The organism is Citrobacter cronae, from assembly GCF_016893685.1.
Taxonomy (GTDB): Bacteria; Pseudomonadota; Gammaproteobacteria; order Enterobacterales; family Enterobacteriaceae; genus Citrobacter; species Citrobacter werkmanii.
In genome coordinates, this window is sequence record NZ_CP069763.1 from 1603115 (window position 1) to 1660785 (window position 57671).

Annotated in this window: 53 protein-coding genes (1 of these 53 cut by a window edge); 34 read left to right on the forward strand and 19 right to left on the reverse strand. The window is 53.3% G+C overall.

Annotated features, from left to right (window positions below; genetic code table 11):
• Positions 1-179 precede the first annotated feature (179 nt).
• The gene (gene rluF / locus JSN25_RS06835) at positions 180-1055 is read left to right on the forward strand and encodes a 23S rRNA pseudouridine(2604) synthase RluF (RefSeq protein WP_085049584.1); all 876 of its coding nucleotides are present in this window, start codon (positions 180-182) and stop codon (positions 1053-1055) included.
• Here the strand turns inward: rluF and JSN25_RS06840 are convergent.
• From JSN25_RS06840 to lysC, 3 genes are all read right to left on the reverse strand, one after another.
• Complete coding sequence (locus tag JSN25_RS06840; protein WP_003826541.1) at positions 1052-1324, reverse strand: YjbD family protein; 273 nt, start codon at positions 1322-1324, stop codon at positions 1052-1054. The genes rluF and JSN25_RS06840 overlap by 4 nt on opposite strands.
• Positions 1325-1467: 143 nt before the next feature.
• A complete protein-coding gene (panS, locus tag JSN25_RS06845; protein ID WP_121529824.1) occupies positions 1468-2394 on the reverse strand; it encodes a ketopantoate/pantoate/pantothenate transporter PanS in 927 nt (308 codons plus the stop codon).
• Positions 2395-2486: 92 nt separating this feature from the next.
• Positions 2487-3836, reverse strand: a complete 1350-nt coding sequence (gene lysC, locus JSN25_RS06850; protein ID WP_038636225.1) for a lysine-sensitive aspartokinase 3 — start codon at positions 3834-3836, stop codon at positions 2487-2489.
• Between the two features lie 314 nt (positions 3837-4150).
• On the opposite strand from lysC, the gene pgi reads away from it, so the two are divergent.
• From pgi to JSN25_RS06875, 5 genes are all read left to right on the forward strand, one after another.
• Positions 4151-5800, forward strand: coding sequence for a glucose-6-phosphate isomerase (pgi, locus tag JSN25_RS06855; RefSeq protein ID WP_085049586.1), 1650 nt, complete (start codon positions 4151-4153; stop codon positions 5798-5800).
• A 421-nt stretch (positions 5801-6221) separates the two neighbouring features.
• The gene (yjbE, locus tag JSN25_RS06860; protein WP_003826562.1) at positions 6222-6464 is read left to right on the forward strand and encodes an exopolysaccharide production protein YjbE; all 243 of its coding nucleotides are present in this window, start codon (positions 6222-6224) and stop codon (positions 6462-6464) included.
• A gap of 117 nt (positions 6465-6581) precedes the next feature.
• Positions 6582-7220 carry a YjbF family lipoprotein gene (locus tag JSN25_RS06865; protein ID WP_204525555.1) on the forward strand — a complete coding sequence of 213 codons (639 nt, stop codon included), beginning with the start codon at positions 6582-6584 and terminating at the stop codon, positions 7218-7220.
• A complete protein-coding gene (locus JSN25_RS06870; RefSeq protein ID WP_204525556.1) occupies positions 7217-7954 on the forward strand; it encodes a capsule biosynthesis GfcC family protein in 738 nt (245 codons plus the stop codon). Before JSN25_RS06865 ends, JSN25_RS06870 begins: the two co-directional genes overlap by 4 nt.
• A complete protein-coding gene (locus JSN25_RS06875) occupies positions 7954-10050 on the forward strand; it encodes a YjbH domain-containing protein (protein ID WP_199980401.1) in 2097 nt (698 codons plus the stop codon). Before JSN25_RS06870 ends, JSN25_RS06875 begins: the two co-directional genes overlap by 1 nt.
• A 74-nt stretch (positions 10051-10124) precedes the next feature.
• Here JSN25_RS06875 and JSN25_RS06880 read toward each other — a convergent pair whose 3' ends face one another.
• On the reverse strand, positions 10125-10577 hold the full coding sequence (locus tag JSN25_RS06880; protein WP_069325179.1) for an acyltransferase: 453 nt from the start codon (positions 10575-10577) through the stop codon (positions 10125-10127).
• A gap of 13 nt (positions 10578-10590) precedes the next feature.
• Positions 10591-11100 (reverse strand): GNAT family N-acetyltransferase, encoded by a 510-nt coding sequence (locus JSN25_RS06885; protein ID WP_038636237.1) that lies wholly within the window; start codon positions 11098-11100, stop codon positions 10591-10593.
• A 139-nt stretch (positions 11101-11239) separates the two neighbouring features.
• Between JSN25_RS06885 and psiE the strand changes: the two genes are divergently transcribed.
• Positions 11240-11650 (forward strand): phosphate-starvation-inducible protein PsiE, encoded by a 411-nt coding sequence (gene psiE / locus JSN25_RS06890; RefSeq protein WP_003031674.1) that lies wholly within the window; start codon positions 11240-11242, stop codon positions 11648-11650.
• A 45-nt stretch (positions 11651-11695) separates the two neighbouring features.
• Here the strand turns inward: psiE and xylE are convergent, their stop codons facing one another.
• The 4 genes from xylE to malE all read right to left on the reverse strand — a co-directional run bounded on the left by xylE (position 11696) and on the right by malE (position 17265).
• On the reverse strand, positions 11696-13171 hold the full coding sequence (gene xylE / locus JSN25_RS06895) for a D-xylose transporter XylE (protein WP_038636240.1): 1476 nt from the start codon (positions 13169-13171) through the stop codon (positions 11696-11698).
• Between the two features lie 323 nt (positions 13172-13494).
• A complete protein-coding gene (gene malG, locus JSN25_RS06900; RefSeq protein WP_038636242.1) occupies positions 13495-14385 on the reverse strand; it encodes a maltose ABC transporter permease MalG in 891 nt (296 codons plus the stop codon).
• Positions 14386-14399: 14 nt separating this feature from the next.
• Positions 14400-15944, reverse strand: a complete 1545-nt coding sequence (malF, locus tag JSN25_RS06905) for a maltose ABC transporter permease MalF (RefSeq protein WP_038636244.1) — start codon at positions 15942-15944, stop codon at positions 14400-14402.
• 130 nt (positions 15945-16074) lie between these two features.
• Positions 16075-17265, reverse strand: a complete 1191-nt coding sequence (gene malE / locus JSN25_RS06910; protein WP_032940895.1) for a maltose/maltodextrin ABC transporter substrate-binding protein MalE — start codon at positions 17263-17265, stop codon at positions 16075-16077.
• 360 nt (positions 17266-17625) lie between these two features.
• Here malE and malK point away from each other — a divergent pair, with 360 nt between their 5' ends.
• The 5 genes from malK (at position 17626) to ubiA (ending at position 22807) form a co-directional block, all read left to right on the forward strand.
• Entirely contained in the window at positions 17626-18735 is a 1110-nt protein-coding gene (malK, locus tag JSN25_RS06915; RefSeq protein ID WP_038636246.1) for a maltose/maltodextrin ABC transporter ATP-binding protein MalK, read from the forward strand.
• A 91-nt stretch (positions 18736-18826) separates the two neighbouring features.
• Positions 18827-20182, forward strand: coding sequence for a maltoporin (locus JSN25_RS06920; protein ID WP_038636248.1), 1356 nt, complete (start codon positions 18827-18829; stop codon positions 20180-20182).
• Between the two features lie 113 nt (positions 20183-20295).
• Positions 20296-21243 carry a maltose operon protein MalM gene (gene malM / locus JSN25_RS06925; protein WP_204525557.1) on the forward strand — a complete coding sequence of 316 codons (948 nt, stop codon included), beginning with the start codon at positions 20296-20298 and terminating at the stop codon, positions 21241-21243.
• 180 nt (positions 21244-21423) lie between these two features.
• Positions 21424-21921: a chorismate lyase gene (ubiC, locus tag JSN25_RS06930; protein WP_038636252.1), complete on the forward strand. Its 498-nt coding sequence runs from the start codon at positions 21424-21426 to the stop codon at positions 21919-21921.
• Positions 21922-21934: 13 nt separating this feature from the next.
• Positions 21935-22807: a 4-hydroxybenzoate octaprenyltransferase gene (gene ubiA / locus JSN25_RS06935; RefSeq protein ID WP_003826589.1), complete on the forward strand. Its 873-nt coding sequence runs from the start codon at positions 21935-21937 to the stop codon at positions 22805-22807.
• A 54-nt stretch (positions 22808-22861) separates the two neighbouring features.
• On the opposite strand, the gene plsB is transcribed toward ubiA, so the two are convergent.
• The gene (gene plsB, locus JSN25_RS06940; protein WP_038636254.1) at positions 22862-25282 is read right to left on the reverse strand and encodes a glycerol-3-phosphate 1-O-acyltransferase PlsB; all 2421 of its coding nucleotides are present in this window, start codon (positions 25280-25282) and stop codon (positions 22862-22864) included.
• A 171-nt stretch (positions 25283-25453) separates the two neighbouring features.
• Between plsB and JSN25_RS06945 the strand changes: the two genes are divergently transcribed.
• The 4 genes from JSN25_RS06945 (at position 25454) to JSN25_RS06960 (ending at position 28338) form a co-directional block, all read left to right on the forward strand.
• Positions 25454-25822, forward strand: a complete 369-nt coding sequence (locus JSN25_RS06945) for a diacylglycerol kinase (RefSeq protein ID WP_003826594.1) — start codon at positions 25454-25456, stop codon at positions 25820-25822.
• Between the two features lie 109 nt (positions 25823-25931).
• Positions 25932-26540 (forward strand): transcriptional repressor LexA, encoded by a 609-nt coding sequence (gene lexA, locus JSN25_RS06950; RefSeq protein ID WP_003826596.1) that lies wholly within the window; start codon positions 25932-25934, stop codon positions 26538-26540.
• 131 nt (positions 26541-26671) lie between these two features.
• Positions 26672-27997, forward strand: a complete 1326-nt coding sequence (gene dinF / locus JSN25_RS06955; RefSeq protein WP_069325186.1) for an MATE family efflux transporter DinF — start codon at positions 26672-26674, stop codon at positions 27995-27997.
• A 131-nt stretch (positions 27998-28128) separates the two neighbouring features.
• The gene (locus JSN25_RS06960) at positions 28129-28338 is read left to right on the forward strand and encodes a CsbD family protein (protein WP_006688302.1); all 210 of its coding nucleotides are present in this window, start codon (positions 28129-28131) and stop codon (positions 28336-28338) included.
• A gap of 41 nt (positions 28339-28379) precedes the next feature.
• Here JSN25_RS06960 and zur read toward each other — a convergent pair whose 3' ends face one another.
• A complete protein-coding gene (gene zur / locus JSN25_RS06965) occupies positions 28380-28898 on the reverse strand; it encodes a zinc uptake transcriptional repressor Zur (protein ID WP_038636258.1) in 519 nt (172 codons plus the stop codon).
• Between the two features lie 114 nt (positions 28899-29012).
• Between zur and JSN25_RS06970 the strand changes: the two genes are divergently transcribed.
• The 3 genes from JSN25_RS06970 (at position 29013) to pspG (ending at position 30983) form a co-directional block, all read left to right on the forward strand.
• Complete coding sequence (locus JSN25_RS06970; RefSeq protein WP_085049595.1) at positions 29013-29501, forward strand: cupin domain-containing protein; 489 nt, start codon at positions 29013-29015, stop codon at positions 29499-29501.
• A 106-nt stretch (positions 29502-29607) separates the two neighbouring features.
• Positions 29608-30606 (forward strand): tRNA dihydrouridine(20/20a) synthase DusA, encoded by a 999-nt coding sequence (dusA, locus tag JSN25_RS06975; protein WP_204525558.1) that lies wholly within the window; start codon positions 29608-29610, stop codon positions 30604-30606.
• Positions 30607-30740: 134 nt separating this feature from the next.
• Complete coding sequence (gene pspG / locus JSN25_RS06980) at positions 30741-30983, forward strand: envelope stress response protein PspG (protein WP_016155352.1); 243 nt, start codon at positions 30741-30743, stop codon at positions 30981-30983.
• Between the two features lie 164 nt (positions 30984-31147).
• Here the strand turns inward: pspG and JSN25_RS06985 are convergent, their stop codons facing one another.
• The gene (locus tag JSN25_RS06985) at positions 31148-32131 is read right to left on the reverse strand and encodes a quinone oxidoreductase (protein ID WP_038642960.1); all 984 of its coding nucleotides are present in this window, start codon (positions 32129-32131) and stop codon (positions 31148-31150) included.
• Between the two features lie 64 nt (positions 32132-32195).
• On the opposite strand from JSN25_RS06985, the gene dnaB reads away from it, so the two are divergent.
• The 5 genes from dnaB (at position 32196) to JSN25_RS07010 (ending at position 37606) form a co-directional block, all read left to right on the forward strand.
• Positions 32196-33611: a replicative DNA helicase gene (gene dnaB, locus JSN25_RS06990; protein WP_003826610.1), complete on the forward strand. Its 1416-nt coding sequence runs from the start codon at positions 32196-32198 to the stop codon at positions 33609-33611.
• Between the two features lie 145 nt (positions 33612-33756).
• The gene (alr, locus tag JSN25_RS06995) at positions 33757-34836 is read left to right on the forward strand and encodes an alanine racemase (protein ID WP_085049635.1); all 1080 of its coding nucleotides are present in this window, start codon (positions 33757-33759) and stop codon (positions 34834-34836) included.
• A 134-nt stretch (positions 34837-34970) separates the two neighbouring features.
• On the forward strand, positions 34971-36164 hold the full coding sequence (gene tyrB / locus JSN25_RS07000) for an aromatic amino acid transaminase (RefSeq protein WP_038636267.1): 1194 nt from the start codon (positions 34971-34973) through the stop codon (positions 36162-36164).
• 245 nt (positions 36165-36409) lie between these two features.
• On the forward strand, positions 36410-37123 hold the full coding sequence (gene aphA / locus JSN25_RS07005; protein ID WP_038636269.1) for an acid phosphatase AphA: 714 nt from the start codon (positions 36410-36412) through the stop codon (positions 37121-37123).
• 126 nt (positions 37124-37249) lie between these two features.
• Positions 37250-37606, forward strand: a complete 357-nt coding sequence (locus JSN25_RS07010) for an MmcQ/YjbR family DNA-binding protein (RefSeq protein WP_038636271.1) — start codon at positions 37250-37252, stop codon at positions 37604-37606.
• Positions 37607-37691: 85 nt separating this feature from the next.
• On the opposite strand, the gene uvrA is transcribed toward JSN25_RS07010, so the two are convergent.
• The gene (gene uvrA, locus JSN25_RS07015; RefSeq protein ID WP_038636273.1) at positions 37692-40514 is read right to left on the reverse strand and encodes an excinuclease ABC subunit UvrA; all 2823 of its coding nucleotides are present in this window, start codon (positions 40512-40514) and stop codon (positions 37692-37694) included.
• A gap of 251 nt (positions 40515-40765) precedes the next feature.
• On the opposite strand from uvrA, the gene ssb1 reads away from it, so the two are divergent.
• On the forward strand, positions 40766-41290 hold the full coding sequence (gene ssb1, locus JSN25_RS07020) for a single-stranded DNA-binding protein SSB1 (RefSeq protein ID WP_003826621.1): 525 nt from the start codon (positions 40766-40768) through the stop codon (positions 41288-41290).
• A gap of 65 nt (positions 41291-41355) precedes the next feature.
• On the opposite strand, the gene JSN25_RS07025 is transcribed toward ssb1, so the two are convergent.
• The gene (locus JSN25_RS07025) at positions 41356-41637 is read right to left on the reverse strand and encodes a YjcB family protein (protein ID WP_038636276.1); all 282 of its coding nucleotides are present in this window, start codon (positions 41635-41637) and stop codon (positions 41356-41358) included.
• A 549-nt stretch (positions 41638-42186) separates the two neighbouring features.
• Between JSN25_RS07025 and JSN25_RS07030 the strand changes: the two genes are divergently transcribed.
• A complete protein-coding gene (locus JSN25_RS07030) occupies positions 42187-43773 on the forward strand; it encodes an EAL domain-containing protein (RefSeq protein WP_204525559.1) in 1587 nt (528 codons plus the stop codon).
• 2 nt (positions 43774-43775) lie between these two features.
• Here JSN25_RS07030 and soxS read toward each other — a convergent pair whose 3' ends face one another.
• A complete protein-coding gene (gene soxS / locus JSN25_RS07035; RefSeq protein ID WP_005132611.1) occupies positions 43776-44099 on the reverse strand; it encodes a superoxide response transcriptional regulator SoxS in 324 nt (107 codons plus the stop codon).
• An 86-nt stretch (positions 44100-44185) separates the two neighbouring features.
• Between soxS and soxR the strand changes: the two genes are divergently transcribed.
• From soxR to JSN25_RS07050, 3 genes are all read left to right on the forward strand, one after another.
• Positions 44186-44644 (forward strand): redox-sensitive transcriptional activator SoxR, encoded by a 459-nt coding sequence (gene soxR / locus JSN25_RS07040; protein ID WP_003826630.1) that lies wholly within the window; start codon positions 44186-44188, stop codon positions 44642-44644.
• A gap of 608 nt (positions 44645-45252) precedes the next feature.
• Positions 45253-46602 (forward strand): guanine/hypoxanthine transporter GhxP, encoded by a 1350-nt coding sequence (ghxP, locus tag JSN25_RS07045; protein WP_038636284.1) that lies wholly within the window; start codon positions 45253-45255, stop codon positions 46600-46602.
• 156 nt (positions 46603-46758) lie between these two features.
• Positions 46759-48405: a Na+/H+ antiporter gene (locus JSN25_RS07050; RefSeq protein WP_038636287.1), complete on the forward strand. Its 1647-nt coding sequence runs from the start codon at positions 46759-46761 to the stop codon at positions 48403-48405.
• Between the two features lie 49 nt (positions 48406-48454).
• On the opposite strand, the gene JSN25_RS07055 is transcribed toward JSN25_RS07050, so the two are convergent.
• Positions 48455-49345 (reverse strand): LysR family transcriptional regulator, encoded by an 891-nt coding sequence (locus JSN25_RS07055; protein ID WP_038636290.1) that lies wholly within the window; start codon positions 49343-49345, stop codon positions 48455-48457.
• Between the two features lie 101 nt (positions 49346-49446).
• Here JSN25_RS07055 and JSN25_RS07060 point away from each other — a divergent pair, with 101 nt between their 5' ends.
• Entirely contained in the window at positions 49447-49857 is a 411-nt protein-coding gene (locus JSN25_RS07060; protein WP_038636293.1) for a CidA/LrgA family protein, read from the forward strand.
• On the forward strand, positions 49850-50539 hold the full coding sequence (locus JSN25_RS07065; protein ID WP_038636296.1) for an LrgB family protein: 690 nt from the start codon (positions 49850-49852) through the stop codon (positions 50537-50539). Before JSN25_RS07060 ends, JSN25_RS07065 begins: the two co-directional genes overlap by 8 nt.
• Positions 50540-50584: 45 nt before the next feature.
• On the opposite strand, the gene actP is transcribed toward JSN25_RS07065, so the two are convergent.
• From actP to acs, 3 genes are all read right to left on the reverse strand, one after another.
• Positions 50585-52234 (reverse strand): cation/acetate symporter ActP, encoded by a 1650-nt coding sequence (gene actP, locus JSN25_RS07070; RefSeq protein ID WP_042312968.1) that lies wholly within the window; start codon positions 52232-52234, stop codon positions 50585-50587.
• Positions 52231-52545, reverse strand: coding sequence for a DUF485 domain-containing protein (locus JSN25_RS07075; protein ID WP_003031750.1), 315 nt, complete (start codon positions 52543-52545; stop codon positions 52231-52233). Before JSN25_RS07075 ends, actP begins: the two co-directional genes overlap by 4 nt.
• A gap of 237 nt (positions 52546-52782) precedes the next feature.
• Entirely contained in the window at positions 52783-54741 is a 1959-nt protein-coding gene (acs, locus tag JSN25_RS07080; protein ID WP_204525560.1) for an acetate--CoA ligase, read from the reverse strand.
• Positions 54742-55174: 433 nt separating this feature from the next.
• On the opposite strand from acs, the gene nrfA reads away from it, so the two are divergent.
• The 3 genes in view from nrfA to nrfC are tightly spaced (at most 44 nt apart) and all read left to right on the forward strand, a layout consistent with a single transcriptional unit that may run on beyond the window.
• The gene (gene nrfA / locus JSN25_RS07085; RefSeq protein WP_150344509.1) at positions 55175-56611 is read left to right on the forward strand and encodes an ammonia-forming nitrite reductase cytochrome c552 subunit; all 1437 of its coding nucleotides are present in this window, start codon (positions 55175-55177) and stop codon (positions 56609-56611) included.
• 44 nt (positions 56612-56655) lie between these two features.
• The gene (gene nrfB, locus JSN25_RS07090; protein WP_038636307.1) at positions 56656-57222 is read left to right on the forward strand and encodes a cytochrome c nitrite reductase pentaheme subunit; all 567 of its coding nucleotides are present in this window, start codon (positions 56656-56658) and stop codon (positions 57220-57222) included.
• Positions 57219-57671, forward strand: the 5' portion of a protein-coding gene (gene nrfC, locus JSN25_RS07095; protein WP_038636309.1) for a cytochrome c nitrite reductase Fe-S protein. 219 nt of this gene lie beyond the right edge of the window; the window shows 453 of its 672 coding nt (coding positions 1-453); its start codon is at positions 57219-57221; its stop codon lies off the right edge, out of view. The genes nrfB and nrfC overlap by 4 nt, the downstream gene beginning before the upstream one ends.

Below are 57671 nucleotides of genomic sequence, written 5' to 3' on the forward strand. Positions count from 1 at the left end.
TTCTTTTTTATCGCCCACAAGGTAGGGTATATTTCGCTTTTAATACACAAAGTCATTCAAGTTGTATCAAGGCGGCAAGGGAGCGAATCCCTGGGAGCATAGATTGCTATGCGACCTGGGTGAGTGAGGGCAGCCAACGCAGAGACAGCTTAAAGGATGAAGTGTATACAGGAGAAACTATGCTGCCCGACTCATCTATCCGATTAAACAAATACATCAGTGAAAGCGGAATCTGCTCGCGTCGCGAGGCGGATCGCTTTATCGAACAAGGGAATGTCTTCCTGAATGGTAAACGCGCCACCATCGGCGATCAGGTGATGCCTGGCGACGTCGTAAAAGTGAATGGTCGGTTGATTGAGCCGCGTGAAGCGGAAGATCTGGTCTTTATCGCGCTGAACAAGCCGGTAGGGATTGTCAGCACCACCGAAGACAGCGAGCGCGACAACATTGTTGATTTCGTGAATCACAGCAAGCGTGTGTTCCCAATCGGTCGTCTGGACAAAGATTCCCAGGGACTTATCTTTCTGACCAACCACGGCGACCTGGTGAATAAAATCCTGCGTGCCGGTAACGATCACGAAAAAGAGTATCTGGTGACGGTCGATAAGCCGGTCACTGATGACTTTATCCGTGGGATGGGGGCCGGTGTGCCTATTCTCGGTACCGTCACCAAAAAATGTAAGGTGAAGAAAGAAGCGCCGTTTGTGTTTCGCATTACGCTGATTCAGGGGCTGAACCGCCAGATCCGCCGCATGTGCGAGCACTTTGGCTATGAAGTTACCAAACTTGAGCGTACGCGTATCATGAACGTTAGTTTATCCGGCCTGCCGCTTGGCGAATGGCGCGACCTGACGGATGACGAACTGATCGAACTCTTTAAGCTGATCGAGAACTCGTCCTCGGAAGCCAAACCGAAGGCGAAAGCGAAGCCAAAAACCGCAGGCATTAAGCGCCCGGTAGTGAAAATCGAAAAATCTGCGGAGAAAGAGAAATCGCGCCCGGCAGCAAACGGCAAACGCTTTACCTCGCCGGGGCGTAAGAAGAAAGGGCGTTAACGTCTGCCGCGCGTTGGCGTATTCGCTGACCAGGAAAACGATGCTTCCGCATCCGGTTTATAAGCCTGCTTTTTCTTTAACTGGCGGGCTTTTTTTGCTTCCGCTTCGCGCAAGGCCATCAGTTTATCAATGTACTCTTTCTTGATGCTGTTGGTCTCTGCGTTGGTCAGCAGCCGACCATGCGCTATGCGCGCGCGGTCGAGCAGCGTTTTCAGTTCACGCTGCTCGCGCTCGGTCATCTCTTTTTGGGTAATGCGGGGGAGTGCCATAGGGGTGCCCTCTGTTAGCCGATATCCTCAGTGTACGGCAAAGTGCAGAGGCTGGGTAGGCCGGATAAGGCGTTAGCCGCCATCCGGCGACGTGTACGCACTATGCTTGATAGCGCTACACTTATCAGGCCTACAGCCGACAATTAGCGGCGTGCTTTCTCTTTAATCGGTTTACCGGACCAGTAGCCTGCCAATAGCGAACCAGAAAGGTTGTGCCAGACGGAGAACAGCGCACCGGGCAGGGCGGCGAGAGGGCCAAAGTAGATTTTGCCCAGCGCAGCGGCCAGCCCTGAATTCTGCATGCCCACTTCGATAGCTAACGTACGACAGGTCGACTCGTCGAAACCAAACAGTTTTCCGCCCCAGTAGCCGCCGAGCAGGCCAATGGTGTTATGCAGGATAACGGCGATAATCACCACAAAGCCGACGGACGCAATGTGCGAAGCGGAGCCTGCCACGACGGCGCTGATGATCGCCAGGATGCACACCATAGAAAACGCGGGCAGATACGGCTCGACGGCTTTTACGACGCGTGGGAACAGATGGTGAATGACCAGTCCCAGGGCAATCGGAATGACCACGATTTGCAGAATACTCAGCAGCATACCCATCACATCCACCTGAATATGCGCATCGACATACAGCCGTGTCAGCAGCGGTGTGGCGACAACGCCGACCAACGTTGAAACGGATGAAATAGTCACGGAGAGCGCCACATCGCCTTTGGCCAGATAGATCATGACGTTAGACGCTGTTCCGCTGGCGACGCTACCGACCAGCACCATGCCTGCGGACAGTTCCGGCGGCATATTAAAAGCCAGCGCCAAAATCCAGGCGGCGAGCGGCATCACCAGATAATGCAGGAAAATACCCGCGGCGACCGGCGCAGGACGTGAGAGTACACGTTTAAAGTCATCCACCTTCAAATGGACGCCCATGCCGAACATAATCAGCATCAGTAACGACGGCACGAATGGCCCGACAGGTGTAAAGGTGGGGGGCGTGTAATACGCAATAACAGAGAGCAGCAGCGCCCATAATGGGAACAGCCGCGTCAGAGTAGCGAGCATGTTATATTCCTTGCGATTGAAATGTGTTGTGTTGTTATAAAAAAGCCGGGTTCGAGCCCGGCTATAGTTATTGTTTATCGCGTGATGAAATATTATTCAAACAAATTATGGTGCAGCTTCTGTACCACCTGTTCGGCTTCGGTACCTGGCACCAGGAAGCACAGGTTATGGCTGGACGCGCCGTAGCAAATCATGCGGATGTTGAATGGCTCCAGTACGCCGAACACCTCTTTACCCACGCCGCAGGCTTTGGACAGGTCGTTACCAATCAGCGCTACCAGCGCCAGGTCTTCTTCCACTTCAACCCGACACAGGGCAGACAGTTCCATCAGCAGAGACTGTGTTAACAGCGTATCGCCGGTAGACGTTGAACCGGTGGTATCCAGCGTCAGCGCCACGCTGACTTCCGATGTGGTAATTAAATCTACCGAGATGTTGTGGCGCGCCAGGATGCCGAACACTTCCGCTAAAAAGCCGCGAGAGTGCAGCATATTCAGGCTATGCAGCGTTAGCAGCGTTTGCTTACGGCGTAGGGCCAGGGCGCGGAACAACGGTGGATTTTGGGTTTTATTGCATACCAGCGTACCGCCTGCTTTTGGATCCTTACTGGAGCCAACAAACACCGGGATATCGCTACGTACGGCAGGTAACAGGGTTGCCGGGTGCAGCACTTTCGCGCCGAAGGTCGCCATTTCCGCGGCTTCTTCGAAGGCGATTTCATCAATACGTTTAGCGGCTGGAACGACGCGCGGATCGGTGGTGTAAATGCCGGGAACATCGGTCCAGATATCGACGCGCGTTGCGTGCAGCGCTTCAGCCAGCAGGGCGGCCGTATAATCACTGCCGCCGCGTCCCAGCGTGGTGGTGCGGCCTTTGCTTTCGCTGCCGATAAAGCCTTGGGTAATCACCAGACCTTCACTCAGACGTGGGGCTAACTGAAGCGTTGCCAGTTCGGCCAGCGCCGCGACGTCGGGTTCTGCACGACCGAAACGATCGTTAGTGCGCATCACTTTACGCACGTCAAACCACTGCGCTTGGACGTTGCGCTCACGCAGGATCTCAACAAACAGGAGGGTAGACATCAGCTCACCGTGGCTGACCAGTTCGTCGGTCAGCGCGGTTGAGGTCGCCAGTGACGCCGCCTCTGCCAGCGTGGTGATGTTTTCCAGCAGGCGTTCGATCTCTTCACGAATCACGTTTGGATAACGCAGCCGTTCCAGAATATTGAACTGAATTTGGCGAATGGCGTCGAGTTTTTCGAAGCGCTCGGTTGGCTCCAGCCCTTCCGCCAGAGCAACCAGCAGGTTGGTAATACCTGCCGATGCGGAGAGCACCACTAACCGGACGTTCGCATCAGAAAGCACCACATCAGCGCTGCGATTCATGGCATCAAAGTCCGCCACGCTGGTACCGCCAAACTTGGAGACAACTACATCAGTCATAACTACCTCGTGTCAGGGAGTGAATAGAGCGACCATGGCACATAAGGCAGAACGGAAACCGGTGCAGGCGCAAATGCAAATACCGTATTTATAAATAAAATGTGTAGCTTGCACTGTCAACGCTGGGATTATGCGGATTTTTCATGCTGCAACTGCGTTGAGTAACGGTACTAATAACAATGCTGATAACGGCTATACTTTGTAGCCTCGTTTGGCGGATGCCCTGGCAATGGCATTAAAACAATCACACTTTTCTGTGACTGGCGTTACAATCGATCTCAGTCACAATTCTCAAAATCAGAAGAGTATTGCTAATGAAAAACATCAATCCAACGCAGACCTCAGCCTGGCAGGCACTACAAAAACACTTTGAAGAGATAAAAGACGTTACTATCGCCGATCTGTTCGCGAAAGATAGCGATCGTTTCACCAAATTTTCCGCGACGTTTGACGATCTGATGCTGGTGGATTTCTCCAAAAACCGCATCACTGAAGAGACGCTGGCTAAACTGCAGGATCTGGCGAAAGAGACCGATTTGGCAGGCGCCATCAAGTCCATGTTCTCCGGTGAGAAAATCAACCGTACCGAAGACCGTGCCGTGCTGCACGTGGCGCTGCGTAACCGTAGCAATACCCCAATCATCGTTGACGGCAAAGATGTGATGCCGGAAGTGAACGCGGTGCTGGAGAAGATGAAATCCTTCTCTGAAGCGATCATCTCCGGAAGCTGGAAAGGCTATACCGGCAAAGCCATTACTGATGTAGTGAACATCGGTATCGGCGGTTCCGACCTTGGTCCGTTCATGGTGACCGAAGCGCTGCGTCCGTACAAAAACCATCTGAACATGCACTTTGTGTCTAACGTCGATGGGACGCACATCGCTGAAGTACTGAAGAAAGTGAACCCGGAAACCACGCTGTTCCTGGTCGCATCTAAAACCTTCACCACCCAGGAAACCATGACTAACGCCCACAGCGCGCGTGACTGGTTCCTGGCGACCGCGGGCGACAACAAGCACGTTGCCAAACACTTCGCGGCGCTCTCCACCAACGGTAAAGCGGTTGGCGAATTCGGTATTGATACCGCCAATATGTTCGAATTCTGGGATTGGGTTGGCGGCCGTTACTCCCTGTGGTCAGCGATTGGTCTGTCGATCATCCTGTCCGTCGGTTTCGACAACTTCGTTGAGCTGCTGTCCGGCGCGCACGCGATGGACAAACACTTCTCCACTACCCCGGCGGAGAAAAACCTGCCGGTGTTGCTGGCGCTGATCGGTATCTGGTACAACAATTTCTTCGGTGCTGAAACCGAAGCGATCCTGCCGTATGACCAGTATATGCACCGTTTCGCGGCCTACTTCCAGCAGGGCAATATGGAATCCAACGGTAAATACGTGGACCGTAACGGCAATGCGGTGGATTACCAGACCGGCCCGATCATTTGGGGTGAGCCGGGGACTAACGGCCAGCATGCGTTCTACCAGCTGATCCACCAGGGTACAAAAATGGTGCCGTGCGATTTCATCGCCCCGGCTATCACCCACAACCCGCTGTCGGATCACCATCCGAAACTGTTGTCTAACTTCTTTGCTCAGACTGAAGCGCTGGCGTTCGGTAAATCTCGTGAAGTGGTTGAGCAGGAATACCGCGACCAGGGTAAAGATCCGGCAACGCTGGAACACGTGGTGCCGTTCAAAGTGTTCGAAGGCAACCGCCCGACCAACTCCATCCTGCTGCGTGAAATCACGCCGTTCAGCCTGGGGGCGCTAATTGCGCTGTATGAGCACAAAATCTTTACTCAGGGCGCAATCCTGAACATCTTCACTTTCGACCAGTGGGGCGTGGAGCTGGGCAAACAGCTGGCAAATCGCATCCTGCCGGAGCTGAATGATGATAAAGAGATTACCAGCCATGATTGCTCGACTAACGGTTTGATTAACCGTTATAAGTCCTGGCGCGCCTGATGACACTGCGCTTATCCGGCCTACAGGCACACATTTGTAGGCCGGATAAGGCGTTTAGCCGCCATCCGGCATTAATGAAATAAAAAAGCCGATATTAATATCGGCTTTTTTTATAAGATTGCTCCAGGATATCTACGTTTTTGCTTCACACCCTAATTGAGCTTAATCCTAAAATAATTAACTTAACGGAATTTCATTTCTGTTATTTTCAGAATTTACGGATATTGTATTTCTGGTGTGTATATTTTAACTGATTGATTTTGCTGTTTAATGTTATTAACTAATAATAGCAATCTACTTTCATTTCTCATTATCCTAAATTCCCGCCAGTCGTAATTTGCACACTTTGGCTTGTGTATACTCGATCTCGCCCGAAATTCTTTTGGGTAAATCTCCATTCATTAAATGAAGGGAATTTGTGATGAAAAAAGTTCTGTATGGCCTTTGGGCTATATCTGCGCTTGCGGCGACCTCTGTCTATGCTGCCCCCGTTCAGGTGGGTGAAGCTGCAGGGTCGGCTGCCGCGTCGGTTTCGGCAGGAAGTTCCTCTGCCACCAGCGTGAGCACCGTAAGTTCTGCGGTGGGGGTGGCCCTTGCGGCGACCGGTGGTGGTGATGGTTCTAATACCGGAACGACAACCACGACAACCACCAGTACCCAGTAATACCGGTACGTTTAATTCTAACCACACTTCGGTGTGGTTATTTTGAATTGCCAAAAGCCTGCGGGATTTGTAGGCCGGGTAAGCGTTGCGCACCCGGCAATAATGCGGAGAAGTGTCGTGAAGCGACCAGCGCTCATATTGGTTTGCCTGTTACTACAGGCGTGCTCGGCCACCACCGAAGGGCTGGGCCATTCGCTGTGGGAGAGTGTGTTTGGTACTCCCGGCGTTCAGATGACGGATGATGAAATCCAAAACATGCCCTACGCCAGCCAGTATATGCAGCTCAATGGTGGTCCACAGCTGTTTGTCGTACTCGCGTTTGCAGAAAACGGACAACAGAAATGGGTGACTCAGGATCAGGCCATTCTCGTCACGCAGTATGGGCGCATTGTGAAAACGCAGCTCGGCGGTGACAACCTGATTGAGGTGAATAATCTGGCAGCGGACCCGCTCGTCAAACCCAATCAGATAGCCGATGGCGCAACATGGACCCGCACGATGGGCTGGACTGAACATCAGCAGGTGCGCTATGCCACCGCCCGCTCTGTTTTCACATGGGATGGCACTGACAGTATTCAGGTCGGCAGCGATGAAACGCCAGTGCGCATCCTTGATGAAGAGATAACGACCGATCAAACGCGCTGGCATAACCGCTACTGGATCGATAGCGAAGGGCAAATCCGTCAGTCGGAACAGTATCTGGGAGCTAACTTCTTCCCGGTGAAAACCACCCTGATTAAGGCGGCAAAATCATGATGAAACGAGCCGTAATGGCGCTGGTTTTTAGCCTGAGCGCACCCTCTGTTTTTGCTGCGGGCAATGTCAAAGTCATGATTGCAGGCAGCGCTGAACCCAAAATATTGACCGGTGCGGAGCGTCTGATCGATCTGGTTGGACAGCCGCGGCTGAGTAATAGCTGGTGGCCCGGAGCGGTCATCAGCGAAGAGCGGGCAACGGCAGCGGCAGAACGCCAGCGGCAGACACTACTGGCTCGTCTGGCAGCGCTGAGTGCTGAAGAAAGCGGTGACGATGCGGCGGCTATCAACGCATTACGCCAGCAAATTCAGGCGCTGAAGGTGACCGGCAGACAGAACATTAACCTTGACCCGGATGTGGTGCGCGTCAGCGAGCGAGGCAACCCGCCGTTGCAGGGCAACTACACGCTATGGGTTGGATCGCAGCCAACGGATATCACATTGTTTGGTTTGCTAAGCCGTCCGGGTAAACAACCGTTTATGCCCGGGCGTGATGTCGCCAGCTATCTCGATGGGCAAAGTCGGCTCAGCGGAGCGGATCGCAGCTACGCGTGGGTCATCTATCCCGATGGACGTTCGCAAAAAGTTCCTATCGCTTACTGGAACAAACGTCACGTTGAGCCGATGCCCGGCAGCATCATTTTTGTCGGACTCTCTGATGCCTTCTGGAGCAGTACCCCGGATGAAATCAATGCCGATATTCTTCACACCCTGACCCAGCGGATACCTGAATAATGAGAAAAACTTATCTGCTCAGCTTACTGGCGCTGGGCGTAAGCGTTGCCTGTCACGGTGAAACATGGCCTGCGCCCATTGGTCCATCCCAGTCCGATTTTGGCGGCGTGGGCCTGCTGCAAACCCCGACAGCACGGATGGCGCGTGAAGGGGAAATGAGCCTCAACTACCGGGACAACGATCAGTACCGCTACTACTCTGCGTCGGTGCAACTGTTCCCCTGGCTGGAAACCACGCTGCGCTATACCGATGTGCGTACCAAAAAATACAGCAGCGTGGAGTCATTTTCTGGCGATCAGACATACAAGGATAAAGCGTTTGATCTCAAACTGCGGCTGTGGGAAGAGAGCTACTGGATGCCGCAGGTGGCCGTTGGCGCGCGGGATATTGGCGGGACGGGTCTGTTTGATGCGGAGTATATTGTGGCGAATAAAGCCTGGGGCCCGTTTGATTTCTCGCTCGGTCTGGGCTGGGGGTATCTTGGCACCAGCGGCAACGTTAGCAATCCGTTTTGCTCATACAGCGATAAATTCTGTCATCGCGATAACAGCTACAAGCAGGCTGGTTCTATTGACGGCAGTCAGATGTTTCATGGTCCGGCATCGTTATTTGGCGGCGTGGAATATCAGACACCCTGGCAGCCGCTGCGCCTGAAACTGGAGTATGAAGGCAATAATTACCAGCAGGATTTTGCGGGCAAGCTGGATCAAAAGAGCAAGTTTAACGTCGGCGCTATCTATCGCGTCACCGATTGGGCCGACGTTAACCTCAGCTATGAGCGCGGGAACACCTTTATGTTTGGGTTTACGCTGCGAACTAACTTCAACGACTTGCGACCAAACTATAACGATAACGCCCGTCCGAAGTATCAACCACAGCCGCAGGATGCGATTCTGCAACATTCGGTAGTGGCGAATCAGTTAACGCTGCTGAAATATAACGCCGGGCTGGCGGATCCCAAAATCCAGGTACAGGGCGATACGCTGTATGTGACCGGCGAACAGGTGAAATACCGTGATTCGCGAGAAGGGATCGAACGCGCCAATCGGATCGTGATGAACGATCTTCCCGACGGGATCCGCACGATCCGGATTACCGAAAATCGCCTTAACTTGCCGCAGGTGACGACCGAAACGGATGCTTCCAGCCTTAAGCGACACCTGGAAGGTGAGCCGCTGGGTCATGAAACACAACTGGCGCAAAAACGCGTTGAGCCCGTGGTGCCGAAAACGACCGAGCAGGGTTGGTATATTGATAAGTCTCGCTTTGATTTTCATATCGATCCGGTGCTCAATCAGTCGGTGGGCGGCCCGGAAAACTTCTATATGTACCAGTTGGGCGTAATGGGAACTGCGGATTGGTGGGTGACCGATCATCTGCTGACCACCGGGAGTTTGTTCGCCAACCTCGCCAATAACTATGACAAATTTAACTACACCAACCCGCCGCAGGATTCGCATTTACCACGCGTGCGTACTCATGTGCGCGAGTATGTGCAAAACGATGTCTACGTGAATAACCTGCAGGCCAACTACTTCCAGTCACTCGGAAACGGGTTCTACGGACAGGTTTACGCTGGTTACCTGGAGACCATGTACGGCGGGGCGGGGGCAGAAGTGTTGTATCGTCCGTTAGACAGCAACTGGGCGTTTGGCATTGACGCCAACTATGTGAAACAGCGTGACTGGCGTAGCGCGCAGGATATGATGAAATTCACCGACTACAGCGTGAAGACCGGGCATTTGACGGCTTACTGGAATCCTTCATTCGCCCAGGATGTACTGGTGAAAGCCAGCGTCGGCCAGTATCTGGCGGGAGATAAGGGTGGCACGCTGGAAATTGCCAAACGCTTCGACAGCGGTGTGGTGGTGGGCGGCTATGCGACCATCACCGACGCCTCGCCGGATGAGTACGGAGAGGGCGATTTTACCAAAGGGGTGTACGTTTCCGTGCCGCTGGATCTCTTCTCTTCAGGTCCAACCCGCAGTCGTGCGGCGATTGGCTGGACACCGTTGACGCGTGACGGTGGGCAGCAGCTTGGACGTAAGTTTGGTCTGTATGATATGACCAGCGACAGAAGCGAGAACTTCCGTTAATGCTTGATCGCCCGCTGCGCTTATCCGGCCTACATTGTCGGTCGGATAAGGCATTTATGCCGCCATCCGGCAACTTACAAACGACGCAATAATTTTGCCGGGTTGCCCGCGTACACGCCTTTCTCGGTAATCGATTTTGTCACCACGCTTCCCGCGCCGATGACTGCGCCATCGCAGATTGTGACTGCCAGAATGGTCGCCCCACTGCCGATCGAGACATCATTACCAATCGTAATTCTTCCCCAACTGGTGCGGTCGGCATTGGGTTTTCCTTGCCGAAACATATCGTTAGCGAACATCACGCCATGACCGATAAAACAGCGGGAACCGATGGTGACATATTCGCAGATGAAGGTGTGCGACTGAATTTTGCTATCTGCGCCAATCTGCGTGTTGCCCTGGATTTCAACAAATGGTCCGACAAAAACGTTGTCTTCCAGTATGCAGTCGTACAGGTTCGCCGGTTCATAAACCACCACATTCTCACCGCACGTGACGTTGCGGACAGCGGATTGACGAATATTCATCATTTATATCCTCTTAAATCTGCTTTTCCATAACGTACAAAATACTGGTCTGGGAGGCGGTAGTGAAAGCAGTTTCCTTCACAAGCGTCATCCCTTGCCGTTCATAGAACTGCCGTGCCTTAGGATTATCAGCCAGTACCTCAAGCCAGAGCCATTTTTCATCCTGCTCTTTGGCCTGGCGAATAACTTCGGCAAAAAGCTGCTCACCGTACTGTTTGCCCGTTGCATCTGGCATCAGGTAGATCTTATGTAGCAATGCCCCTGAACGCCCTTCTGGATCAATAGAGTGGCGGAGACTGTATTTGGCAAAGCCAACCGGCGCGTCGGCAAAGGCGATAAGCCAGAAGGTTCCGGGTTCGGCCAGACTGCTGGATATCGCTGGTAAGGAATATTCCTGCTCAAGATAAGCGTCGAGCTCGCTCGGGTTTTTCCACAAAGGCGCAAAGTGATGTCGATAGCTGATATAGCCCATTGCGCTTAGCAAGCTGGCATCGTCGACGGTTGCCATTTCAATCTTAAGCATTTCTATTACGTTCAAGAAGTTAGTGTCAGAAGCATTGTTGCACTATTATTGAGCTGCACAAAACATAAACAAAAAATGTAGATCTCTGTCACATTTCTGCGTTATACAGGAACCTTGTTACTGAACAGGAGGGGCCGTTATGACGTCGCTATCTCGTCCGCGCGTGGAGTTTATCTCCACCATCTTGCAGACCGTGTTGAATCTGGGGCTGTTGAGTCTGGGCCTGATCCTGGTTGTATTCCTTGGGAAAGAAACGCTACACCTGGCGGATGTACTGTTCGCGCCTGAACAGACCAGCAAGTATGAGCTGGTGGAAGGGCTGGTGGTTTACTTTCTCTATTTTGAATTTATCGCGCTGATTGTGAAGTACTTTCAGTCAGGATTTCACTTTCCGCTGCGCTACTTTGTTTATATCGGGATCACCGCAATTGTGCGGTTGATCATCGTCGATCATAAAGCGCCGATGGATGTATTGATCTATTCTGCGGCGATCCTGCTGTTGGTGATTACGCTGTGGCTGTGTAACTCTAAACGGCTGAAGCGAGAGTAAAAGACAACACGCCGCAATCCGGCTGCGGCGTGTTGTATGTCAGGGTTACTGCGCAGAGGCTGGCTGGGTTTTCTCTGCTGCGGGTTCCCACAGTTCTTCAAGTTCTTCCAGCGTTTTGCCTTTGGTTTCCGGCACGAACTTCCACATAAACAGCGCCGCCAGAATACCCATACAACCGTAAATCCAGTAGGAGAAACCGTTGTGGAAATGGGAAACCAGCCACGAATTTTTGTCCATCATCGGGAAGGTCCAGGAGACGAAGTAGTTCGCCAGCCACTGAGCGGCGACGGCAATGGCGAGCGCTTTGCCACGAATCGCGTTCGGGAAGATTTCTGCCAACAGCACCCAACAAACCGGTCCCCAGGACATGGCGAATGCGGCGACGTAAAACAGCATCGACAGCAGCGCTATCAGCCCGGAAGCCTGGGTGTAAAACGCGGTGCCAAGGCTGAACATCCCAAGAGCCATACCCAATGCGCCAATTATTTGCAGCGGTTTGCGACCAAATTTGTCCACCGTCATGATTGCCAGCACGGTGAAGCTCAGGTTGATTACGCCGACAATAATAGTCTGCAAGAGCGCCACATCGGTGCTGGCCCCTAACGTTTTAAACACTTCCGGCGCGTAGTACAGCACGACGTTAATACCGACAAACTGCTGGAAGATGGAGAGCATCACGCCGATGACGATAACGCCCACACCAAACATCAACAGGCGTCCGCCGGTTTTACGGCCATGCTCCAGTGACTGATTGATCTCCTGCATGGCCTGGGTGGCGAGGCTGTTGCCCATAATTTTGCGCAGAATGCCCTCCGCCTGCTCGTGTCTGCCACGCGCCATCAGCCAGCGCGGGCTTTCTGGTACGGTGTACAGCAACAGTAAAAACAGCAGGGCGGGAATGCTTTCGGAAGCAAACATATATCGCCAGCCATCGGTATTCAGCCAGTTAGCGTCACCGGAACGGGCAATAAAATAGTTAACGCAATACACCAGCAGTTGACCAAAAATAATGGCGAACTGGTTAAAGGAAACCAGTTTCCCACGAATATGCGCTGGAGCCAGTTCTGCAATATACATCGGTGAGAGCATTGAGGCTAAACCAACGCCAATACCACCAATGATGCGATAAATAACAAATTCGGGGACGTATCCGGCCAAATAAACAGGCACGGCATTATCTGGGTTAATCGTGGTAAATCCTAATTCTGGCCACGCAGAACCAATACCGGAAATAAAGAACAGCAGGGCGGCGATTTTCAGCGAGTCCCGGCGACCGAAGCGGTTACTGCAATAACCGCCCAGCGCACCGCCGATGATGCAGCCAATCAACGCGCTGGCAACGCAAAAGCCTAACAGCGAGTTGGCGGCGGATTCACTTAAATGTTGCGGGGCGACAAACACGGTATTTAAGGATTCTACCGTTCCGGATATGACGGCGGTGTCATAGCCGAATAATAGCCCTCCTAATGTTGCTACTAATGTAATCGAAAAAATATAACTGGAATTATATTGGGTGTTCATTCAGACCTGCCTTAGAGGATACAGCTCTTTTGATCAGTGTCGTGATGGTGGATTTAACAGGTAGGGAAGACAATTATCATTTTTTACATTGCAATTATGTTTTGTCTTTTCTGTGATCTTAATTCTGTTTAATTTGTCTGTTTTCAGGTGGTAAATATAATTGCAGTGATGGGGGCCACGAAAGGAAATAATCGTAACAGCAATGCAAAATAACATAAAAAAGGGCGCTCTGTAGAGCGCCGAATAACAGTCACAGGTTGGGATAACATAAGTTGAGGGTTGCAGTGGCATTGCCCGTTGCCGGGCAGGTACTTCGATAAAACTTAACCTTTCACACCACCCGCCGTCAGGCCGTTGACCAGCCAGCGCTGTGCCAGCAGGAACACCAGAGTGATCGGAATAGCGGAAAGTACAGCAGCGGCGGCAAAGTCGCCCCACAAGTAGTTCTGTGGATTGAGGTACTGCTGCATACCTACCGCAAGGGTGTAGCTGTTCACATCACGCAGCAGCAGTGACGCGACCGGTACTTCAGTAATAGCGGCAATGAATGACAGAATAAACACGACCGCCAGAATCGGTACGGAAAGCGGCAGCAGTACCAGGCGGAATGCCTGCCACGGTGTGGCGCCATCCAGCGCGGCCGCTTCTTCCAGCGAACCGTCGATGGTTTCAAAATAGCCCTTAATTGTCCACACATGCAGCGCGATACCGCCGAGATAGGCGAAGATCACGCCGCCGTGAGTGTTCAGGCCGATAAATGGAATGTACTGGCCCAGGCGGTCAAACAAGGCGTACAACGCGACCAGAGACAGCACCGCCGGGAACATCTGGAAGATTAGCATCCCTTTCAGCAGGGTCGCTTTACCCGGGAAGCGCATACGGGCAAAGGCGTAAGCACAGGTGGTGGAAAGCGTCACAATACCAATCGCGGTAATGGTGGCGACTTTCACCGAGTTCCACAGCCACAGCAGCACCGGGAACGGCGGCGGAGTGACGCGGCCATCCGCATGTTCTACGCTAAAGCCCAGCGCCAGTTTCCAGTGTTCCCAGGAAATATTATCCGGGATCAGGCTGCCGGTAGCGAAGTTACCTTCACGCAGCGAAATGGCGATAACCATCAGCAGCGGGAACATGATCGCCGCGATAAAAATCAGCAGCCCTAAGTGCGTTGCGAATAAACGTAACTTTTGTGATTTCGGTTGGACCATAGCCATTGTCGTTATCTCCCTTAATCAAACTTCATACGCGTGGCTTTCAGGTTCACGATGGCCAGTGCGCCTACCAGCAGGAAGATCAGCGTGGCAATCGCCGCCGCCAGACCGAAGTCCTGACCGCCGCCGCCTTCAAAGGCGATACGGTAGGTGTAGCTGACGAGCAGGTCGGTGTAACCGGCAGGCGTGGTGGTACCGAGGCGATCCGGGCCGCCGTTGGTTAACAGTTGAATCAGCACGAAGTTATTAAAGTTAAAGGCGAAGCTGGCGATCATCAGCGGCGTCAGCGGCTTAATCAGCAGCGGTAATGTAATTTTAAAGAAGTTCTGGAACGGACCCGCGCCGTCCATTGCCGAGGCTTCATACAGATCGTCAGGAATCGCTTTCAGCAGCCCCATGCACAGGATCATCATGTACGGATAACCCAGCCAGGTGTTAACGATGATAATCATCGAACGCGCGGTGGTTGGATCGCTAAACCAGGCCGGCTTGATACCAAACAGCGCGCTGAGCATCATGTTGATTTCACCAAAACTCTGGTTGAACAGCCCTTTGAAAATCAGAATCGAGATAAACGACGGTACGGCGTAGGGCAGAATCAGCAGGACGCGGTAAATCGCTTTGCCCTTCAGAGATTCCCACTGCACCAGACAGGCCAGCACCATACCTACAGCCACGGTCAGAATCACCGTCAGGACTGAGAACACTACCGTCCAGACAAAGATGGCGAAGAACGGTTTCTGGATGCCCTCGTCGGTAAATACGCGAGTGAAATTGTCCCAGCCGATGGTGACGGTATAGCCCGGGCTGAGTTTTTCAGTACCCCAGCTACCGTCTGCGTTAATGGCCTGATAATAACCAATATCGTTATTAGCGCGGTACTTCACGCCGCTTTGATTGTTGGTGAGCGTCCCATCATCGGCCAGGGAGTAGAGCGGCTGCGTACCGGAGAACTGACGCAGTGAACTCATGATGACTTTGCTTTCGTCCGGCAGAATGGCTGTTAGCTGAGTCAGCGCCTGACGATTCTGGGTGATGATGCGCAGCGTCGCACGTTCGCCCGCTGGCAGAGCCTCGGTTTCTTTTAACTGCAGCTTCTGTTCGCCGCCAAATTTAAAGGCGTCGGAAACATAATTTTTTCCCGTTTCACCGTCGGTGAGGGCCAGTTGCCACTCATCACCCGCCGGATACAGGCCAAAGTTGTAAGTTTTACCTGCCTGATAAGAACGATCCATCAGGACTTGTTGAGCACGTTCAAAGGTCAGTTGGTTGGTGCTGCTGTAGTTGGTAAAAGCAATGGCGATGGTACAAATGAGCGGAAACAGGACAAACAGCCCCATACCGGCCACGCCAGGATAAACATAGCGCCAGGCATAGGCTTTACGGTTAGCGAAAATATACAGGCCAACAGAGCTTAAAATTAGCGTCATGATGGCAAACAGATACTCCCCCTGAGCGTACATCAAAACAACAAGGTAACCGACCAGCAGACCAAGCAGACCCATTACTGACCATTTCAGCATGTCGCTTTGCCACCAGTGTTTCTTTTTAATGACATCCATGGGGTTCAATCCTCAACAACAATGAAAACCTGTTGGTCAGCGTGCCTGATGGCGCTGCGCTTATCCGGCCTACATACGTTGTAGGCCGGATAAGGCATGTATGCCGCCATCCGGCACGTTCACAACTGTATTACTTGGTGATACGACCCTGCGCGTCTTTCAGCGCGGCATCGACGGTCTGACGACCGCTGGCGGCGTTGATCACTGCGGTACGCACGGCATACCAGAATGCGGACATCTGCGGGATGTTCGGCATGATTTCGCCTTTCTGGGCGTTATCCATGGTGGCCGCGATACGCGGATCTTTCGCTAACTGTTCCTGGAAGGATTTCAGCGCAACCGCGCCCAGTGGTTTGTCCTTGTTCACTTCATCCAGACCCTGGTCGGTCAACAGGTAGTTTTCGAGGAACTCTTTCGCCAGTTCTTTGTTCGGGCTGGCGGCGTTGATACCCGCGCTCAGTACGCCAACGAACGGTTTAGACGGCTTGCCTTTGAAGGTTGGCAGCAGCGTAACGCCGTAGTTCACCTTGCTCTTATCGATGTTGGACCACGCCCACGGACCGTTGATGGTCATCGCGGTATCGCCTTTGTTAAAGGCCGCTTCGGCGATGGAGTAGTCGGTATCCGCATTCATGTGTTTGTTTTTGATCAGGTCGACCAGGAAGGTCAGGCCCGCTTTCGCGCCAGCGCTATCCACGCCCACGTCTTTCACGTCGTACTTGCCGTTTTCAAACTTGAACGCGTAACCGCCGTCGGCGGCAATCAGCGGCCAGGTGAAGTACGGTTCTTGCAGGTTGAACATCAGCGCGGATTTACCTTTCGCTTTCAGCTCTTTATCCAGCGCCGGAATTTCTTCCCAGGTTTTCGGTGGGTTCGGAACGAGGTCTTTGTTGTAAATCAGCGACAGCGCTTCCACGGCGATCGGGTACGCAATCAGTTTGCCGTTATAGCGTACGGCATCCCAGGTGAACGGATAGAGCTTGTCCTGGAACGCTTTGTCTGGGGTGATTTCAGCCAGCAGGCCAGATTGTGCGTAGCCGCCAAAACGGTCATGCGCCCAGAAGATGATGTCCGGGCCGTCGCCAGTCGCGGCAACCTGCGGGAACTTCTCTTCCAGCTTGTCCGGGTGCTCAATCGTAACTTTGATACCCGTGTCTTTCTCGAATTTTTTACCCACTTCAGCGAGGCCGTTATAGCCTTTGTCGCCGTTAATCCAGATGACCAACTTACCTTCTTCAATCTTGGCGAGAGCCGAGGCGGAAAACATCATCGTCGTTAATGCAGACAATGCGAGGATGCGTGCGCCAGTTTTGATATTCATAGTTCCCATCCTGTTTGGTGATTTTGCAGAGGTGGCTTAACGGGTACTAGTTTCTTTATACGGCAACCTCTTTCCATCCTCCTTACACCTACGCCCCACCCGTTCTTTATGTGATCTGTGTTACATAAATGTGAGTATTGCGCACTGGCGCACATAAAACCCCACCCATTTTTGCAAGCTGCATCACGAAATTCCTCTGAGGCTGGTGGTCCGGGTCTCAGACGCTGCGCTCTCATCCTCCCGCCTCCTCCCCCATAAAAAAGCTGGGGGGTGGAGGATTCACGCCCGTGAGGGATAACGCATAGTCAGTCCATCATGAATGTTGCTGTCGATGACAGGTTGTAACGAAGGGAGAAGGGCATGGCGAGCGTACAGCTGCGAAATGTAACGAAAGCCTGGGGTGACGTGGTGGTATCGAAGGATATCAATCTCGACATTCACGAAGGGGAATTCGTGGTGTTTGTCGGACCATCAGGCTGTGGTAAGTCGACCTTGCTGCGTATGATCGCCGGACTTGAAACCATCACCAGCGGCGACCTGTTTATCGGGGAGACCCGGATGAACGATATTCCGCCCGCCGAACGCGGTGTGGGCATGGTCTTCCAGTCCTATGCGTTATACCCCCATTTATCCGTCGCGGAAAACATGTCGTTCGGCCTCAAACTGGCCGGCGCGAAAAAAGAGGTAATGAACCAGCGCGTTAATCAGGTAGCTGAAGTTCTGCAACTGGCGCACCTGCTGGACCGTAAACCGAAAGCGCTTTCCGGCGGACAACGTCAGCGTGTGGCGATTGGCCGTACGTTGGTTGCCGAGCCGCGAGTATTCCTGCTGGACGAACCGTTGTCGAACCTTGACGCCGCGCTGCGCGTCCAGATGCGTATTGAAATCTCCCGCCTGCATAAACGTCTTGGCCGCACGATGATTTACGTCACCCACGATCAGGTCGAAGCGATGACCCTGGCAGACAAAATTGTGGTGTTGGATGCCGGTCGTGTGGCGCAGGTCGGTAAACCCCTGGAGCTGTACCACTATCCTGCCGACCGCTTTGTCGCGGGCTTTATCGGTTCGCCAAAGATGAACTTCCTGCCGGTGAAAGTTACCGCAACGGCAATTGATCAGGTGCAGGTTGAATTACCAAACCGCCAGCAAGTCTGGTTACCCGTCGACAGTGCCCGCGTTCAGGTGGGCGCCAATATGTCTTTAGGTATCCGCCCGGAACATCTGCTGCCCAGCGAAATCGCCGATGTCACCCTTGAAGGTGAAGTCCAGGTGGTCGAACAACTTGGTCACGAAACACAAATTCATATCCAGATCCCCGCCATCCGTCAAAACCTGGTTTACCGCCAGAACGACGTGGTGTTGGTAGAAGAGGGTGCCACATTCGCTATCGGCCTGCCGCCAGAGCGTTGCCATCTGTTCCGTGAGGATGGCACTGCATGTCGTCGGTTGCACCAGGAGCCGGGCGTTTAAGGTCCCCATAAAAAAACGAAACGCAAAACCATTCGCAGTTTCAGAAGGTGGCAGCGTTTAAAGAAAAGCAATGATCTCAGGAGATAGAACGATGATTACTCTGCGCAAACTTCCTCTGGCGGTTGCTGTGGCAGCAGGCATTATGTCTGTTCAGGCAATGGCTGTGGATTTCCATGGTTATGCTCGTTCCGGTATCGGTTGGACGGGTAGCGGCGGCGAACAACAATGTTTCCAGGCAACAGGTGCACAAAGTAAATACCGTCTCGGTAACGAATGTGAAACCTATGCGGAAATCAAATTAGGTCAGGAAGTGTGGAAAGAAGGCGATAAGAGCTTCTACTTCGACACCAACGTCGCCTACTCCGTAGCACAGCAGAATGACTGGGAAGGAACTGATCCAGCCTTCCGTGAAGCCAACGTGCAGGGTAAAAACCTGATTGAATGGCTGCCAGGCTCTACTATCTGGGCCGGTAAGCGCTTCTACCAACGTCATGACGTGCACATGATCGACTTCTACTACTGGGATATTTCAGGTCCTGGCGCCGGTATTGAAAACATCGATCTGGGCTTCGGTAAACTGTCTCTGGCCGCGAGCCGTTCTCAGGAAGCGGGTGGTTCATACGCGTTCAGCAGCCAGAATATCTATGATCGTACCAAAGATACCGCCAACGACGTATTTGACGTTCGTTTAGCGCAGTTGGCAACGAACACTGACGGTATGTTGGAACTGGGTGTTGACTACGGTCGTGCGAATACGACAGATGATTACAGCCTGGCAGACGGCGCATCAAAAGATGGCTGGATGTTCACCGCTGAACATACTCAGAGCATGCTGAAGGGCTACAACAAGTTTGTTGTTCAGTACGCGACAGACTCCATGACCACGCAGGGTAAAGGTTTGAACCAGGGTTCTTACGGTTCTTCTTCCTTCACCATTACTAATCCAGATGGTAGTAAAACCAATTACGCCAATAACGTGATTAATAACAACGGTAGCCTGGTGCGTATTCTCGACCACGGCGCCATCTCCTTGGGCGACAAATGGGATCTGATGTACGTCGGTATGTACCAGAACCTCGATATGGATAACGATCTGGGTACCGAATGGTACACCGTCGGTATCCGCCCGATGTACAAATGGACGCCAATCATGAGCACCCTGATGGAAGTCGGCTACGACAACGTCAAATCTCAGCAGACTGGCGATCGCAACAGCCAGTACAAAATCACCCTCGCGCAACAGTGGCAGGCTGGCGACAGCATCTGGTCCCGCCCGGCAATTCGTGTCTTCGCAACCTATGCCAAGTGGGATGAGGAGTGGGGCTACGTCAAAAATGGTAACGACGTAACCAAATATGCAGCTGCAACGAACTCTGGTATCAGCACCACCAGCCGTGGTGACAGCGATGAGTGGTCCTTCGGTGCTCAGATGGAAATCTGGTGGTAATTCAGCACTAACCTGACGTAAAGACCGAAAGAGGGGCGTAAGCCCCTCTTGATTACGGTTTAGCGCGCTATTGCCTGGCCACCGCTGAACCCATGCTATCTGAGGTGATAACAATGAAAATGAAGAAAAGTCTCGTTGCCCTTTGTTTATCTGCAGGGTTATTTGCCAGCGCGCCTGGCATCAGCCTGGCCGATGTGAATATTGTTCCGCAGAACACCACCGCGGCGCCTGCTATTCCCACTGCTGCGTTGCAACAGCTAACCTGGACGCCTGTTGATCAATCCAAAACTCAGTCCACGCAGCTTGCGAGCGCGGGCCAGCGTTTGGATGTTGCTGGAATTACCGGTCCGGTCGCGGCCTGGAGCGTACCGGCCAATATTGGCGAGTTAACTCTGACGCTAACCAGCGAAGTAAACAAACAAACCAGCGTATTTGCGCCAAACGTCTTAATTCTTGATCAGAACATGACGCCATCTGCGTTCTTCCCCAGCAGCTATTTCACCTACCAGGAGCCCGGCGTAATGAGTGCCGATCGCCTGGAAGGCGTAATGCGTCTGACGCCAGCGCTGGGCCAGCAAAAGCTTTATGTTCTGGTCTTTACGACGGATAAAGACCTCCAGCAGACCACGACCCTGCTTGATCCGGCAAAAGCCTATGCCAAGGGCGTCGGTAACGCCGTACCCGATATTCCGGACCCGATCGCGCGTCATACCACCGATGGTCTGTTGAAATTGAAAGTCAAAACCAGCTCGTCCTCCAGTGTGTTGGTCGGGCCGCTGTTCGGTTCTTCCGGCCCTGGCCCTGTCACTGTCGGCAATACCGCAGCGCCTGCAGTGACTTATGCTGCTCCGGCAGCAGCGGTTGCCACTCCTGCGCCGCAGCCGGTGAAGAAAAGTGAGCCGATGCTGAACGACACCGAAAGCTATTTTAATCAGGCGATTAAGGATGCCGTGGCGAAAGGCGATGTCGATAAAGCGCTGAAGCTGCTTGATGAAGCTGAACGTCTGGGATCCAAATCAGCCCGATCCACCTTTATCAGCAGTGTAAAAGGCAAGGGGTAAACATCACCCCACATTGTTGATTTTGCAACAACTGGTGCGTCTCCTGGCGCACCTTTTTTTATCCTTCAGTGCGAATTGTTACGCTTATGTTGCTCTGCCGATCACTTAATTGTGTTTGCTCACCCCGTAATGCCTTTTCTGCGATACAATGCCTTTAGGTTATAAATCGGAGAGTAAGGCATGCCACACCCTGCGTTAACGCAACTGCGTGCGCTGCGTTATTTTGATGCGATCCCGGCGCTGGACCCGCAACTGCTCGACTGGTTGTTACTGGAAGATTCCATGACCAAACGTTTTGAGCAGCAGGGCAAAGAAGTCACCGTCACGTTGATTCGCGAAGCGTTCGTTGGGCAAAATGAGGTGGCTGAAGAACTGACGCTGCTGCCTAAAGAGTCCCGCTATTGGTTACGCGAAATCCTGTTATGCGCGGATGGTGAACCTTGGCTTGCCGGGCGTACCGTGGTGCCTGAATCCACCCTGTGTGGCCCTGAACTGGCCTTACAAAACCTGGGGAAAACCCCGCTCGGACGCTACCTGTTTACGTCATCGACATTGACCCGAGATTTTATTGAGATTGGCCGCGATGCAGCGCTGTGGGGGCGTCGTTCCCGCCTGCGGCTGAGCGGTAAGCCGTTGATGCTTACCGAGCTTTTTCTGCCTGCATCGCCGTTGTACTGAGAGGAAGATAAAGATGGAGTGGAGTCTGACGCAGAATAAGCTGCTGGCGTTTCACCGCTTGATGCGTACGGATAAGCCAATCGGCGCCTTACTGCTGCTCTGGCCTACGCTGTGGGCATTATGGGTAGCAACCCCTGGCATGCCGCAACTGTGGATCCTGGCGGTTTTTGTCGCCGGCGTATGGTTAATGCGCGCTGCCGGATGCGTGGTGAATGACTATGCCGACAGGAAGTTTGACGGCCACGTTAAGCGTACCGCGAATCGACCGCTGCCGAGCGGGGCTGTCACCGAGAAAGAAGCCCGAACGCTGTTTGTCGTACTGGTATTGCTGGCCTTCCTGCTGGTATTGACGCTCAATACGATGACCATTTTGTTGTCCGTTGCGGCATTAGCGCTGGCGTGGGTTTACCCGTTTATGAAGCGCTATACGCATCTGCCGCAGGTGGTGCTGGGGGCGGCGTTTGGCTGGTCGATCCCGATGGCGTTCGCCGCCGTGAGCGAGTCCGTACCGCTGAGCTGCTGGCTGATGTTCCTCGCCAATATCCTCTGGGCGGTGGCCTATGATACGCAGTATGCAATGGTTGACCGCGATGATGACCTGAAGATCGGTATTAAATCGACCGCGATTCTGTTCGGCCAGAACGACAAGCTGATTATTGGTATCCTGCAGGTGGGCGTGCTGGTGCTGATGGCGCTGGTGGGCTGGTTAAACGGGTTGGGACTGGGCTATTACTGGTCTCTGTTAGTGGCTGGGGCGCTGTTTGTGTATCAGCAGAAACTGATCGTCAACCGTGAACGTGACGCCTGTTTTAAAGCGTTTATGAACAATAACTATGTTGGTCTGGTGCTGTTCTTAGGCCTGGCAATGAGCTACTGGCATTTTTGAGTTTGGCTTAGCCTGCAAAATAAAAACCGGTCATTTCGACCGGTTTTTTTATGCTTACTCGCCTTGTGTGGCGCTCTCGATGGTCAGACGCACATCCGACGTGACCAGTTCGGCCAGCATCTGATAGATCTTCATCGTCTCTTCCGGTTCGGCATCTCCGGTATCGCTGATATATCCCTCGTCACGCAGCGTCAGCACCAGAGAGCTGAACACGGCCTTGTCGAAGAATTCCGGCGCGTTAATGCCGTGCAGGACAGAAAGACGCTGAGCCACGGTGCGGCTCTCTTTCTCCAGCGTACCACGGTTGATAGATGGGTTAGCGCTCAGTAGCCAGAAGGTAATAGCGTAGCGCTGCAACGTCTCACGAGCACCCGCCGCCAGCAGTTGTAGCGTACGGGAGCGGGCCGGATTGATATGCAGTTCGTCATCGTCCAGGGTGATGAGTCCCTGGCGCTGCATTTCGCTGGCCAGTTCGTCGATCACGCCAGCGAGTTCGTCACGCTCCCAGCGCAGGAACAGCTCCGCTTTCAGCATTGGGTATAGCGCTTCAATATGCTGCAGCAGCGCGGCGCGTGAAATATGACGATGCTGGGTTACGATGGCCGCCATTAACGAAGGCAGAACCAGCATATGCGCAATGTTGTTGCGGTAGTACGTCATCAATACCGCCTGCTCGCGCGGCAGAATGATGATGTCACCAATGGTGTCTTTCTCGACCTCAAACTTGTTCATCTGCAAGGCATGGTCAATTAGTTCACTGGCGCTCTGCGCAGGAACCGTCGCATCCGGGGCATACGGTACGTTGCGCAGCAGACTCAGATAGCAATCGAGTTGTTCAGTCAACTGCTCACGGGTCAGAGAGCGCTGGCGGGAAGCCAGTAACGCGGTACAGCACAGGTTCATGGCGTTGGCCGCGCCTGCGTTGTTAATGCGTACCATCAGATCGGCGGCAATGTTATTTACCGTCGGCGTCAGCCAGGCTGGACGGATAGACTCGATAGGATCGATAGATTCACGCCACTCCGGCACATGCTGGTTGAGGTAAGTCATCAACGGCATCGGCTCGCCAAAGTTAACGTAACCCTGACCCAGATTACGCAGCTTGCTTAAGCCACGCAGCATTTGCGGCAGGCTCTCTTTCTCTTTCGTCGCGCCCCGCAGTTCTTTCGCATACGTGCCCACTTCCATGACGTGCTCGTAGCCGATGTAGATCGGTACGAGGGTAATCGGACGCGTACCGCCGCGCAGCATCGCCTGAATGGTCATCGACAGCGTGCCGGTTTTCGGGTCGAGCAAACGACCAGTACGTGAACGACCGCCTTCGACAAAGTACTCAACCGAGTAGCCGCGGCTGAACAACTCGCCCAGGTATTCGCGGAAAACGGTGGAATAAAGCTTGTTGCCCTTGAAGGTACGACGAATAAAGAACGCGCCCAGGCGGCGGAAGATGGGACCTGCTGGCCAGAAATTCAGGTTGATGCCTGCCGCGATGTGCGGCGGAACCAGACCCTGATGATACAGCACGTACGACAGCAGCATATAGTCCATATGGCTGCGGTGGCACGGAACATAGACGATTTCATGGCCATCGTGCGCCAACTGGCGTACACGCTCTGCATTATGAACGTTAATCCCCTGATACAGACGGTTCCAGGTAAAGCCCAGAATACGGTCTGTCAGACGGATCATCTCGTAGGAGAAGTTGGCGGCAATCTCTTCCATCAGCGCTATCGCATTTTGCTGCGCTTTTTCGTGGGAGATTTTTTTACTGCGCGCTTCATCTTCTACCGCGCGCGCGATAGCTTTTGAGGCCAACAGCTTGTTGAACAGATCCTGTCGGGCAGGGAGGCGCGGACCGACTGCGGCCAGGCGCTGGCGTGCAAAGTGCATACGCGCTACGCGCGCCAATTTCTGGGCGATAATTTTATCTGTACCGTGTTCATCCGCCATGCGACGCAGGGAAACCGACGGGGAGAAGCGGACAAAGCTGTCGCGACCCAGCCAGGACACAGCAAAGAATTTTTGTACGCCGTTCAGCATACGCAGCGGCGGGTTGACCTCGCCTTTTTCGCGTCCAGGCGCACGGCCAAACATTACCGAAACCGGCACCATCTGCACATCCAGGTCTGGATTGCTGCGATGCAAGTCGAGATAGTTATGGAACAGCTTAATAGACTCTTCTTTTGGCGTGTAATAGGTGAAGACACGTGGGCCGCCGTGAATAAACACGTAGCGCGGCAGTAGAGTTCCGTCTATCTCCAGCGGTTCCAGGGGATCCGGGAGATCGTGCGCCAGACATTGGGCGCGCAGCGTCAGCAAGTCTGCTTTGGAGTTGTACGGTAGGACGTACATAATGGGGCGAGAAGTATCGAGCCCCAATTCCGGTGCGGGTTCCGCCGGAATAGACTTGCTTTTTACCAGTACGCTTAATGGTAAATTCAGTAATTTGTAGTAAATTCGTGGCCAGCCGGACATAAACGATGTAAAGCCTCTGGTTAATAATGCAAATGCGCTGCAAGGATATCAGAAAGTTTAGTGAATTTCTGGTGTATCCGGTCATACTTCGCGCTGCTTTGCCACACCCTGAAACAAACGGGGTAACGTTACAATGACATTGACGCTAATAATGTAAAAAGGTTCTTTTTGATGGCCAATAATACCACTGGATTCACCCGAATTATCAAAGCTGCAGGCTATTCCTGGAAAGGTTTTCGCGCCGCATGGATTAATGAGGCGGCATTTCGTCAGGAAAGCGTTGCCGTTCTGCTAGGCGTTGCCATCGCCTGCTGGCTGGACGTCGACGCCATTACGCGCGTGTTGCTGATTGGTTCCGTGATGCTGGTGATGATCGTTGAAATCCTCAATAGTGCGATTGAGGCGGTGGTTGATCGTATCGGTTCCGAGTACCACGAACTGTCTGGTCGTGCGAAAGACATGGGGTCGGCGGCGGTATTGCTGTCGATTTTTGTCGCCTTGATCACCTGGGGCATCCTGTTGTGGTCGCATTTGCGATAAAGATTCCACAACTTCATCATTCTCCTGTTTTTTGTGCAGTTTGCGGTTCCAAAATCACCTTTAGCTGTATATACTCACAGCATAACTGTATATACACCCAGGGGGCGGAATGAAAGCGTTAACGGCCAGGCAGCAAGAGGTGTTTGATCTTATTAGAGATCACATCAGCCAGACAGGTATGCCACCGACGCGTGCGGAGATCGCGCAGCGTTTGGGGTTCCGTTCCCCAAACGCTGCTGAAGAACATCTGAAAGCGCTGGCGCGTAAAGGCGTGCTGGAAATTGTATCCGGCGCATCGCGTGGTATTCGTCTGTTGCAGGAAGAAGAAGAAGGTTTACCGCTTGTCGGTCGCGTTGCGGCAGGTGAGCCACTTCTGGCGCAGCAACACATCGAAGGCCATTATCAGGTCGATCCTTCACTGTTCAAACCGAACGCCGATTTTCTGCTGCGCGTCAGCGGTATGTCGATGAAAGACATCGGGATTATGGACGGTGATTTGCTGGCCGTGCATAAAACACAGGATGTGCGTAACGGTCAGGTTGTTGTTGCGCGCATTGACGACGAAGTGACGGTGAAGCGCCTGAAAAAACAGGGCAACAAGGTTGAACTCCTGCCAGAAAACAGCGAATTCAAACCCATTGTGGTCGACCTGCGCGAGCAAAACTTCACTATTGAAGGGCTGGCGGTAGGCGTCATTCGTAACGGGGAATGGCTGTAATACTCTGTTGAGTCCCTGTAGGCCGGATAAGACGTTTGCGTCGCCATCCGGCAACTCGCCCGGTGGCACTGCGCTTACCGGGCCAGGGCAACATCTTCCAGTACCTCTAACTTCTTTTCAGGCGCTATTTCATGCCTTTCTTTACCTCCTCCGACAAAGCACTCTGGCGTCTTGCCTTACCGATGATCTTCTCCAATATCACCGTTCCCTTGCTGGGATTGGTCGATACCGCGGTCATTGGTCATCTGGATAGTCCGGTCTATCTTGGCGGCGTTGCCGTTGGCGCCACCGCGACCAGTTTTCTCTTTATGCTGCTGCTTTTTTTACGTATGAGCACCACAGGTCTTACCGCCCAGGCATTTGGCGCGAAAAATCCTCAGGCACTGGCGCGTGCGCTGGTGCAGCCGCTAATGCTGGCGCTGGGGGCGGGGCTGCTTATCGCACTGTTTCGTACGCCGATTATCGATCTGGCTCTGCATATTGTCGGCGGCAGTGAAGCAGTACTGGAGCAGGCCCGACGTTTCCTGGAAATCCGTTGGTTAAGCGCCCCCGCCTCGCTGGCGAATCTGGTGCTGCTCGGCTGGCTGCTTGGCGTTCAGTATGCGCGGGCGCCGGTTATCCTGCTGATTGTCGGTAATGTTCTCAATATTGTGCTCGATTTATGGCTGGTGATGGGCCTGCATATGAACGTGCAGGGCGCGGCGCTGGCGACGGTCACCGCCGAATATGCCACCTTGCTGATCGGTCTGTTAATGGTACGCAAAGTCCTGCATATGCGCGGTATTTCGCTGGCAATGTTGAAACAGGCCTGGCGTGGCAATTTCCGCCGCTTACTGGCGCTTAACCGCGACATCATGCTGCGCTCGCTGTTGCTACAGCTCTGTTTCGGTGCCATTACGGTGCTGGGCGCGCGCCTGGGGAGCGATATCATTGCGGTAAATGCCGTTCTGATGACCCTGCTGACCTTTACCGCCTACGCGCTGGACGGGTTTGCCTACGCCGTTGAAGCGCATTCTGGTCAGGCCTATGGTGCACGGGATGGCAGCCAGTTACTGGATGTCTGGCGCGCAGCCTGCCGACAGTCCGGTCTTGTGGCGATTCTGTTTTCGCTGGTTTATGCCCTGTTTGGCGAGCACATTATAGCGTTGCTGACCTCGCTCCCGCAGATTCAACTGCTGGCCGATCGTTATCTTATCTGGCAGGTGATTTTGCCGCTGGTTGGCGTCTGGTGTTATTTGCTGGACGGTATGTTTATCGGCGCAACACGGGCTGCAGAAATGCGCAACAGCATGGCCGTTGCCGCCGCGGGATTCGCATTAACGTTACTGGCTTTACCGCTGCTGGGTAACCACGGTTTGTGGCTGGCACTCACTGTGTTTCTCGCCCTGCGCGGGCTTTCGCTGGCCTTTATCTGGCGACGTCACTGGCGCAACGGGACGTGGTTCGTTGAAGCCTGACGGTTAAAAATTCTGAATAGTGAATCGAATGCCGAATCAGTGACTACACTTATTCTCACGTCCAGCAGAAAAGATAGCGGAGTTGGACGAGATACTCTGGCTATTCACAACCTAACGATGAGGATTTGATGATGAATAAAGACGAAGTCGGCGGCAACTGGAAACAGTTCAAAGGTAAAGTGAAAGAGCAATGGGGCAAACTGACCGACGATGATATGACGGTCATTGAAGGCAAACGTGACCAACTGGTCGGTAAAGTCCAGGAGCGTTACGGTTATGCAAAAGATCAGGCGGAGAAAGAAGTCACTGACTGGGAAACCCGCAACGATTACCGCTGGTAATTAGTCCCCTCCTGAGAGTACAAGGATGTACGCTCTCTGGCTTAGCGACCGACTTTCTTTTTCACCAGAATTGAGTGGTCATGCTGACATTCGCCTGGATGGCGACAGGCTTCAACCTCCACGCATGCCGGGCACAGCCCGTGAGCTTCAATCACGTTATGCCGCAGAGCAAAACCCATTTTTGCCGCCAGCATATGCATGATGTCTTCCACACCTTCCGCACACTCTTCTTTTACCACGCCACAGCGATCGCAAATAAACATCGCAGAACTGTGGGTCGGTTGATCGAACAGGTGACACAGCACGTAGCTGTTGGTCGATTCCACTTTATGTACAAAACCTTGTTCCAGCAGAAAATCGAGCGCACGATAAACGGTCGGTGGCTTGGCCTGCGGCTCGGTTTCCCGTAGCAGGTCGAGCAGGTCATAAGCGCTAATAGCGCCTTCCTGCAGGCTCATCAGGCGCAGCACTTCGAGGCGCTGTGGCGTTAGCCGCACGTTGCGTTGCGCACAGAGTTTTTCAGCTTGAGCCAATAACTCCTGCGTGGTGGTTTTGTCCATTTGGCGCCTCGATTTGTGTGAAAGGTTAATCCCTTACTTTATCATGTTCTGCTTAAAACGCCGAGATCCGCCGCTGTGTGCTATACCTGACGCATCGTATTCTGGAGAATCCACATGAAAAGACCCGACTGTATTCGCCACTGGCGAGAGGTGGAGGGGGCTGATGACTCCACCTACCCCGACAGCAATGAACTTTTTGCTATTGGCGCGCCGCTTGCCCGTAAACTGGGGTTAGGAAGACTAGGTATTCATCATGAACGCCTGCCGCCGGGGCGTCGCACATCTTATCCTCATGCCGAAAGCGATGAAGAAGAGTTTATCTATGTGCTGGAAGGTTATCCGGAAGCCTGGATTAACGGCTATTTATGGAAGCTCGAACCTGGCGACAGCGTCGGTTTTCCGGCAGGAACCGGGGTGTGCCACACTTTTATCAATAACACCAGTGAAGAGGTGCGCTTGCTGGTCGTGGGTGAGGCAAACAAAAAAAATAATCGCATTTATTACCCGCTTAACCCGGTCTATGCCGCCACGCGCGAGGATCGCTGGGTTGATCATCCGCCGCAGTTTTTTGGCCCACATGACGGCAAGCCAGGGCGCAAATAACGCTCTGTGAGAATATGCTGTGCGAGCCACGATGATGGGGCGCACTATCGCATCGGTCTATGCTATAGTAGCGCCCCTTTTTTAACCGGATGCTTGAATATTCGCCATGCTGCCTGAATCTCAGTCTACCGCTTTTCCCGCTCATCGTTTTTCTATCGCGCCGATGCTCGACTGGACGGACAGACATTGCCGCTACTTTTTGCGCTTACTGTCCCGCCAGACGCTGCTGTATACGGAGATGGTGACTACCGGAGCGATCATTCATGGTAAAGGCGATTATCTGGCGTATAGCGAAGAAGAACATCCGGCCGCGTTGCAACTGGGCGGGAGCGATCCGGCTGCGCTGGCGCAGTGTGCGAAGCTCGCTGAACAGCGGGGCTATGACGAAATTAACCTCAACGTGGGTTGTCCTTCCGACCGCGTACAGAATGGCATGTTTGGCGCCTGTCTGATGGGGAATGCGCAACTGGTCGCCGATTGCGTCAAGGCGATGCGCGATGTGGTGTCGATTCCGGTGACGGTGAAGACCCGAATCGGCATTGATGATCAAGACAGCTACGAATTCCTGTGCGATTTCATCAACACGGTATCTGGCAACGGCGAATGCGAGATGTTCATCATTCACGCCCGCAAGGCCTGGCTGTCCGGATTAAGCCCGAAAGAAAACCGCGAGATCCCTCCGCTGGATTATGACCGTGTTTATCAGTTAAAGCGTGATTTCCCACATCTGACGATGTCGATCAACGGCGGTATTAAATCGCTGGAAGAAGCGAAAAAGCATCTGCAACATATGGATGGCGTGATGGTGGGGCGTGAAGCCTATCAAAATCCCGGAATTCTGGCGTCAGTCGATCGCGAAATTTTTGCTACTGCTACTCATGATGCTGATCCGGTCGCCGTGGTGCGTGCCATGTACCCATATATTGAGCGTGAACTGAGTCAGGGCACTTATCTGGGGCATGTGACGCGCCATATGCTGGGACTGTTTCAGGGAATCCCCGGCGCACGTCAGTGGCGTCGTTACCTGAGTGAGAACGCGCATAAAGCCGGAGCCGATATTAACGTCCTGGAACATGCTTTGAAGCTGGTGGCCGATAAGCGTTAGTTTCTCACTAAAAGTTAGTTAATTTCACCACACCCTGTGCGTTGTCACAGGGTGTTTTGTTTTATAAATCAGTAGATTAACTTTGGCATGTTTCTTGTAAAGGAATGGAGAGTATTTTATTTCGGGAGAGAGTTATGCTGGAACTACTTTTTGTGATTGGATTTTTTATCATGCTGATGGTCACCGGCGTCTCGTTGCTGGGGGTGCTGGCCGCGCTGGTGGTAGCCACCGTCGTCATGTTTTTGGGCGGGCTATTTGCCTTGATGATTAAACTGTTGCCCTGGCTGTTACTGGCCGTTGCCGTGGTGTGGGTGATCAAGGCGATAAAAGCGCCAAAAGTCCCACAGTATCAGCGCAATAACCGCCGATTTTACTAAGGTATTGAGTGGTCCGTCACAACCTGAAACATTGCCTTTAGAACCAAATAGGAATTGATTATCAAATCTGTCACTATTGCCTGGTTAACGAATTCATCGAGCTGTACCCTACATACAGCCGAACTAAAAAAAAGAAAGGGCTTCCTGCGGGAAGCCCTAATTCTTTACGGGATTAGCAGACTCGATCCCTGCGTGGCGCGACTTTCCAGCACTTCATGGGCCCGTTGCGCGTCGTGTAGCGCAAATGTCTGACCAGGTGCGACATCCACTTTGATCACCCCGCTGGCAATCAGCGAGAACAGCTCATTGCTGGCTTCGGTTAATTCATGGTGGTTGGTGATGTAACCCTGGAGCGAAGGGCGGGTCACGTACAGCGAACCTTTCTGATTAAGAATCCCTAAATTTACACCAGTCACGGGTCCGGACGCGTTGCCAAAACTGACCATCAGTCCGCGGCGCTGCAGACAATCGAGAGACGCCTCCCAGGTATCTTTCCCCACCGAGTCATACACCACCCGCACTTTTTTACCGCCGGTGATCTCTTTTACCCGCTCAACAATGCTTTCTTCACGATAGTTAATCACCTGCCACGCGCCGGCCTGCTGCGCAATTTGCGCTTTTTGCGCATTGCCGACGGTGCCAATCAGTTTCGCTCCCAACGCTTTCGCCCACTGACAAGCGATCAGACCGACGCCACCTGCGGCGGCATGGAATAAAAACGGTTCGTCAGGCTGGATTTCATAGGTTTTGCGCAACAGGTAAAAAACGGTCAGCCCCTTCAGAAACGAGGCGGCTGCCTGTTCAAACGAGATAGCGTTAGGCAGAATAGCGGCTTTATCAGCCGGCACGTTATGCACTGAGCTGTAAGCGCCAAGCGCAGACTGAGCATACACCACGCGATCGCCAGCTTTGATGTGCGTCACTTTGCTGCCAACTTTGCTGACCACGCCTGCGGCTTCGGTACCCAGACCGCTGGGCAGAGAAGGCGGCGGATAAAGACCACTGCGGATGTAGGTGTCGATGTAGTTGATCCCTATCGCTTTATTCTCGACCTGGATTTCGTTTTCCGCCGGGTCAACCGGCGTAAACTCCACAGCCTTGAGTACATCAGGCCCACCATGCTTGTGAAATTCAATACGTGTTGCCATGCTTCCTCCAAAAGAAATGTGGTAATCTTTCGACCCAATCATTATCTCGGTAACTCCATTCACTATGGCAGGAAATAAACCCTTCAACAAACAACAGACTGATGCTCGTGAGCGCGATCCCCAGGTCGCCGGGCTGAAAGTACCGCCGCACTCGATTGAAGCGGAACAGTCGGTGTTGGGCGGTTTAATGCTGGATAACGAACGCTGGGATGACGTGGCCGAACGCGTGGTCGCGGAGGATTTTTATACCCGCCCGCACCGGCATATCTTTACGGAAATGCATCGCCTGCAGGAGATGGGAAAACCCATCGATCTGATTACCCTGGCAGAGTCGCTGGAGGTTCAGGGCCAACTGGACAGCGTCGGCGGTTTTGCGTACCTGGCTGAGTTATCGAAAAATACGCCAAGTGCGGCCAACATTAGCGCTTATGCGGATATCGTCCGCGAACGTGCCGTTGTCCGTGACATGATTTCGGTCGCGAACGAAATTGCGGAAGCCGGATTCGATCCGCAAGGACGTTCCAGTGAAGACCTGCTGGATCTCGCGGAGTCTCGCGTCTTTAAAATCGCTGAAAGCCGCGCCAACAAAGACGAAGGCCCGAAAAACATTACCGATGTGCTCGACGCTACCGTCGCGCGTATCGAGCAGCTATTCCAGCAGCCGCACGACGGCGTCACCGGGGTGAACACCGGTTATGACGACCTCAACAAAAAAACCGCTGGTTTGCAGCCGTCAGACCTCATCATCGTCGCCGCGCGTCCGTCGATGGGTAAAACGACATTTGCAATGAACCTCGTCGAAAATGCGGCGATGTTGCAGGATAAGCCGGTTCTTATCTTTAGTCTTGAAATGCCCTCAGAGCAGATCATGATGCGTTCCCTGGCCTCGCTTTCACGCGTAGACCAAACAAAAATTCGTACTGGTCAACTGGATGACGAAGACTGGGCGCGAATTTCCGGAACAATGGGTATTTTGCTGGAGAAACGAAACATCTATATTGATGACTCCTCCGGCCTGACGCCAACGGAAGTGCGTTCGCGTGCCCGTCGTATCGCCCGTGAACACGGCGGTATCGGACTTATCATGATCGACTACCTGCAACTGATGCGCGTGCCGTCGCTTTCCGACAACCGTACGTTGGAAATTGCTGAAATTTCCCGCTCGCTGAAAGCGTTAGCGAAAGAACTGCATGTGCCGGTGGTGGCGCTGTCGCAGCTTAACCGCTCTCTGGAACAACGCGCCGACAAGCGTCCGGTCAACTCGGATCTGCGTGAATCCGGCTCCATCGAGCAGGATGCCGACTTAATCATGTTTATCTATCGTGATGAGGTTTATCACGAAAACAGCGACTTAAAAGGCATCGCCGAAATTATTATTGGTAAGCAGCGTAACGGTCCGATCGGAACGGTTCGCCTGACGTTTAACGGACAGTGGTCGCGATTCGACAACTATGCGGGCCCACAATACGATGACGAATAAATCTCCGTCATCCTTCATGCTGCAGATGCGTTGACTTCGCCCGTTCACCCCGGTCACTTAGTTTACTAAGCTTCCGGGGATTCTCAGGCTTGTCGCCTTTCTGCAACACGAATGATTTAGGAGATTCTTTTATTAAGGAATACAAATGCAAGCGGCAACTGTAGTTATTAACCGCCGCGCTCTGCGACACAACCTGCAACGTCTGCGTGAACTGGCTCCTGCCAGTAAACTGGTTGCGGTCGTGAAAGCGAACGCTTACGGCCATGGTCTGTTAGAGACCGCGCGAACGCTCCCCGATGCGGACGCTTTTGGTGTCGCTCGTCTTGAAGAAGCCCTGCGGCTGCGCGCGGGTGGGATCACACAGCCTATCCTGTTGCTGGAAGGTTTTTTCGATGCCACCGATCTGCCGACTATCTCCGCGCAGCGTCTGCATACCGCCGTACACAACCTGGAGCAGCTCGAGGCCCTGGAGGCCGCAAAACTGGCTGAACCGGTCACCGTCTGGATGAAGCTCGACACGGGCATGCACCGCCTGGGCGTGCGTCCTGAGCAGGCCGAGGCGTTTTATCAGCGCCTGACGCAATGTGAAAATGTGCGCCAGCCGGTCAATATCGTCAGCCACTTTGCACGCGCGGACGAGCCTGAGTGTGGCGCGACTGAAAAGCAGCTCGATATCTTTAATAGCTTCTGTGAAGGCAAACCGGGGCAGCGTTCGATTGCCGCATCCGGTGGTATTCTGCTGTGGCCGCAATCTCACTTCGACTGGGCGCGTCCGGGGCTGATTCTGTACGGTGTATCACCGCTGGAAAACCACTCTATCGGTGCCGATTTTGGCTGCCAGCCGGTGATGTCGCTAACCTCCAGCCTGATTGCGGTGCGTGAGCACAAAGCGGGCGAACCGGTCGGCTATGGCGGTACCTGGCAGAGCGAGCGCGACACGCGTTTAGGCGTGGTGGCGATGGGTTATGGTGATGGTTACCCGCGTGCGGCGCCGTCTGGAACACCGGTGCTGGTCAATGGCCGTGAAGTGCCGATCGTTGGTCGCGTCGCGATGGATATGATCTGCGTCGATTTAGGCCCTGAGGCACAGGATAAGGCCGGTGATTCAGTGATTCTTTGGGGTGAAGGTTTGCCCGTGGAACGCATTGCTGAAATGACGAAAGTAAGTGCTTACGAACTTATCACGCGCCTGACCTCAAGGGTGGCGATGAAGTATATCGACTAAGTTCATGATATGCCGGACAGGCGGAACGCCGCCATCCGGCAATATGCTCGCCAACTGCAACATCCTCTCGATCTTCTTCCGCTTCCGGTTTATTGTGTTCTTATCCTCTGCCTGTAAACCTGGAGAACCACCTCGTGTTTCAAAAAGTTGACGCCTACGCTGGCGACCCGATTTTATCGCTCATGGAGCGATTCAAAGAAGATTCACGTAGCGACAAAGTGAACCTCAGCATTGGTCTGTACTACAACGAAGACGGCATTATTCCTCAGCTTAAAGCGGTGGCGGAGGCGGAAGCCCGACTCAATGCCCAACCGCATGGCGCTTCGCTGTATCTACCGATGGAAGGTCTGAACACGTATCGTAATACCATTGCGCCGCTGCTGTTTGGCGCAGATCATCCGGTTCTCCTGCAACAGCGTGTCGCAACCATTCAGACGCTGGGTGGTTCCGGGGCGCTAAAAATTGGCGCAGACTTCCTGAAACGCTATTTCCCTGACTCTGGCGTATGGGTCAGCGATCCAACATGGGAAAACCATATCGCGATTTTTGAAGGGGCTGGATTCGAAGTGAGTACTTACCCCTGGTATGACAATGAAACCAACGGGGTACGTTTCAATGACCTGCTGGCCACGCTGAATACCTTACCAGCGCGCAGCATCGTGCTGCTGCATCCGTGCTGCCATAACCCGACCGGTGCAGATTTAACCCCTGCGCAATGGGATGCCGTTATTGAGATTCTGAAATCGCGAGATCTGATCCCGTTCCTCGACATTGCCTATCAGGGCTTTGGCGGCGGAATGCAAGATGATGCTTACGCGATCCGCTCTATAGCCAGCGCCGGATTACCCGCTCTGGTCAGCAACTCATTTTCTAAAATTTTCTCTTTATACGGCGAGCGCGTCGGTGGGCTGTCTGTGGTATGTGAAGACGCCGATGCAGCAAGCCGCGTTCTGGGACAATTAAAAGCGACCGTACGTCGTAACTACTCCAGCCCGCCGAACTTTGGTGCGCAGGTGGTCGCTACGGTACTGGGTGATGACGCGCTGAAAGCCAGCTGGCTGGCGGAAGTCGAAGAGATGCGTACCCGCATTCTGGCAATGCGCCAGGAGCTGGTTAACGTGCTGAGCGCTGAAATTCCTGGCCGTAACTTTGACTATCTGCTGCAACAGCGCGGAATGTTCAGCTATACCGGGCTTAGCGCCGCTCAGGTCGATCGCCTGCGTGATGAGTTTGGTGTGTACCTGATTGCCAGTGGTCGTATGTGCGTGGCCGGATTGAATCACGCTAACGTGCAGCGCGTGGCGAAGGCCTTTGCTGCCGTTATGTAACAATCTGGTTTGCCGGATGGCGGCGTCAACGCTTTACCCGGCCTACAAGAGCATTGGTTTTTTTCGTTTGTAGGCCGGATAAGCGTAGCGCCATCAGGCACGCTTTTCTGTGTGATCGTGCTCTTTTTCTGTAACAAAACCAGAGAAAATCCTTCCTTTCCCTCCCCTCAGGGGGTAAGGTCAGATAGTTTTTTGACCAGTTGTTAATAAAAAAATGATAACTAACTGACTACTTAGGGAAAAATATGCGCAAGTTTACGTTGGCACTGAGTGCCGTTTGTTTATTGTTCACGTTAAATCAGCCTGCTCAGGCATTAGTTTCTTCTCCCTCGCAGCTCAATCCAGGCACCAACGTTGCAAAACTCGCCGAGCAGGCCCCCATTCACTGGGTTTCCGTGGCGCAAATTGAAAACAGTCTGACTGGACGCCCGCCGATGGCCGTCGGGTTTGATATTGATGACACTGTCCTTTTTTCCAGCCCGGGCTTCTGGCGCGGTAAGAAAACGTACTCTCCGGACAGTGAAGATTACCTGAAGAATCCGGCTTTCTGGGAGAAAATGAACAACGGCTGGGACGAGTTCAGTATTCCAAAAGAAGTGGCGCGCCAGTTAATTGATATGCATGTGCGTCGTGGCGATAGCATTTTCTTCGTCACCGGACGTAGCCCGACGAAGACTGAAACGGTATCGAAAACGCTGGCTGATAACTTTCACATCCCGGCCGCTAATATGAATCCGGTCATTTTTGCCGGCGATAAGCCGGGCCAGAACACCAAAACGCAGTGGTTACAGGATAAAAACGTGCGCATGTTCTACGGCGATTCTGACAATGACATCACCGCCGCTCGCGACGTGGGTATTCGCGGTATTCGTATTTTACGTGCTTCCAACTCCACCTATAAACCGCTACCCCAGGCTGGCGCGTTTGGTGAAGAGGTGATCGTAAATTCTGAGTATTAAAGGCGCAGGCTGCTGTTTGGTGGTTTTTTAAACAAATTTGCGTTACCGGCTTTTACCTTTTGCGGACTTGCTGCACACTGAATAAAAGATGTTCTCATTAGGCGAGTGCTGGTAAGGGGAATAAAGATGACGAATTCGGAGTTGCTGCAATACTGCATGGCAAAAACGGGCGCGGAGCAGAGCGTGCACAGTGACTGGAAAGCCACACAAATCAAAGTCGAAGATGTACTCTTTGCCATGGTAAAAGAGGTAGAAGAACGCCCGGCGGTCTCTCTGAAAACCAGCCCTGAACTGGCGGAATTACTGCGTCAGCAGCATAGCGATGTACGACCAAGCAGGCATCTGAATAAAGCGCACTGGAGCACGGTGTATCTGGACGGCTCGCTGCCGGATTCGCAGATTTATTATCTGGTTGATGCCTCTTATCAGCTGGCGGTAAACACGCTGCCGGAAGATAAACGTCGGATATTGGCGCAGCCCTGATCTGTTTCGCCGGATGCGGCGCAAGCGCCTTATCCGGCCTACAAGAAATTATGCATATTCTGTAGGCCAGATAAGTGTTGCGCAATTACAACAGCGGTTTGAGGAAGCGGGCCGTGTGTGAAGCTTCACACTCAGCGACCGTTTCTGGCGTGCCGGAGACCAGAATTTCCCCGCCGCCGCTACCGCCTTCCGGACCGAGATCGACAATCCAGTCAGCGGTTTTGATTACGTCCAGGTTGTGCTCAATCACCACGATGGTGTTGCCCTGATCGCGCAACTGATGCAGTACGTCCAGCAACTGCTGAATATCCGCAAAATGCAGACCGGTGGTCGGTTCATCAAGGATATACAACGTCTGCCCGGTGCCGCGTTTTGACAGTTCGCGCGCCAGCTTCACGCGCTGCGCTTCGCCGCCGGAGAGCGTAGTGGCCGACTGGCCGAGACGGATATACGTCAGGCCCACGTCCATCAGCGTTTGTAGCTTACGCGCCAGCGCCGGGACGGCATCGAAGAACTCGCGTGCTTCTTCAATGGTCATATCCAGCACTTCGTGGATGGTCTTGCCCTTGTACTTAATCTCCAGCGTTTCGCGGTTATAGCGCTTGCCTTTGCACTGGTCGCACGGCACGTAGATATCCGGCAGGAAGTGCATTTCAACTTTGATCACGCCGTCGCCCTGACAGGCTTCACAGCGTCCGCCGCGGACGTTAAAGCTGAAACGTCCTGGCGTGTAGCCGCGCGCGCGGGACTCTGGTACGCCAGCAAACAGTTCGCGCACCGGCGTAAACACACCGGTGTAGGTTGCCGGGTTAGAGCGCGGAGTACGACCAATCGGGCTTTGGTCAATGTCGATCACTTTGTCGAAATGTTCCAGGCCCTGAACATCGCGGTACGGCGCAGGTTCAGCCAGCGTGGCGCCGTTCAGCGCCGTCTGCGCAATCGGGAACAGCGTGTCGTTGATCAGCGTCGATTTACCCGAACCAGAAACCCCGGTAATGCAGGTGAACAGGCCAACCGGCAGCGTCAGGGTGACATCTTTCAGGTTGTTGCCGCGCGCGCCGGTAAGCTTCAGCACTTTTTCCGGATCGGCCGCCACGCGCTGTTTCGGTACTTCAATTTTACGCTTACCGCTCATGTACTGGCCGGTCAGCGACTCAGGCACCGCCATGATGTCGTCGAGCGTCCCTTCGGCAACCACCTGGCCGCCGTGAACGCCAGCGCCCGGGCCGATATCGATAACGTGGTCAGCGGCGCGAATCGCATCTTCATCGTGCTCGACCACAATCACGGTATTACCCAGATTACGCAGATGGATGAGCGTGCCCAACAGACGTTCGTTATCGCGCTGATGCAGACCAATAGACGGTTCATCCAGGACGTACATCACGCCGACCAGACCCGCGCCGATCTGGCTTGCCAGACGAATACGCTGGGCTTCGCCGCCGGAGAGCGTTTCCGCTGAACGCGACAGCGTCAGGTAGTTGAGGCCGACGTTGACCAGGAATTTCAGACGATCGCCAATCTCTTTAAGAATTTTCTCTGCAATCTTCGCTCGCTGACCGGCAAGCTTCAGGTTGTTGAAGAAATCCATCGCATGACCGATGCTCATGTCGGAAATTGCGGGCAGCGGCGTATTTTCAACAAATACGTGGCGGGCTTCCCGGCGCAAACGCGTCCCTTCACAGCTGGCGCACGGGCGGTTGCTGATGAATTTGGCTAATTCCTCGCGTACCGCGCTGGATTCCGTTTCTTTATAACGGCGCTCCATATTGTGCAATACGCCTTCGAACGGATGGCGACGTACGGACGTATCGCCGCGATCGTTCATGTATTTAAATTCGATATTCTCTTTACCGGAACCGTACAGCACCACTTTATGCACGGCGGGGTTCAGGCTGGCCCATGGGGCTTCGACGTCGAATTTATAGTGTTCCGCCAGTGACTTAAGCATCTGGAAGTAGTAGAAGTTGCGGCGATCCCAGCCGCGGATAGCGCCACCGGCCAGCGACAGTTCCGGGTTTTGAATCACCCGGTCAGGATCGAAATACTGTTGTACGCCGAGGCCGTCACAGGTCGGGCATGCGCCCGCCGGGTTGTTGAATGAAAACAGACGCGGTTCCAGTTCGCGCATGCTGTAGCCGCAGATCGGGCAGGCGAAGTTGGCAGAGAACAGCAGCTCTTCCGCTTTCGGGTCGTCCATATCGGCAACCACTGCCGTACCGCCGGACAGTTCCAGCGCGGTTTCAAACGATTCCGCCAGGCGCTGGGTGAGATCGTCACGTACTTTAAAGCGGTCAATCACCACTTCAATGGTGTGTTTCTTTTGCAGCTCAAGCTTGGGCGGATCGGACAGGTCGCACACTTCCCCGTCGATACGGGCACGGATATAGCCCTGACCCGCCAGGTTTTCCAGCGTTTTGGTGTGCTCGCCTTTACGTTCTTTAATTATCGGCGCCAGCAGCATCAGACGCTTGCCTTCCGGCTGCGACAGGACGTTGTCCACCATTTGACTCACGGTCTGCGCCGCCAGGGGAACGTCGTGATCCGGACAGCGCGGTTCTCCAACGCGGGCAAACAGCAGGCGCAGATAGTCGTGAATTTCGGTAATCGTACCTACCGTGGATCGCGGGTTATGGGATGTCGATTTTTGCTCGATTGAGATGGCGGGAGACAGCCCCTCAATGTGGTCGACATCCGGCTTTTCCATCAGTGACAGAAACTGACGCGCGTACGCGGAAAGGGATTCAACGTAACGACGCTGTCCTTCGGCATACAAGGTGTCGAAAGCAAGCGAAGATTTGCCTGAGCCCGAAAGCCCGGTGACGACAATCAGCTTGTCGCGCGGGATGACGAGGTTGATGTTTTTGAGATTATGGGTGCGGGCGCCCCGAACTTCGATCTTATCCATTCATCTTTCCCGGATTAAACGCTTTTTTGCCTGGCTGCATGGTGCTACCGGCGATCACAAACGGTTAATTATGACACAACCTGACCTGAATGGATATACAGTATTGGAATGCAAAACGCAGGTGTCTGTGCAACAATGTCTATCCGGGGTTGTTTACTGGAATCGATCTCGCAACGTAGTAAAAGCGCTATTGGAAATGCTACAATCCCGCGCTTACACTTATTCAGTAACGTTTTTCAGGAGACACGATCATGGCCAGCAGAGGCGTAAACAAGGTGATTCTCGTCGGTAATCTGGGCCAGGACCCGGAAGTMCGYTATATGCCSAATGGYGGCGCAGTTGCCAACATTACGCTGGCTACTTCCGAATCCTGGCGTGATAAAGCGACCGGCGAAATGAAAGAGCAGACTGAATGGCACCGTGTCGTGCTGTTCGGCAAACTGGCGGAAGTAGCCAGYGAATAYCTGCGYAAAGGTTCTCAGGTCTAYATCGARGGCCARYTRCGYACCCGCAAATGGACCGATCAGTCCGGCGTAGAAAAGTACACCACTGAAGTTGTGGTTAACGTTGGCGGCACCATGCAAATGCTGGGTGGTCGTCAGGGTGGTGGTGCTCCGGCTGGCGGCGGTCAGCAGCAGGGCGGATGGGGTCAGCCTCAGCAGCCGCAGGGCGGCAATCAGTTCAGCGGTGGCGCGCAGTCTCGCCCGCAGCAGTCAGCTCCGGCAGCACCGTCTAACGAGCCGCCGATGGATTTTGACGACGATATTCCGTTCTAATTTTTCTGCTTTATACGAAAAATTATGGCTACCTCAAAACAGGGGTAGCCATATGTGATTTTTTATCAGTTCAACACCATCGGCCAGTCTGGCGGTGTGTGGCTCATCACTTCAACCATCACGTTTTCAATGTTCTTCCAGATTGCGGACATATCTACCAGGGTTATGCCGAGCAGCCCGGTTGCAAACCAGCAGGCGAAAACCAGTCCCAAACCACTACTAATGACGGCCAGGCCAATATAATCTGATTTACGAAAACGGATATTGAGCGTGCTGGCTAAAAACATCAGCACCGCGCTGAGTAGCTGCCATCGCAGAAGAACCACGCCAGTTGTTATCGTTGCCATGAAAAAACGTCCTCAGAAAGTCTTGATGCCCATGACAGCGCGGGGGTGTTCACCGAGGGTGTAGTACTCTGGCTCTCGACGGGCAATAACACGAATGAAACATTGTTTCTGTTACATGAATTGTGTGAACTATATCACATTTGCTCGTTTGTTCACCAGTGTTAGAGGTTATTTTTGCAGGATAATAACCATGTTATTTGCATGGTTATTTTTAATAAAAAACGATAACAAATAATCTAATAAAAAGATGCATATGGATTACCTGTTATGTTTATCCTAAATTATTCGTTAAGAAATTTAATGAATTTCTTAAACACGACCAGGATAATGCTCATAAAAAATTACTACTTGTTGATAATAATGTTATGAAATAAGCATAACTTTAAGTTTGCCTTACGGAAAAATAATATCATCATCAACTATTATCAGACTTTTACATAGAGAAGTCTGTTGCTAATAATGATAGATTCATGCAACTTAATCAGTCAGTGTTTATAGCATCCCGCCTAATGGGTTCTGGCATATACGAAACAGGGAAATAGGGCTGACATGAATCACAGTGCGCGACGCAAGATGCTGAAGTTCTTCGGAACATTCATGGTGGTATTGCTCCCCGTGGTGCTGGCGTTATGGTTTGCTCACATCCGGGCGATGTCCGAAACCCGTAATCAACTCAGCTCTTTTGCTCAACTGGTGTTAAATAAAACGGAATTGGTGATCCTCCAGGCTGATTTAGCGCGTGATATGGCCCAGTTGTATCAGGGTAAGATGTGTACCCCTGCCCATCAGAAAAGTATGCTGAATATTATTCGTGGTCGTTTATATATCAGTGAGCTAATTTATGCGCAGGGCGATCATTTTTTGTGCTCTACGTCAATGATGCCGCGAGTCCCATATATTATGGCGACAGCCGACTATAAACGCGCGCCAGACGTCTTCATCTATTACTACCGCGATACCCCCTTTTTCGCTGGCTACAAAATGACGTACATGCAACGAGGAAACTACGTTGTCGTCATCAATCCATTATCTTACAGCGAAGTCATGTCTGATGATCCGGATCTGTCCTGGGGAGTGTATGACACAGTAACGGACACCTTTTTCTCTGCCAGCGAAGGGGCGAATATTGCGCAGTTCTCGCCGCTGATAAGCGGTGAATCCTCAACATTCCAGCAGGGCGAGCGATTCTATACCATCGTACATTCAGAAAAACGCCCCATCGCGATTATTGTTTCGACCTCCGACGCTCGTGTGAATCAGATTTTCTATCATGAGGCGGCGTTAACGATCCCCTTTGGGATTATCTGCAGCATCCTGATACTGCTCATGTGGTGGCGTACGCGTCAGGAATACCTCTCTCCCCGCCGCTTATTAAAACGTGCGATCAAGAAACGTCAGCTTTGTCTGTACTATCAGCCGATCATTGACATCAAAAATGGACAATGTGTCGGTGCCGAGGCTTTGCTACGCTGGCCAGGCTGTAACGGTGAGGTGATGAGCCCGACGGAGTTTATTCCGCTGGCGGAAAAAGAGGGGATGATTGAGCAGATCACGGATTACGTTGTTGAGGAGGTCTTCAAAGATTTAGGGGCTTTTCTTTCGGCGAATCCTCAGTTGTATATCTCGATTAACCTCTCGGCCTCTGACTTTCATTCATCCCGACTGATTGCTCTGATTGCCGAAAAAAACCATGATTACTCCGTGGCGGCCCAGCAAATTAAAGTTGAGGTGACGGAGCGCGGCTTTATCGATGTACATAAAATGACACCCATCATCCAGGCGTTTCGGCAGGCCGGTTTTGAAGTGGCGTTTGACGATTTTGGCACGGGATATTCCAACCTCCATAATTTGTCAGCGTTGAATATCGATATCCTGAAGATCGACAAATCGTTTATTAGCACGCTGGCCACTAACAGCACCAGTCACTTGATTGCCGAACATATCATCGAGATGGCGCAAAGCTTAAACCTGAAGACGATTGCGGAAGGGGTGGAAACGGCGGAGCAAATCGGGTGGTTGCTTGAACACGGCGTACAGTATTGCCAGGGCTGGTATTTTGCGAAGGCGCTGCCGCCGCAGGAGTTCATGCATTGGATAAAACGCTCGCCCGCCATACTGACGCAGAGCGGGCAATAATTTTACAGGCGGTGGCGGTAATCGCTGGGAGTACGATCAAACTCTCGGCGAAATACGCGCGAGAAGGTTTGCTGCGATACATAGCCAAGATCCATCGCAATATCGAATATAGGCCGTTCGGTCGTCCGTAGTTCAACGGCGGCCAGCAGAAGCCGACGTTGGCGGATGTAGTCACCCAGCGTCTGACGCATCACCGTGCGGAACATTCTCTGCAAATACCACTTTGAGTAACCTGATTTTTTCGCAACCGCCTCAATGTTCAGCGGTTGATCGATATGTTCATCAATCCATTCAATAAGGGTCTGAATAATCTGCTGATGGGACATAGAGTTGCCTCTTTCTCAGTGTTCGATTCGTCGTTTTGTCTGTGGGCGAGTATAATTCCTCAAGTTAACTTGAGGTAAAGCGATTTATGGAAAAGAAATTACCCCGGATAAAAGCGTTGCTCACGCCAGGTGAAGTTGCAAAGCGTAGCGGTGTGGCGGTATCGACCCTGCATTTCTATGAAAGCAAAGGATTAATCAGCAGTATGCGCAACAGCGGCAATCAGCGTCGATACAAACGCGATGTGTTGCGTTATGTCGCGATTATCAAGATTGCCCAACGTATCGGCATTCCACTGGCCACGATCGGCGACGCGTTAGGTGTATTACCTGAAGGGCATTCGCTCAGCGCCAAAGAGTGGAAGCAGCTCTCTTCGCAATGGCGCGAGGAGTTAGACCGACGCATTCATACTCTGGTGGCGTTACGCGATGAGCTGGATGGGTGTATTGGCTGCGGCTGTTTATCCCGCAGTGATTGCCCGTTGCGTAACCCTGGCGATCAGCTTGGCGAGCAGGGGACCGGGGCGCGCCTGCTGGAAGATGATTGATTGGTTTAAAGTATGTGGCGGATATAACGGTRTAAAACTAAAGCGCCACAGAGGGCGCTTTAGTTTGGTTCCGGTCTTTGTCTTTCACTCTATCCCGTTGGTTCACGGGAGGGTTTCCCCCGACATCAACACCCCTCAGTCGAGCACGTTTGGGGAGGTTCCGGTCTGTGTTGATAATGTAAGTGTAAGCCACCCCTCTCTATTTGCCAGTGAATTGATTGCTTTTTAGCCAAAAATTTTTCCGCATCTTCATGCATTTTTTTGCGCGAGCAGGCGTGAAAAATAAATGCAAATCTTGTAATAACTCAGCGAAATTTGTTGCCAGATTGCGCATTGACGATAACGTTTGCGCATCGTCTGGCTATTTCTTGCGCATTATAAGAAGAAATGAGTAAAAAGCGGCAAAGTTCAGTTGAAAACCAACGTATGATCGCTGGATAATCGTTTGCTTTTTTTTATCACCCGTTTTTTATGCGCGGAGCTAAACGTTTGCTTTTTTGCGACACCCCTATTGACGCAAAGCTGGCACATGGAGAAATCGTTTAGCAGGCAGTGGATTGTCCACCACGCATAATGACGAAAAAATAAACTCTCAGGGGATGTTTTCTATGTCTACGCCTTCAGCGCGTACCGGCGGTTCACTCGACGCCTGGTTTAAAATTTCGCATCGCGGCAGTACCGTTCGTCAAGAAGTCGTTGCCGGATTAACGACGTTCCTGGCCATGGTCTACTCCGTTATCGTGGTTCCGGGGATGCTGGGTAAAGCCGGATTCCCGCCTGCCGCTGTGTTTGTGGCAACCTGTCTGGTTGCGGGCGTCGGTTCTATTGTGATGGGCCTGTGGGCGAACCTGCCGTTGGCGATTGGCTGCGCCATTTCGCTGACCGCGTTTACCGCATTCAGCCTGGTACTGGGACAACATATTAGCGTGCCCGTAGCGCTGGGCGCGGTGTTTCTGATGGGGGTTCTGTTTACCATCATTTCTGCGACCGGTATCCGTAGCTGGATCCTGCGCAATCTGCCGCAGGGCGTTGCGCACGGTACGGGGATTGGTATCGGCCTGTTCCTGCTATTGATTGCGGCCAATGGCGTTGGTCTGGTGATTAAGAACCCGCTGGACGGCCTGCCGGTTGCGCTGGGCGACTTCGATACTTTCCCGGTGATTATGTCGCTGGTTGGTCTGGCGGTGATTATTGGTCTCGAAAAACTGAAAGTACCGGGCGGCATCCTGCTGACCATTATCGGTATCTCCATCGTCGGCCTGATTTTCGATCCGGCCGTACATTTCTCCGGTATTTTTGCCATGCCGTCGCTGAGCGATGAAAACGGCAACTCGCTGATCGGCAGCCTGGATATTATGGGCGCACTGAACCCGATCGTTCTGCCGAGCGTGCTGGCGCTGGTTATGACCGCGGTCTTCGATGCGACCGGAACCATCCGCGCGGTAGCCGGACAGGCGAATCTGCTGGATAAAGACGGACAAATTATCGATGGCGGCAAAGCGCTGACCACCGACTCCCTGAGCAGCGTGTTTTCTGGTCTGGTAGGGGCTGCACCGGCGGCGGTTTACATTGAATCCGCAGCGGGTACGGCGGCAGGCGGCAAGACCGGCCTGACGGCGATCACCGTTGGCGTATTGTTCCTGCTGATCCTGTTCCTTTCTCCGCTCTCTTATCTTGTTCCTGTTTACGCAACGGCGCCTGCGCTGATGTATGTGGGGCTGCTGATGCTGAGCAACGTGGCGAAAATCGACTTCGCTGACTTTGTCGACGCGATGGCGGGTCTGGTCACTGCTGTATTTATCGTCCTGACCTGTAACATCGTTACCGGCATTATGATTGGTTTTGCTACCCTGGTCATTGGTCGCATTGTCTCTGGCGAATGGCGCAAACTGAACATCGGTACGGTGGTAATTGCTATCGCGCTGGTGGCCTTTTACGCGGGCGGTTGGGCTATTTGATTTTGCTTCGATGACGCTCCTGAAAACGGGTGGCCCAGGCCGCCCGTTTTTATTTTCAGAACACACTCGTTGTCTTTTGCGATACTCTCAAGTAGATAGAATTAAGGCACGACGCCTTTATCACCAATCATAAGAAACATCGCAAACAGGGAACGCATGGAAATCTTTTTCACCATACTCATCATGACCCTTGTGGTCTCGCTGTCGGGGGTATTTACTCGCGTATTGCCCTTCCAACTCCCATTACCCCTTATGCAGATCGCCATCGGCGCCTTGCTGGCGTGGCCGACGTTTGGTTTGCATGTGGAATTCGATCCTGAGCTGTTTCTGGTGCTATTTATCCCGCCGCTGCTGTTTGCCGATGGCTGGAAGACGCCGACGCGTGAGTTTCTGGAGCACGGGCGAGAGATTTTCGGCCTTGCGCTGGCGCTGGTTCTGGTCACGGTGGTCGGGATTGGCTTTATGATTTACTGGCTGGTGCCGGGGATCCCTCTCATCCCTGCTTTTGCGCTGGCTGCCGTGCTGTCGCCAACCGATGCCGTCGCCCTTTCCGGTATTGTGGGTGAGGGGCGCATCCCGAAGAAAATCATGGGTATCCTGCAGGGCGAAGCGTTGATGAACGACGCGTCCGGCCTGGTCTCGTTGAAATTTGCCGTTGCCGTGGCGATGGGCACGATGGTGTTTACCGTCGGCGGCGCGACGCTTGAGTTCTTCAAAGTGGCGGTTGGCGGCATCCTGGCCGGTTTTGTCGTCAGTTGGTTATACGGACGCTCCCTGCGTTTTCTTAGCCGTTGGGGCGGTGATGAGCCGGCAACGCAAATCGTCCTGCTGTTCCTGCTGCCGTTTGCGTCTTATCTGATTGCGGAACACATCGGTGTTTCAGGCATTCTCGCGGCGGTTGCTGCCGGGATGACGATTACCCGCTCTGGCGTGATGCGCCGCGCGCCGTTGGCGATGCGTTTACGTGCTAACAGCACCTGGGCGATGCTGGAGTTTGTGTTTAACGGCATGGTCTTCTTGTTGTTAGGACTGCAGTTGCCGGGCATTCTGGAGTCATCTTTGGCGGCGGCGGAAGTCGATCCGAACGTTGAAATCTGGATGCTGTTTACCGATATCGTGCTGATTTATGCCGCGCTGATGTTGGTACGTTTTGGCTGGCTGTGGACCATGAAGAAGTTCAGCCTGCGCTTCCTGAAGAAAAAGCCGATGGAGTTTGGCTCCTGGACGACGCGTGAAATCCTGATTGCCTCCTTTGCGGGAGTTCGCGGGGCCATTACCCTCGCCGGTGTGCTCTCCATTCCTCTGTTGTTACCGGACGGGAGCGGCTTCCCGGCGCGTTATGAGCTGATCTTCCTCGCCGCGGGCGTGATTCTGTTCTCGCTGTTTGTCGGCGTGGTGATGCTGCCGATTCTGCTACAGCATCTGGAAGTTGCAGACCACTCGCAACAGCAAAAAGAGGAGCGCATTGCCCGCGCTGCCACGGCGGAAGTAGCGATTGTCGCGATCCAGAAAATGGAGGAGCGTCTGGCTGCGGATAGCGAAGAGAACATTGATAATCAGCTACTGACTGAGGTGAGTTCCCGTGTCATTGGTAACCTGCGTCGTCGCGCCGATGGGCGAAACGATGTAGAAAGCTCAATGCAGGAAGAGAACCTGGAGCGACGTTTCCGCCTGGCGGCGCTGCGTTCAGAACGCGCCGAGCTTTATCATCTGCGTGCCACGCGTGAAATCAGCAATGAAACGCTGCAAAAGCTATTGCACGATCTGGATTTGCTGGAAGCGCTGTTGATTGAGAACCAATAAAAGGTAGCTCGTTGTAGGCCGGATAAGGCGTTWAGCCGCATCCGGCATTTTACGACTCCTGCGTTAACCAAAACCCTTCGCAACATTTCAGCCATGCCTGGGCGCTGTGCGACAGATACACACCTTCGCGCCAAATCATGCCCAACTGCCAGCGTAAGTCGCTTTCCAGAGGGATCCAGCGCAGCGTTTGCTTATCCAACCGCTGGCAAATCGGCTCCGGTAAAATGGCGATCCCGACGCCGGCTTGCACCATTGCCGCCAGAAAATCCCACTGCCCGCTGCGCACAGCGATACGCGGTTTTACGTTGTGCTGGTTAAACAACTCAAGCAGTTGACGGCTCAACGCGAAATCTTCGTTGTAGATAAGCAGCGGATGCTCCGCCAGCGCTTCGGGGGAAATGGAGTCGCACGTTGTCCATTGACCGGAGCGGGGGACCAGCACGCAGAGCGGATGACTGAAAAGTGGTAAGGTCGCCAGACCGCTCTCTTCTTCAACCGGCAACGCGGTCATCGCAACATCCAGATCGCCGTTCATCACCGCCTGCTGGACGGTTAAACCGCCAAATTCAGACACTTTCAGTTCCACGCCGGGATAACGCTGGCGAAAAAGGCTGATGGGGCCAGCCATCAACATACCCACCATGGGCGGGATACCGAGGCGCAGTATTCCCTTGTTGAGGTGATTAATGTCGCTGAGTTCTGCTTCGAGCTGGCGGAACTCGGCGAGGATCGCCAGGCCGCGTTCGAACACGACCTGGCCGGTATCGGTCAACAACAGTCGCCGTCCGTCGCGGATGAGCAACGTGCAATTAAGCTCGTCTTCAAGGTTCTTCAACATTTTGCTGATAGTGGGCTGGGTGACAAAGAGTTTCTCCGCTGCGCGGGTAAAGCTCTGCTGACGCACCACCTCAACAAAATATCGCAGCGTTCTGATATCCATGATTATTCCTTAAGACTATGCCTGCAATGATTTTAATTCATTTCAGTCCTGGACGGGGGCTCTCTATACTGGCGCTCTCTATTTTTTAAGGACATACCCTCATGGCTGTGGCGATAAGCCGCGTGACGCCTGCTGTTATTCATCGACTCCAGATCCCTGTTCAGGTTCTGTTGTACGCAGGTCTCTTTGTTTTTGCTCAATATCTTGTCTCCTGGCTGCATCTGCCGCTTCCTGCCAACCTGGTTGGGATGGTGCTGATGCTGGCGTTGATTGTCTGCCGGGTTATCCCGCTGAACTGGATCCGCGCAGGCGCTCGCTGGTTACTGGCTGAAATGCTGTTGTTTTTTGTCCCGGCGGTGGTCGCCGTCGTTAACTATACGCAACTGCTACTGGTTGATGGATGGCGTATTTTTGCCGTTATTGCGATAAGTACGATGATGGTGCTCGGCGCAACGGCATGGGTCGTGGATAAAGTGTATCGCTATGAAATGAGCAGGTTAAACCGTGAGTAATTTCCAGTTAAGCGTGCTGTGTCTGGTGATTACGCTGGGCATCTATTTTGCCAACAAGCGCCTGTATCGCCGCTTTCGTAAATTACCGCTGATGCCGTTAGTGCTTACTCCGGCGCTGTTGGTGCTGATGTTGGTCTTTGGACATATCTCCTGGCAAAACTATATTGGTGAATCGCACTGGCTGCTATGGCTGCTAGGTCCCGCAACCATTGCCTTCGCCGTTCCGGTTTATGACAACCTCGCCGTGATTAAACGTCACTGGATGTCGCTGACGGCGGGTGTGGTGACGGCGACACTGGTGGCGGTCACCAGTTCCGTCTGGTTGGCGCGCCTGTTTATGCTGCCTGATGAAATTCAGCGCAGTCTGGCGGTGCGGTCCGTTACTACGCCATTTGCGCTGGCGGCGGCAGAGCCATTGGGCGGTCAGCCGGATCTGGTGGCATTGTTCGTGGTCGTGACTGGCGTATTCGGGATGGCGGTCGGCGATGTGCTGTTTTTGCGGCTCTCTATTCGCGAAGGGATGGCGAAAGGCGCAGGTTTTGGCGCAGCATCGCACGGCGCAGGCACGGCTCGCTCATATGAGCTCGGCCAACAGGAGGGCGTAGTGGCTAGCCTGGTGATGATGCTTTCCGGCGTGGTGATGGTGCTGGTATCGCCGCTGGTCGCAAGGCTGATGTTCTGAGAAAGGCAGTAATCCTCCGGCCCGGAAGCCGGAGGAGAGGGAAGATTAGTGCGCGCGACCTTGTTCTACGCCATACCCGGTCTGGGAACGGATGAACTGAGCACGGAACTGCTCGCGTTCGCGGTTACCTTCTTCTGAGTTATCGGTGGCAGAGAAGAACCAGATCCCGAGGAACGCTACGCTGATGGAGAACAGCGCCGGATATTCATACGGGAATATGGCTTTTTCGTGACCCAGGATTTGTACCCAAATTGTTGGGCCAAGCACCATCAGCACGACGGCCGTCAGCAGACCTAACCAGCCGCCCATCATTGCGCCACGCGTGGTCAGTTTTGACCAGTACATGGAGAGCAGAATGATGGGGAAGTTACAGCTGGCTGCGATAGCAAATGCCAGTCCCACCATGAAGGCGATGTTCTGGTTTTCGAACAGCACGCCGAGCACGATGGCAATCACACCCAGCACCAGTACGGTAATTTTCGACACCTTCAGCTCTTCGCGCTCGGTTGCGCCTTTGCGGAATACGTTGGCGTACAGGTCGTGAGAAACTGCCGATGCGCCCGCCAGCGTCAAACCAGCAACCACTGCCAGAATGGTGGCAAACGCCACTGCCGAGATGAAACCGAGGAACAGGTTCCCGCCCACCGCATTCGCCAGGTGTACCGCCGCCATGTTGTTACCGCCGATAAGCGCGCCAGCAGCGTCTTTATACACAGGGTTCGCGCCAACGAGCATGATCGCGCCAAAGCCGATGATAAAGGTCAGGATGTAGAAATAACCCATAAAACCGGTGGCATAGAATACGCTTTTACGCGCTTCGCGGGCATCGCTGACCGTGAAGAAACGCATCAGGATGTGCGGTAAGCCAGCCGTACCAAACATCAGACCGAGACCTAACGACAGCGCGGAGATCGGATCTTTCACCAGCCCGCCCGGGCTCATAATGGCTGAACCTTTCGGGTGTACCGCCATCGCTTCGGTGAACAGATTGTTGAAGCTAAAGCCGACGTGCTTCATCACCATAAAGGCCATAAAGCTGGCGCCGAACAGCAACAGAACGGCTTTAATGATCTGTACCCAGGTGGTTGCCAGCATGCCGCCAAACAGGACGTACATCATCATCAATACGCCAACCAGCACGACGGCAATGTGGTAGTTCAGGCCAAACAGCAGCTCAATCAGTTTACCCGCGCCGACCATCTGCGCGATCAGATACAGCGCGACCACCACCAGGGAACCACACGCCGAGAGAATACGAATCGGACCTTGTTTCAGGCGATAAGAGGCCACGTCGGCAAAGGTGTAGCGACCAAGGTTACGCAGGCGTTCAGCAATCAGGAACAGGATAATCGGCCAGCCGACCAGGAAGCCGAGCGAGTAAATCAGTCCGTCATAACCGGAGGTAAAGACCAGCGCGGAAATCCCTAGGAACGATGCAGCAGACATATAGTCGCCTGCAATCGCCAGCCCGTTCTGGAAGCCGGTGATGTTACCGCCAGCGGTGTAGTAGTCATTACGCGAACGCACGCGTTTAGACGCCCAGTAGGTAATACCAAGCGTAAAGATGACGAAAATCAGGAACATGATAATCGCCTGCCAGTTGGTTGGCTGGCGTTGGACTGCTCCGCTTATAGCATCCGCCGCGTTTGCGGCGAAGGGCAGCGTGGCGGCAAGCGCCGTCAGGACTCTCTTCATGATGCTTTAACCTCATGCAGAACCGCATTGTTCAGGCGATCGAATTCACCGTTTGCCCGCCAGATATAGATCCCGGTCAGGATGAAGGAGATAAGGATCACGCCGACCCCAATCGGAATACCCCGGGTGACGCTGGTTCCCGCGTGCAGCGGAGTACCCAGCCAACCAGGCGCAAAGGCAATCAGTAAAATAAAGCTGATGTAAACTGCCAGCATGATGATGGACAGAATGGTGGCAAACCGTTGCCGTTTTTCAACTAACTCCCTGAAACGCGCACTGTCTTCTATCCGCTGATAAATTTGGTCATTCATCACAGAGCTCTCCAGAGGTCCCCCTGCGTCTTTCGCGCTACAGGTTCGTTGGCCGCACTCGCCCACCCCAGTCACATAGTGAACTATGCTCCTGAGGATGTGCTCGCTTGCCGCCTTCCTGTAACACGAAATCCTTTGGGGGAGGGTTTTTATATTTCCCTCCCGCTCAGGGGAGGGGTAGGGATAGGATTTGTAGGCCCGATAAGCAGCGCGCCATCGGGCATTTCACGGTTATGGTTATGATGGCATCGCGATGGCCTGCTTCTCTTCGAGCAGTTTCTCAACGACGCCTGGATCGGCGAGGGTTGAGGTATCGCCCAGATTGCTGGTATCGCCCGCCGCGATTTTGCGCAGAATGCGGCGCATAATTTTGCCGGAGCGGGTTTTCGGCAGTGAATCGGTCCAGTGCAGCACATCTGGCGTTGCCAGCGGGCCAATTTCTTTACGTACCCAGTTGCGAACTTCGGCATACAACTCAGGCGACGGTTCTTCGCCGTGATTCAGCGTGACGTAGGCGTAGATCGCCTGGCCTTTAATATTATGCGGAATACCGACCACCGCGGCTTCGGCAATCTTCGGATGCGACACCAGCGCCGATTCGATTTCTGCCGTGCCCAGACGGTGGCCAGAGACGTTCAGTACATCGTCCACACGTCCGGTGATCCAGTAATAACCATCTTCATCACGGCGTGCGCCGTCGCCGCTGAAGTACATATTTTTGAAGGTAGAGAAGTAGGTCTGTTCAAAACGTTCATGATCGCCAAACAGCGTTCTCGCCTGGCCTGGCCACGAGTCAATAATCACCAGGTTGCCTTCGGTTGCGCCTTCCAGCGGATTACCTTCGTTATCGACAATCGCAGGCTGCACGCCAAAGAACGGACGGGTAGCGGAACCGGCTTTCAGCTCGGTGGCGCCCGGCAGCGGGGTGATCATGAATCCACCGGTTTCGGTCTGCCACCAAGTATCGACGACCGGACATTTTTCGTTGCCGATCTTCTTCCAGTACCACTCCCACGCTTCCGGGTTGATTGGCTCGCCAACGGAACCCAGGATGCGCAGCGACGAACGGTCAGTACCTTCAATCGCTTTATCGCCTTCTGCCATCAGAGCGCGGATGGCGGTCGGCGCGGTATACAGAATATTGACCTGGTGCTTATCCACAACCTGCGCCATACGCGCCGGGGTAGGCCAGTTGGGCACGCCTTCGAACATCAGCGTGGTTGCGCCGCAGGCCAGCGGACCGTACAGCAGGTAGCTGTGTCCGGTTACCCAACCCACGTCAGCGGTACACCAATAGATATCGCCCTGATGGTAGTCAAACACGTACTTAAAGGTGGTTGCGGCGTAGACCAGATATCCGCCGGTGGTGTGCAGCACGCCCTTCGGCTTGCCGGTTGACCCGGAGGTGTACAGGATAAACAGCGGATCTTCGGCATTCATCTCTTCCGGCTGATGTTCCGGGCTGGCTTTCTCAATAATATCGGACCACCACAGGTCACGACCTTCCTGCCATTCCGTTTTTCCACCGGTACGTTTGAGAACGATAACGTGTTCGACGCTTTTCACGTTCGGGTTTTTCAGCGCATCATCGACGTTCTTTTTCAACGGGATAGCGCGTCCGGCGCGTACGCCTTCATCGGCGGTGATCACCAGGCGAGAATTGGAGTCGATGATACGTCCGGCGACGGCTTCCGGGGAGAAACCACCGAAGATGACCGAATGCACCGCGCCAATACGGGCGCAGGCCAGCATGGCGACCGCCGCTTCCGGCACCATCGGCATATATATGGCCACCACATCACCTTTTTTAATGCCTAAATCCAGTAACGTATTGGCAAAACGACAGACATCGCGATGCAGCTCGCGGTAGGTAATATGTTTGCTTTGGCTGGCGTCGTCGCCTTCCCAGATGATGGCGGTACGATCGCCATTTGCCTGCAGGTGACGGTCAAGGCAGTTCGCCGCCAGGTTTAGCGTGCCATCCTCATACCATTTAATAGAGACGTTGCCTGGCGCAAACGAGGTGTTCTTCACTTGGCTGTACGGCTTGATCCAATTAAGAATCTTTCCCTGCTCGCCCCAAAATGTGTCGGGTTCGTTAACAGATTGCTGGTACTTCGCTTCGTACTGCTCCGGATTTATCAGGCAACGATCCGCAATGTTTGCGGGAATAGCGTGTTTATGTATTTGGCTCATGGCTTTTGTTCTCCTTGTAGGATGTTAATAATATGTCGCATAAACGTTAAATGTAGGGGCTTTGCGAGTTTTGTTTAGTATTTGGGCGGCAGATCACGCAATAAACGAATTGTGCAAATTAGCGACAAACTGAATTTTGAAGAGAACTAGCAAAAATTGATTAATTCTCGCGATAACATGGAGTTATCTGAGAATTGTTGAAAAGGTGATCTGTCTCAGAATTAAACAAAAGAGTGAGCGGTTTGAGGGGGTAACTAACTCTAAAGTGGTATTTTACATACACTTACAATTGATTAAAGACAACATTTTCAGTGTGGTTTCTTGTTACAAATTGGGGGGAGCAATGTCATGACAGTATTCGTGTGGTTGCTGTTATGGAAAACAATAAAAGAACCGCCATTGCAGATAATGGCGTCATCTGGATGAGACCCCTATGGCAAGGACAAAATCACGCGTACGCCGTTTCTTCAGCCTGTTATTACCTTTATTATTTATCTCTGCTGTTCACGCTGAACAAACTCCTGTACCCGCAAAGACCGTCACCGTTGAAGCGAAGAATGAAACCTTCGCCCCTCAGCATCCCGATCAATACCTCTCCTGGAAAGCCACGTCTGAGCAATCAGCCCGTGAAGATGCGCTGGCAGAAGATCCGCGTCTGGTGATCCTGTGGGCGGGATATCCATTCTCGCGCGATTACAACAAACCGCGCGGGCACGCGTATGCGGTGACCGATGTACGTGAAACCTTACGTACCGGCGCACCTAAAACGGCAGAAGACGGCCCGCTGCCGATGGCTTGCTGGAGCTGTAAAAGCCCGGACGTGGCGCGTCTGATCCAGAAAGACGGTGAAGATGGTTACTTCCACGGTAAATGGGCGCGCGGCGGTCCGGAAATTGTTAACAATCTCGGTTGTGCAGATTGCCATAACACCGCGTCGCCGGACTTCGCCAAAGGCAAGCCTGAGCTGACGCTGTCGCGTCCTTACGCTGAGCGCGCGATGGAAGCTATCGGCAAACCGTTTGAGAAAGCCGGTCGCTTTGATCAGCAATCCATGGTCTGCGGCCAGTGCCACGTGGAGTACTACTTCGACGGTAAGAACAAAGCCGTTAAGTTCCCGTGGGATGAGGGCATGAAAGTCGAGAACATGGAGAAATACTACGACACCATCGCCTTCTCTGACTGGACTAACTCTCTGTCCAAAACCCCGATGCTGAAAGCGCAGCACCCGGAATATGAAACCTGGAGCGCGGGCATTCACGGTAAGAACAACGTGACCTGTATCGACTGCCACATGCCGAAAGTGCAAAACGCGGAAGGTAAGATCTATACCGATCACAAGATTGGTAATCCGTTCGATAACTTCGCCCAGACCTGTGCGAACTGCCATACCCAGGACAAAGTGTCCCTGCAAAAAGTGGTCGCCGAGCGTAAACAGGCCATTCATGACCTGAAAATCAAGGTTGAAGATCAACTGGTACATGCGCACTTCGAAGCGAAAGCCGCATGGGATGCGGGTGCGACCGAAGCGGAAATGAAGCCGATTCTGGAAGATATCCGTCACGCACAATGGCGCTGGGACCTGTCTATCGCCTCACACGGTATTCACATGCATGCGCCGGAAGAAGGTCTGCGGATGCTGGGTAGCGCAATGGATAAAGCCGCCGACGCACGTACCAAACTGGTTCGTCTGCTGGCGACCAAAGGCATCACGCATGAAATCCCGTTACCGGATATCTCTACCAAAGAGAAAGCCCAGGCGGCGATTGGTCTGAACATGCAGCAAATCAATGCTGAGAAGCAGGACTTCATCAAAACGGTGATTCCGCAGTGGGAAGAGCAGGCGCGTAAAAACGGTCTGTTAAGCCAATAACCCCATTTCGCCCCGTAAGGGGCGGATAACTCAACGGAGTGAATATGAGCGTATTACGTTCGTTATTAACTGCTGGGGTGCTGGCGTCAGGCCTGTTCTGGAGCCTGAGTGGAATCACTGCCACGCCAACGCCGCAGGAGTCGGATCAACGCTGGACGGTTACTCAGCAGCGTAATCCGGATGCTGCCTGTCTGGATTGTCACAAGCCGGATACCGAAGGCATGCATGGTAAACATGCGCAAGTCATTAACCCGAACAACAAACTGCCGGTCACCTGCACCAACTGTCACGGCCAGCCGTCACCGAACCACCGCGAAGGGGTGAAGGATGTGATGCGCTTTAATGAGCCAATGTACAATGTGGAGCAGCAGAACAGCGTCTGTATGTCCTGTCACCTGCCTGAGCAGTTGCAAAAAGCGTTCTGGCCGCACGATGTCCACGTCACAAAAGTGGCGTGCGCCAGCTGTCACTCACTGCATCCGAAGCAAGACACGATGCAGACGCTAAGCGATAAAGGACGGATCAAGATTTGCGTCGATTGCCACAGCGATCAGCGTAACAATCCGAACTTTAACCCGGCGTCGGTTCCGTTGCTTAAGGAGCATCCATGAGTTGCTCTCGTCGCCAGTTTATCACCGGCGTCGGCGCGCTGGTGGCAGTGAGCGGGACGGCGGGACGCGTTGTGGCGAAGACGCTGAATATCAACGGCGTGCGTTACGGAATGGTACACGATGAGTCATTATGCATCGGCTGCACGGCCTGCATGGATGCTTGTCGGGAAGTCAACAATGTACCGGAAGGCGTATCGCGTCTGACGATTATTCGCAGCGAGCCGCAGGGGACGTTTCCTGATGTGAAATATCGCTTTTTCCGCCACTCGTGCCAGCATTGCGACCATGCCCCCTGCGTTGACGTCTGCCCGACGGGGGCATCGTATCGCGATGCCGCCAATGGCATTGTGGATGTGAACCCTGATCTTTGCGTTGGCTGTCAGTACTGTATCGCCGCGTGTCCTTATCGCGTGCGCTTTATCCATCCGGTGAGCAAAACGGCGGATAAA

Bases quoted from the DNA above. Each gene is read 5' to 3' on its own strand.
- rluF (WP_085049584.1), top strand. From the start codon at position 180: ATGCTGCCCGACTCATCTATCCGATTAAACAAATACATCAGTGAAAGC.
- JSN25_RS06840 (WP_003826541.1), bottom strand. From the start codon at position 1,324: ATGGCACTCCCCCGCATTACCCAAAAAGAGATGACCGAGCGCGAGCAG.
- panS (WP_121529824.1), bottom strand. From the start codon at position 2,394: ATGCTCGCTACTCTGACGCGGCTGTTCCCATTATGGGCGCTGCTGCTC.
- lysC (WP_038636225.1), bottom strand. From the start codon at position 3,836: ATGACTGATGTAGTTGTCTCCAAGTTTGGCGGTACCAGCGTGGCGGAC.
- pgi (WP_085049586.1), top strand. From the start codon at position 4,151: ATGAAAAACATCAATCCAACGCAGACCTCAGCCTGGCAGGCACTACAA.
- yjbE (WP_003826562.1), top strand. From the start codon at position 6,222: ATGAAAAAAGTTCTGTATGGCCTTTGGGCTATATCTGCGCTTGCGGCG.
- JSN25_RS06870 (WP_204525556.1), top strand. From the start codon at position 7,217: ATGATGAAACGAGCCGTAATGGCGCTGGTTTTTAGCCTGAGCGCACCC.
- JSN25_RS06875 (WP_199980401.1), top strand. From the start codon at position 7,954: ATGAGAAAAACTTATCTGCTCAGCTTACTGGCGCTGGGCGTAAGCGTT.
- JSN25_RS06880 (WP_069325179.1), bottom strand. From the start codon at position 10,577: ATGAATATTCGTCAATCCGCTGTCCGCAACGTCACGTGCGGTGAGAAT.
- JSN25_RS06885 (WP_038636237.1), bottom strand. From the start codon at position 11,100: ATGCTTAAGATTGAAATGGCAACCGTCGACGATGCCAGCTTGCTAAGC.
- psiE (WP_003031674.1), top strand. From the start codon at position 11,240: ATGACGTCGCTATCTCGTCCGCGCGTGGAGTTTATCTCCACCATCTTG.
- xylE (WP_038636240.1), bottom strand. From the start codon at position 13,171: ATGAACACCCAATATAATTCCAGTTATATTTTTTCGATTACATTAGTA.
- malG (WP_038636242.1), bottom strand. From the start codon at position 14,385: ATGGCTATGGTCCAACCGAAATCACAAAAGTTACGTTTATTCGCAACG.
- malF (WP_038636244.1), bottom strand. From the start codon at position 15,944: ATGGATGTCATTAAAAAGAAACACTGGTGGCAAAGCGACATGCTGAAA.
- malE (WP_032940895.1), bottom strand. From the start codon at position 17,265: ATGAATATCAAAACTGGCGCACGCATCCTCGCATTGTCTGCATTAACG.
- malK (WP_038636246.1), top strand. From the start codon at position 17,626: ATGGCGAGCGTACAGCTGCGAAATGTAACGAAAGCCTGGGGTGACGTG.
- JSN25_RS06920 (WP_038636248.1), top strand. From the start codon at position 18,827: ATGATTACTCTGCGCAAACTTCCTCTGGCGGTTGCTGTGGCAGCAGGC.
- malM (WP_204525557.1), top strand. From the start codon at position 20,296: ATGAAAATGAAGAAAAGTCTCGTTGCCCTTTGTTTATCTGCAGGGTTA.
- ubiC (WP_038636252.1), top strand. From the start codon at position 21,424: ATGCCACACCCTGCGTTAACGCAACTGCGTGCGCTGCGTTATTTTGAT.
- ubiA (WP_003826589.1), top strand. From the start codon at position 21,935: ATGGAGTGGAGTCTGACGCAGAATAAGCTGCTGGCGTTTCACCGCTTG.
- plsB (WP_038636254.1), bottom strand. From the start codon at position 25,282: ATGTCCGGCTGGCCACGAATTTACTACAAATTACTGAATTTACCATTA.
- JSN25_RS06945 (WP_003826594.1), top strand. From the start codon at position 25,454: ATGGCCAATAATACCACTGGATTCACCCGAATTATCAAAGCTGCAGGC.
- lexA (WP_003826596.1), top strand. From the start codon at position 25,932: ATGAAAGCGTTAACGGCCAGGCAGCAAGAGGTGTTTGATCTTATTAGA.
- dinF (WP_069325186.1), top strand. From the start codon at position 26,672: ATGCCTTTCTTTACCTCCTCCGACAAAGCACTCTGGCGTCTTGCCTTA.
- JSN25_RS06960 (WP_006688302.1), top strand. From the start codon at position 28,129: ATGAATAAAGACGAAGTCGGCGGCAACTGGAAACAGTTCAAAGGTAAA.
- zur (WP_038636258.1), bottom strand. From the start codon at position 28,898: ATGGACAAAACCACCACGCAGGAGTTATTGGCTCAAGCTGAAAAACTC.
- JSN25_RS06970 (WP_085049595.1), top strand. From the start codon at position 29,013: ATGAAAAGACCCGACTGTATTCGCCACTGGCGAGAGGTGGAGGGGGCT.
- dusA (WP_204525558.1), top strand. From the start codon at position 29,608: ATGCTGCCTGAATCTCAGTCTACCGCTTTTCCCGCTCATCGTTTTTCT.
- pspG (WP_016155352.1), top strand. From the start codon at position 30,741: ATGCTGGAACTACTTTTTGTGATTGGATTTTTTATCATGCTGATGGTC.
- JSN25_RS06985 (WP_038642960.1), bottom strand. From the start codon at position 32,131: ATGGCAACACGTATTGAATTTCACAAGCATGGTGGGCCTGATGTACTC.
- dnaB (WP_003826610.1), top strand. From the start codon at position 32,196: ATGGCAGGAAATAAACCCTTCAACAAACAACAGACTGATGCTCGTGAG.
- alr (WP_085049635.1), top strand. From the start codon at position 33,757: ATGCAAGCGGCAACTGTAGTTATTAACCGCCGCGCTCTGCGACACAAC.
- aphA (WP_038636269.1), top strand. From the start codon at position 36,410: ATGCGCAAGTTTACGTTGGCACTGAGTGCCGTTTGTTTATTGTTCACG.
- JSN25_RS07010 (WP_038636271.1), top strand. From the start codon at position 37,250: ATGACGAATTCGGAGTTGCTGCAATACTGCATGGCAAAAACGGGCGCG.
- uvrA (WP_038636273.1), bottom strand. From the start codon at position 40,514: ATGGATAAGATCGAAGTTCGGGGCGCCCGCACCCATAATCTCAAAAAC.
- JSN25_RS07025 (WP_038636276.1), bottom strand. From the start codon at position 41,637: ATGGCAACGATAACAACTGGCGTGGTTCTTCTGCGATGGCAGCTACTC.
- JSN25_RS07030 (WP_204525559.1), top strand. From the start codon at position 42,187: ATGAATCACAGTGCGCGACGCAAGATGCTGAAGTTCTTCGGAACATTC.
- soxS (WP_005132611.1), bottom strand. From the start codon at position 44,099: ATGTCCCATCAGCAGATTATTCAGACCCTTATTGAATGGATTGATGAA.
- soxR (WP_003826630.1), top strand. From the start codon at position 44,186: ATGGAAAAGAAATTACCCCGGATAAAAGCGTTGCTCACGCCAGGTGAA.
- ghxP (WP_038636284.1), top strand. From the start codon at position 45,253: ATGTCTACGCCTTCAGCGCGTACCGGCGGTTCACTCGACGCCTGGTTT.
- JSN25_RS07050 (WP_038636287.1), top strand. From the start codon at position 46,759: ATGGAAATCTTTTTCACCATACTCATCATGACCCTTGTGGTCTCGCTG.
- JSN25_RS07055 (WP_038636290.1), bottom strand. From the start codon at position 49,345: ATGGATATCAGAACGCTGCGATATTTTGTTGAGGTGGTGCGTCAGCAG.
- JSN25_RS07060 (WP_038636293.1), top strand. From the start codon at position 49,447: ATGGCTGTGGCGATAAGCCGCGTGACGCCTGCTGTTATTCATCGACTC.
- actP (WP_042312968.1), bottom strand. From the start codon at position 52,234: ATGAAGAGAGTCCTGACGGCGCTTGCCGCCACGCTGCCCTTCGCCGCA.
- JSN25_RS07075 (WP_003031750.1), bottom strand. From the start codon at position 52,545: ATGAATGACCAAATTTATCAGCGGATAGAAGACAGTGCGCGTTTCAGG.
- acs (WP_204525560.1), bottom strand. From the start codon at position 54,741: ATGAGCCAAATACATAAACACGCTATTCCCGCAAACATTGCGGATCGT.
- nrfA (WP_150344509.1), top strand. From the start codon at position 55,175: ATGGCAAGGACAAAATCACGCGTACGCCGTTTCTTCAGCCTGTTATTA.
- nrfB (WP_038636307.1), top strand. From the start codon at position 56,656: ATGAGCGTATTACGTTCGTTATTAACTGCTGGGGTGCTGGCGTCAGGC.